The organism is Bartonella sp. WD16.2 (genome assembly GCF_002022505.1).
Classification (GTDB): domain Bacteria; phylum Pseudomonadota; class Alphaproteobacteria; order Rhizobiales; family Rhizobiaceae; genus Bartonella.
This window is the reverse complement of the sequence record NZ_CP019781.1, coordinates 115,343-173,013: the sequence shown is the minus strand read 5'-3', so window position 1 is coordinate 173,013 and position 57,671 is coordinate 115,343. Positions and strand designations below refer to the sequence as shown.

The following is a 57,671-nucleotide window of genomic DNA, read 5'->3' as shown; positions in this document are numbered from 1 at the left end:
CCTTCTATTTCTATTTCTCTGTTCAAAGAAAGTGGTTGCTGAATAAATAACCTTTGAAATTTATAATTCACACGCATAAAAAATTTGTGACAGAGTAAATTACAATCGTCAAGGTAATAAAACAAAAAGTATAATTAAAAGAAAAAATCCGCCCCATAAAACTACAATATATTGAAGAGTAGTAGAATTGTTTACCTTTGTTTATAATAATTGGAACAAATAGAATGTTAAGTGATTCTGTTCGTATAAAAATTGATCACAAAATACTCTCTTGCACTCAATGACTACCCTATGATTGGAGAAAGATATGTCTGCTAAAAGAGCCATTGTTATTACTATTGCCACAATTTTAGCCTTTATTTTGACCACTATAGGAATTAGCTCAGTTACAACAAAGGGGAAGCATATAATTGCCACAGATGGCTACGGTATTTCCTCTCAGATACGTTAGATAGCCTACTGCCATAGTCTTTGAAATTTCATTCTAAATTAATATTTTTCGAGTGATTTTCTAAAATCAAAATCAATAATGAAAAACAAAAATTTAATTTTCATCGATATTTTTCTTAACAAAAAATTTTCCTAGAGACTGCCCCACAGAGCTAAGTGAAAAACTAAAAGGTCGTACAAGGCTATTAGTAAGGCAGTGAACATCTTTGCATAAAGTATCTGAACGATTATTCTTCTGTAATCGTCCTTGCAACATAAAATCCTTCTGCTTTTCCTTGGTGATAGGCACTGCAATCGGACCATCAATAGACAAATTCCAATCTGCCATACGCATTAATGATTCTATTTCCGTTACCACGCCATCAGAAAACTTTGCTTTAATATCTAAACGCTCAAAAGGTGTTGAAAACGCGTGGTTATTTACTAAAAAAAACGGTTCATTCCCTAAAAGCTTGTGCTGCAACTCATTTAAATCATATCTCAATAATCGGCCAGAAGGTATATTCACTGTTAATTTTCCTTGAATTTTCTCAAGAATTTCTGACCAACTACTAACAAGCATTTGTATTGTTACGACGAAGCCAGTTTTAGCCTGTATAAATGGTGTCAGTCCTAAAGCCTCTGAAAAAGTTTGCGCATCAACAGAAGTACCCGAAACGCGTCCTTCAATGCACACTTTTTTACCATTTGGTACAATTTGAACATTACTCTGAATAGATCCACCAAAAATATTTGCATTTCCAAGATCAAAATTCCCACGCCTATTTTTAATTTGCATTGTTGCTGCCAAATTTGTGAGTGCAATCTTACCTATTTTTGCTTGTGGTGCTGAAATTCGCACATCTAATCCAATACGATCAAAAATTGCCATATCAAGGAATTCATTTTCCTTTCCAACTAGTGAAACCATCGACTCTAATACATTAAGATTCATACTATCAAAAGCTAAAGATCCAATTATGTTAGGAACATGGTTTTGAAAATCAAATTCCAAAGCTCCACGTGCATTTACAGCGCCCATATTAAATGTAATATTATTCATTTCGATACGTTTTGGCTGTGCTAAAAAATGAGACTCCCATACAATAGGTAGTTTTAATCTCCCTCCCCAAAACTGATTTCCACCAATCCAAGCCAATGTTTGATTCCAGCCAGGAGAACGCATCGATATTTTTCCGTCAAAAATGTAATATTCAGATAATCGCGCTTTCCCCGTAAACGTTATACCACCACGCAAAGAATTAAAGCTCACTCTAAGTGAGCTTTGCCCCCCTGCTAAAAGCAATAAAGCTTGATCAGCGTTAATTAATAATTCCGTTAACTCCCCATGCCAACGAGCCCTTGCGCGAAACCGCGCTGCTTGTGTTGATTCTGACCAATCGATAGTTGCATTCAGTCCTGTTATTTTTTCTGTCACATCAGAAACACTATCACGATAAATAAGAACACCATTTTCGATGACAATACGTCCAAAAGGCTGGTTTAAAAGGCTCTCTACATCTGGTTGATCAGGATTGAGCTTAACAATTTCACGAGCATTACGCACTGCTAACCCTAAAGTACCTTGTGACCGCGAAAGTGTATTAAAAAAATCAGACACTGTTTTAAAAGGCTTTTCCATAACAAATTGTGGACGCACAATTCGTGTTTCTGAAAAAGAAACACATCCCCTAAGAAGATCAATTAAAGAAAGATCTACTTCTATCGATTCAGCTTCCATTAAAGGTGTAACATTATTAATTTTGGATGTTAAAGTAACTCCTGAAAGAAATGCTTTTGGATAAGGAAAAAGTTTCAAACGTGGTGGTTCACGCAGTTGCACATTATAGCCTGTCCATGCGCTTAAATCCTGTGCCACTCGGATACGAATCGTGTCGGTTGATACAAGATAAGGTAAAACAATAACAGAAGTTCCAAGCAAAAAAACAACTGCTACAAAAACCCCACTCAAAAATTTTATTATTCTGATGAGCACAATTTCCTCTATATTTTTGATCCTATAATAGATTAGAATGAAACTAAATGATCATTAAAAAATGGTTTTGATAATCCTATAATTTGCTATATCTATTCAATAATTCGATTACCCTTATTTTATTCAAATTTTATTGAAACAACAATGTTACTCTCTCTTTATAAAGCAACTATTTTCCACTACTCTCCAAAAGAAAAAAGAGAGGTAAACCATGTAATAACTATGGTTATTCAAATAGTGTCATAAAACTCTTTTTACTATCAGCAAATATTTTACAAAAAACTGAATATCCCTATCGAAAGGATTCCTCTCATGAACAATATTATTGACGGAAAAAAGCTTGCTGAAAACATTATTAATAAAATCAAGAAAGAAACAAAAAAACTTCGTAACAATCATAAAATACAGCCTGGGATTGCTGTTATTATTGTTGGAGATGATCCCGCAAGTCAGGTTTATGTTACCTCAAAAAGTAAAAAAGCTGAAGAATGCGGTTTTCTTTCAATTAAGCATACAATTCCTCAAGACACGAAAGAAGAAGAACTCCTGCAACTTATTGAAACATTAAATTCCGATCCTAAAATTCATGGGATTTTGGTGCAACTCCCTCTACCTGCTCATATCAATACGAACAAAATAACGCAAGCTATCGCCGTCCAAAAAGATGTTGATGGTTTTCATTATATCAATATAGGAAAACTCGCAGCAAATATACTTGAAGATACGTTCATTCCTTGCACACCTGCTGGTGTTATGATGATAATCGAATACCAACGTGGGCGGGATTTATCAGGTCTTGATGCAGTCATCGTTGGGCGTTCTAATATTGTTGGCAAACCTATGGCAGCCTTATTGATAGCAGCCAATGCTACCGTGACAATCGCCCACAGTCGCACCCGTAATCTTGCCGAAGTGTGTAGCAGTGCTGATATTTTAGTTGTAGCTGTTGGTCGTCCACATATCATTAAAAAAGATTGGGTAAAACAAGGAGCTATTGTTATTGATGTTGGTATTAACCGAATTGAAGCTTCAGAAAAAGGTACCAATAAAACCCGTCTTGTCGGTGATGTAGATTTTGAAGAAGTCAAAGAAAAAGCCTCTGCTATTACTCCTGTACCTGGAGGTGTTGGTCCTATGACAATCGCTATGCTCATGGTCAATACGCTTAAAGCTGCTGCTCAAGCCCACAAGTTACCTCTACCAAAATTCTAAGATTTTTTGTACTTTTATCACATGCATATAAATTCTCTGTGTTGTGCGTTTTCATTCTACCATCACAATAGGCATTCCTTGATTTGTGTTATTTTTTTCTAAGATAATGATTAATGCAAAAAATCTTCTTTTCATCAAATACCTACGCAAATATATTATTTAATTCAATTGCCGTTTTTTAATCACAAACGATTGATTTTCACAAATAAAAACTCACGTGTAGCTGCGTTACTAAACCGTTCTTATCCCAATCTAATTTACGAGATACCAAAAAGCGATAAACTAACTACCAAATAAAAAGTTCAAATATCAACCGTATCTTTCGATAACAACAGAGCAAAATCTTTCTGTCCTCTCAATTCAACATAATTTTAGTAGAAATATAAAGGACAAATACATAAAAAATGATCAAATTTAGTTTGATTAAAAACTGTGTAACAAATATGCTTTTCAAGAAAAAGAATGAAAAATTGCAACACCTTTCATTGCTCAACAGAAAACTTAAAACTTTTATAATACAACCGTTGGCTCACTAAACTACCTAACAAAAAATAAGAATAGTTTCCGTTCCGTCAAATCACCATTACCACTAAACACAATCAGAAAAATATATTAGAATAATTTTACTAACCATGGACTTATCCATTTTCCGCTCAGTTATACAAGCTTACAAAATTTACAAAAGACCTCTACCATTACAATAGACAGATATTAAACAAGCCATTAATTTTCTTCATTCTAAATAATAACTGGTTAAAAACGATCCATCAAAGAAAACCAGTTCATTGCTAAAAATATAAGAGGATAACGAAAAATCTTACCACCCGGAAAGGATGAAATCTTTAAATCCTGAAAATACTTAAAACGTTCATGTTTTCCAGATACCCATTCAGCATATAATTTTCCTATAAAGGGAGCAAGCATAACCCCGTGCCCTGAATATCCTCCACAATAAGTAACACCCGGCATAAGTTGGCGAACATAAGGCATGCGTTCAAATGTAATTGCTACTGTTGCTCCCCAACGATGGGTCAAATTTATAGAGTGAAGGTGTGGATAAATTTCAACAATTTGCCGACGTATACGCTCATCTAAATCAACCGGATACTGGTTACTATAACTTTCTACCCCACCAAATAATAAACGATTGTCGATACTTTTTCGAAAATAACGAACCATAAAACGGGAATCATCTACCGCTTCTCTTCCAGAAAGAATCTGACTACACTTTGATAATGGTTCAGTTGCTCCAATATAGGAGCGAATAGAAAAAATATGTTTCTGCACAAAATCCTGAAGCCCAAGATTATATGCATTGGTCGCCAATAATACACTCTCAGCCTTTATATTGCCTCGTTCTGTCACCACTACGCACTGGTTATTACTACGCTCTATCGCTTTCACTTGAGTCTTCTCATAAAGTTTAGCGCCAACTTTCTTTGCTTTTTTTGCCAACCAAACAATTAACTTTAATGGATTAATATGGCCAGTATCTACATCACGGATACCGCCATGATAAAAAGACGAGCCAAGCCGTTCATCTGTTTCAGCCTTATCCATAAAAGTAAGACCACGATAACCATAACGCTGCATAGCCTCAACATGCTGCTGATAAGCTCTTATCTCACGTTTTTTATGGGTAACGGAAAGTTGGCCTGCTATAAAGTCGATATTACAATCAGGCATGGCACACCAAGATAAAATATCCCTCTTGGCTTCTTCAGCTAAATCAAATAATATTTTACTTTGTTCAAAACCATACTTGCTTTCTAGCGTTTCTACCCATTGTCGTTGACCTGTTCCCAATTGCCCACCATTGCGCCCCGAAGCACCATCGCCAAAACATGAAGCTTCAAACAAAACAACACTCATTCCAGCCTTAGCTAAATGATAAGCAGCTGAAAGCCCTGTAAATCCACCTCCAACAATAACTACATCGCATTGTGTCTCTTCACCCACAAACAACGGATAAGAAGGGCGATCTTCCAAAGTATCTTCATACCAAGAAACTCCTGGAAAAATTTGATGAGAATTAATCATAATGAGAATATTTAAACATTAAGCAGGAGATATTCACGCTCCCACGGGCTAATCACTTGCATAAAAGTTTCAAACTCTTGTCGTTTGATAGCGGCATAAGTACTTACAAATGCATCTCCTAAAATAGTACGTAATGCTTCATCTTGTTCAAATAAATTGACCGCCTCAATTAATCCACGCGGTAATTCAATGTTATCAGCATTTACAGTTTTTTCTGCCGGCTCATCTGGTTCAAGTTTGTTCTGCAAACCAATGAGACCACACGCTAAAGAAGCAGCAAGCGCTAAATAAGGATTAGCATCCGATGAAGGAAGTCTATTCTCAACGCGTCGTCCCTGTGGAACTGAACGTGGCACACGAAACGCTGTAGTACGATTATCATATCCCCACCGCAAATTAACCGGCGCTGAGAAACACGGCATAAGGCGCCGATAAGAATTAACATAAGGAGCAAGCATAACAAATACTCCAGCCATATGCTTTTGCAAACCACCAATAAAGTGGCGAAAACGTACACTTTCCCCACCATCTTTCTCTGTAAAAATATTGTCTCCAGTTTTTTGATCTATAACAGATTGGTGAATATGCATGGCAGACCCCGGTTGCCCCTGAATAGGTTTGGCCATAAAAGTTGCATACATATTATGTTTAAGTGCTGCTTCACGAATCGTTCGTTTAAACATAAAAACCTGATCAGCTAGTTCAACAGGATCACCATGACGTAAATTAATTTCAAACTGACCTGCTCCTTCCTCATGAATGAGAGTATCAATTTCCAATCCTTGTGCCTCTGAAAATTGATAAATATCGTCAATCAGCTCATCAAACTCATTAACACCCGCAATCGAGTAGCCTTGCCCACCACCAATCGAACGCCCAGAACGACCAACTGGAGGTACCAAAGGGTAATCAGGATCAGGATTCTTTTCCACTAAATAAAACTCAATTTCTGGTGAAACAATCGGTTTCAATCCCATTTGAGTATAAAAATCAATTACTGTCCGCAGAACATTACGTGGTGTATAATCAACAGCCTGCCCATTTTGATATACAAGATCACAAATCACCTGCGCTGTAGGTGCATCTTCCCATGGCACAATACTCAGTGTAGAAAGATCAGGCTCAAGACGTAAATCACCATCTGTTTTCGGATATTCAAAACCATTTCCATCTTCAGGATAAGACCCTGAAATTGTTGTCATAAAAACTGCTGAAGGCAATGCTAAAGATGTTTCTGATGTGAATTTTTTAGAAAGCATCATCTTGCCACGCGCTACCCCCGCCTGATCAGGTGTAATACACTCAATATCTTCCACATCCCGGAATGAAAGCCATTGCGAAACTTGTTCCCAATTATTTACACCACGCAAATTTTTTAGAAAATCAGAAACAGGCTTATAACCTTTGCGTTTCATTGGCTCGCTATTTTTCACAGCTATAACACACAAACTCAAAAAACAATTAAAGCTTCCCCTTTTTGTTATGGCATCACTTTATGCATAAACACCGTGTAAAAACTGCATAAATTTAACCTGTTTTACAAAACATCACAATCTTTATCAAGATAAAATGCGCTTCGCGATTTTTTCAAGCTCTTCATTGTTTTAAAATATGTTGGAAAAATGGTACGGTTGGTGGGATTTGAACCTACGACCTCTGGTGCCACAAACCAGCGCTCTAACCAACTGAGCTACAACCGCCTAAAAAATATTTATCTTCTGTCTGTGTGACATACGGAAGATCAAGAGAGTTTGCAAGCCCCTTAAAAAGAATCTTATATTTTTTTGTGAAAATACAACAACCTCACGACAAAAGAAGTGCACGTTTTGCCCAATTATCAACACTATAATCGCGATAAGCTTTTATAGTATCAATACCATCTTGCTGCATAATCTGCAAAACATCTCTCGTAATAGTTACGGCAAGTTCTGGCCCCTCATAAACCATTCCGCTATAGAGCTGAACTAAATCTGCTCCGGCTTTGATTTTTTCCAAAGCTGTTTGTGCATCACGTACACCACCAACACCAATGATTGCAATATCTTTACCCAATCTTTTACGCATTTTTGCAAGTATAATGGTGGAGTGCTCAAACAGTGGACGTCCTGATAACCCTCCCTCCTCGCCAATCAATGCACTATTCTTAAGGCCTTGACGTGAAAGAGTGGTATTGGAAACAATTAAACCATCAAAATCAGATAGTTTCATTTCCTCAGCTATATCGTCTAATTCTTGCTCCGTTAAATCGGGCGCAATTTTTAAAAAAATCGGAACAGAGACACCATGTTTTTCCTTTTTTTCATTGCGCGCTTGGGAAACAGCCTTCATTAAAAGACTCAAATGACTACGTGTCTGCAAATCACGCAAACCTGGTGTATTAGGTGAAGAAACATTAATCGTGAAATAATCAGCTACACCATAAAAACAAGTAACACCGGCAATATAATCGTCAATCTTATCGACGGTATCTTTATTAGCACCAATATTGATCCCTACAATACTACCCTGCTTACGTGTGCAAATCCTTTTGTAAACAGCCTGATGTCCGTCATTATTAAAACCCATTCTATTAATAATAGCTTCATCTTCTACCAAACGGAAGAGTCGTGGCTTGGGATTTCCCATTTGCGGTTTTGGTGTAACTGTACCAATCTCAGTAAAACCAAATCCTAAGCCTAAAACAGCATCTATAACCTCTGCGTTTTTATCAAAACCTGCGGCAAGACCAACAAAATTCTTAAACTTAAGGCCTGCAACAGTTACACACAAACGCTCATCAAGAATTTCTTGATACCCACTCAATCCCATTTTTAACCCAGCAATAGCTAAACGATGCGCACGTTCCGGATCCAACATAAATAAAAAAGAACGCCCAATACAATGAAAAAAACTCACAAAATCTCTCTCCATAAAATGAAAACCATCCTTTTCATCTCATTTAAACTTTTCAAAATAAAAAACCACTAATAAAAACATATTATACAAATAAAGAAATTAACGCACATAACGAGAAGAAATAACTAATCAAGCTTATTTAAAAATATCGACTGGTAAAATGATTATTCTTATTTCGAAAATGCTTCCCTACTTCCTTTCAGCAACCTACTCACATAATTAAAAAGTTGACCAATCGCTTAAAAAAGAAAAATGTGGTTTCGTAAACACGTCTTCTTCTCCAAAATTTTTTCATAAAACTCCTGCAATGATTTCATCAATCAAATATATTTTCTCACTTTATCATTGAAAAGAAGAGGATATACAGCCTTTTACCAAGAAGCTTTTCATTCATCTGAACCTTAAAAACGCACTATCATATAATGAGGCATTAATTAGCACTTTTTATACATCGCAATACTATGAGAAAAAAATGCTGATATTTGAAATGTAATTTTTCAAGAAAATAAGCTTCTCCCTCTTTCTTTTTTTACCAAAAGCGATAGTAAATTGCTGTACATCATATACACGAGGAGGGAAATGCAATGCTTAAAGAATTCAAAGAATTTGCCTTAAAAGGAAATATGATTGATCTCGTTATTGGTGTGATTATAGGTAGTGCTTTTAGTGGCTTGATTAATTCAATTGTTAACGACATTTTTATGCCAATCATCGGGCTTTATTACAAGCGGCATTGACTTTTTTAATATGTTTATTCAGCTCGCCGGCGAGAAAAAAGCCACATTAAGCGCTGCAAAAGAGGTGAGTGCGACCATTTCCTATGGAAACTTTATAACACTTTTTATCAATTTTTTGATTATTGCATGGATCCTTTTTTGTTTGTCAAAGGCTTAAATAAAATGCACCGGCAAAAAGAAAAAGTGGGAAAGTTAAAAGAAATGTCTCTTGAAGAACAACTTTTGACAGAAATCAGAGATTTATTGGCCAATACAAAATAAATCCATTCCATAATTTCTCATTCACACAAAACAGGAAAAAACATCTCCACAGTTGTTCCACGATTGGGTTTTGAAAACAACAGAAACTGACCACCAACCTTTTCCACCATTGTTTTACATATTGGAAGTCCTAAACCAGTTCCGACAAATATGTTGTCTCCACATCGGCCATCCTTGCGCTCTACCTGACCATAAGGTTGCATAGCTTGCACAACCTCTTCATCACTCATCCCCAAACCATTATCACTAATTGAAATCTTTACTCGCTCTTTTTTTCCATAGGAAACATGAATAACAATTTGTCCACCTGAAGGCGTAAAACGGATAGCATTGGAAAGAAGATTCCATATAATCTGTTGAAATATCTGTTGTGATACACCAATAAATGGCACACGTGCCGGTGCAACAATACGTATAATAATACCATTATGATTCGCATGCGTTTCAAGAAAAGCTATACTGGAACGCAAACAAGCTGTTACATCAAATTTTTGAGTTATAATAGGCGCATCAATTGTGCCATTTGAACTAGAATAATTTGCTTTAGAGTACTCTAATAATTGATTAACCAAAGATAATATATGTTTTCCAGATGAGACAATATCACGTAGATATCTACGATAACGCTCATTTTCTATTAAACCAAAACGGCCATCCTTCATAATTTCTGCAAAACCAATAAGAGCATTCAAAGGTGTTCGCATTTCATGAACAACTTCAATCATTTTATTTTCTTCTGATATTTTATCTAAAGGTGATAAAGTCATCCCTGTCATATCACGCAACATAACGGCATAATTGTTTTGTAGAGTCAAAGGTACAATCGTCATAGAAACCTTTATATTCTCGTGATTTTTTGTTATCAAATCAGCTATCTCACCACGATTAAAGACTTGATTTTTTCCCTCCATACGGATCAATTTAAAATATTCTTCAATCAAATCTCGGCTTTGAAAAGTAAATAGTGATGATAACTGCTGTGCCAGTAACTCATCCATTTCATAGCCAATCAATGCCAAAGCAGCGTCACTAGCAAACTGAACACAGCCCTGTCCATCAAGCCACAAAACGCCATCAGTTACTGTATCCAACAATGATAACATTACTTCAGGTTCCTTTATTAAAGCTTGTTTTATGACATCTACCGGTAATATTTGTGTACATGGCAACTGGACTGGCGTTTCCTTAGCTGTATTCTCATGTCCTAAAGACAAATGTAATTCACCACGCAACCGTTCTGCAATTTCATGAAAAGCTGAGCGCTCTATCTCTGAAAGACCAGATGTTTTTATATTCGGCTTTTTATCACTTTTATCTTGTATTTTTTCTTGTGCTTTTAAAATCCCAAAACCATGGAATCCCTTAAGCTGACGGTTGGTATCAAAAACTGGAACAGCGGACAACTCAACATCAACCCGTTCTAGACAATCGTCAATAGGCCACTGAACTTTCTGTTCTTTCCAAGGTATAGCAGCTTCAATAAAACTACTTAATGACCGATATCCTTCATCATTAAATTGATCAGCAAGTTTATGACAATTAGATCCTATAATATGGGAAGATATAGGACCGACAGTTTCAGCTAACTCTTTTGAAACCTCAAAAAAATAGCCATTTGCATCCATTTTCCAGGTAAAACGCCGTGGTAAAAGATGTGGCTTAAAACTAAAAGATCCTTGATCTCTATCCAATTCATCTCCATCCAATTGTGCATATAATACTAAAAAACTCGTCGGCTTTACTCCTAAGCGGATCACACCAACTTGTGTATTAACACCTGCTATAGGTAAAACAGTTTTCACTGGCATATCATCATCAATCGTTTGGAGTAGAATTTTAACTGTTTCATCAATAAAATTAAAATGAGAAGAAGCTTCCAACACAGTTGCATGTTGATCAATGATTGCAGCAGACATCGTTGCTTCATCCAAACCAGTAATAAGAGAAACATTTTCTTCTAGCAAAGCTTCAAGTAAAAATGCTTTACCTAGACCAGTAATATCAATAGAAGCTACAGAAAAATCAGTACAGCGTTTAAAACCACACAACGTAATAGAACGTGTATATTGAACATTATTTAATATTTGGCGACGCAGTTCTTCATCAAAGAAAAATTGCTGTTTAATTGCATCTGCAACAGAAGAAAAACCAAAAAAACACGCTGCAGCACCATTTAACCAAAGAATATTTCTACCATCGAAGGATAAGACAAAAGCTATCTTTCCTTTTAGAAAGGCTTGTTTAATTTCTTTACATTTTAGATAATCTAAAAATGCTAAAGACATTTTTAACCTCTTTTCTATTTACCTGCACTACTTGCCAATAATTTTAAATATAAGATAGCATTTTTACTTTTGTCTTTCTCTATAAATTCTTTTTAATATTTCGCAGCAAAAAAATAAGAGCGGAAATAATGTCCGCCCTTATGAAATAAAGTTTTTAGTTTTTTTAATTACCGCCGTTATGTATTCTTAAAAACAATCTTGATCATTGCGCCCATTGAGTAAAATCTCACGTTTTCCCACATGATTGGCAGCTCCAACAATACCTTCTTTTTCCATTCTTTCAACAAGAGAAGCAGCTTTATTATAACCAATTGCAAGTCGGCGTTGGATATAGGATGTTGAACATTTTTTATCACGCATTACAATCTTAACAGCTTGCATATAAAGCTCTTCACTGTCTTCATTAGAACTTCCCGCTGCAATAATTTCAGCAACAGAATGAGCATCTTCCATTTTATCATCATCGTGTTCACTATCTGTTACTGTTGCTAAATAATCAGGTTTTCCTTGTACTTTAAGATATGCAACCACAGATTCAACTTCTTCATCAGAGACAAAAGGCCCGTGAACACGCTCAATGCGTCCACCACCAACCATATGAAGCATATCTCCCTGACCTAAAAGTGTTTCAGCGCCTTGTTCCCCCAAAATTGTACGACTATCAATTTTTGAAGTTATCTGAAAAGAAATACGTGTAGGAAAATTCGCCTTAATCGTGCCAGTAATCACGTCAACAGAAGGACGTTGTGTTGCCATAATAAGATGAATGCCTGCAGCGCGCGCCATTTGTGCTAAACGTTGAATAACGCCCTCAATCTCTTTACCAGCAACCATCATGAGATCAGCCATTTCATCGACAATAATAACAATATAAGGCAATTGTGTTAAATCCATCTCTTCTTCACGATAAAGTATTTCACCACTTTCCCTATCAAAGCCGGACTGAACGGTGCACATAATTGTCTCACCTTTTTCGACCGCAAGCGTAACCCGTGCATTAAAACCATCAATATTACGTACACCTAATTTCGCCATTTTGCGGTAACGTTCTTCCATTTCACGAACAGCCCATTTTAAAGCTGTTACAGCTTTCTTTGGATCAGTTACTACAGGTGTTAAAAGATGAGGAATACCATCATAAATAGAAAGCTCCAACATTTTAGGGTCAACCATAATTAAACGGCATTGCTCTGGCGTCATTCGATAAAGGATCGATAAAATCATTGTATTAATAGCAACAGATTTACCTGACCCTGTCGTGCCTGCAATCAATAAGTGAGGCATTTTTGCTAATTCTGCAATTACAGGATCACCGTTAATTCCCTTCCCCAAAGCAAGAGCTAATTTAAATTCACTATCACGAAAAGTGCTTGACTGAACTAATTCACGCAAATAAACAGTTTCACGTACTGCATTTGGTAATTCAATTCCAATAACATTACGCCCAGGAATCACAGCAACACGTGCAGACATGGCAGACATAGAACGAGCAATATCATCAGAAAGACCTATAACTCGCGATGATTTCACCCCAGCAGCGGGCTCAAACTCATACATTGTTACCACCGGTCCTGAGCGAACATGAATAATTTCACCCTTAATACCAAAATCTTCCAAAACGCTTTCTAAAAGTCCAGAACTACGCTCCAATGTTTCTTGAGAAATCGATGTATCATCTTGAAAAATAGGCTCTTGTAATAATTCAATCGGAGGTAATTCATAAGTACCACTGTCAACAGATTGGGAGCTTGGTATAAAAGCAGAGGTATGGTTGCGAAATGACATATCAGTGGTTTCCATTGTGCTTCCTACTGCTTTCGTTACAGAAAGATCTTCCACACTTTTTGTCACATTGGTTGTCATACAGTTAGCAATATTATGGGGATCATCGCCTACTGTAGTGTCTATATCTATCACACCGCGTGTCTCACAATCAGGTGTTTCAACAATAGACAGTTCTTGAACCTTTTCAATTTGTTCATTTTCTCCGAAAACAGGCTCAGTGCTCTGGATTTGAACCTCTTTAACAATTTCGTCATTAGTATGATCTAAATCAGAAATCCTCTCATTACCCTGAACATCATTTTCTGAAACTTCTGGCACAATCATATTACAAGATTGCGGGAAATGGCATTCAAGCACACGATAAAAAGTAGAAACTGATTCATCAAAAAAAGAAGTTTTTCCCAGCAAAGCTTTATTATTTTCTAAACTAACAGATGCATCTTCTTCTTGTGAAATTTTAACACTGACTTTCTCTAGTAAAAAGGGCTCACACTCAAAAAATGCATTATCAGAAAGATAAGAAACAGGCTTTGTTTCTTGTGCTACGCTCTCTACCTGCAAGGTACGTTCAACTGTATTTTTTTCGATTGGTGTACTAACAGCCTGTTGTACCGATTGTCCAAGAGTTGTTGAACAATAAAGTGATACTTTATTTTCAAGTGATTGAGAATGAAACACCTCTTCTGTCAATTGAGGTTGTACTTTCAAGTCTGTAACATCCGTTAATTTTTGCATTTCTTGCTTTGTAAAAGCTTTAAATCGTTTTGCAAAAACCGGATTTTCTTCTATACGACGACGCAAAATTTCAACTTCTGGAGTTCGAGTGAAACGCACATTCTGTTCAAGAGTAAACGCTTTTTCCCACACTGTCGGATAAGAAAACATCTTATCAAAACTGCCAGATGAGTTTTGTTCTAATGCATCTGCTGCATTCTTATCAACCAAACAAGACGTAGACATAGATATAGTTTTTAAATTACGCATAATATCCAACAAAATTATAGTAACGAGAATGATTTTTTTAAAGAATGCACAAACGATACACTATGAAGGTTAATAACCTTTTGTCATCAACCAATTTTAAATGAAAATAAGCATCATTAATTGTATTTTTATCAAGAAAAATTCAAATGTATCTAAAACTTTTAGAAATCCATCTAATAAGCAAGGTCTTGATTTTATTTCTTTATAAGCTTTCAATACTGAAACAGTTTTCATAGATATGCTTGATGAACAACACGTCAAATAACTGCTCTATTAATGTAAACACTATTATAAAATTATATAAAAATAATTATTACCTTTTTTCAATTTGGAAAAACCCCACCACCTCAATATGTTTAGTGCATGCTTGTGATATAACAATCAACGTTTACATGCACTCAAGCAAAATACGCTTGTTATAAAAAGTTCTAGTAGTATACAATTTAAAAATGAAAAAATAGGAAACAAGCCAATGTTAAATAAACGAAAATTTTATATTAACGGCCTCTGGAATGATCCAAGTATTCCCAATGATCTGTATGTTATTGATCCCTCAACAGAAGAAGCTTGCGCTATTATCAGCATTGGTAGTATCCAAGATACAGATAAAGCGATTGTAGCCGCTAAAAAGGCCTTTCAAAATTGGAAAATAACCACACCGAATCAACGTCTTTGTTTTGTTAAAAAAATTTTAAAAATCTATGAAAAACGCTCTGAAGATATGGCTAAAGCCATTTCAATGGAAATGGGTGCGCCTATCGACATGGCACGCAATGCGCAAACTGCAGCTGGTAGTGATAATATTCGCGATTTCATCAAAGCTTTTGAAGAATTTTTATTCCAAAAAGCTTTAATAAAAGGAAATAACAATGCAATCCTCCAATATGATTCTATCGGTGTCGTAGGGTTGATCACTCCATGGAATTGGCCCATACACCAAATAACCCTTAAAGTCATCCCAGCATTATTGGCTGGCTGCACTATGGTTTTAAAACCCTCTGAAATTGCTCCTCTTTCTGCCATGCTTTTCGCTGAAATTTTAGATGAAGCTGCTCTACCTGCAGGCGTTTTTAATCTCATCAACGGTGATGGAGATAACGTAGGTTCTTATCTATCTTCTCATCCAGATGTAGCAATGATCAGTTTTACCGGCTCAACCAAAGTAGGAAAAATGATTTCTAAAAACGCTAGTGATACTTTAAAGCGAGTCTGTCTAGAACTTGGAGGTAAAGGAGCCAATATCATCTTTGCTGATGCTGATACAGATGCTATTCAACGTGGTGTACGGCATTGTTTTTACAACAGTGGGCAAAGCTGCAACGCACCAACGCGCATGCTTGTGGAACATTCAATCTATGATGAAGCTGTAAAAACAGCACAGCACATTGCTGAAACAACCATGATAGCCTCAAACCACAAAACAGGAGATCATATTGGCCCTGTAGTCTCAAAACAGCAATATGATAAAATCCAAGCCCTTATTCAATCTGGAATTGATGAAGGTGCAACTCTTATCGCAGGTGGAATTGGTTTGCCCATAGGAATGACACGCGGTTATTATGTACGTCCAACAGTTTTTGCCGATGTTAAATCTGACATGCGCATTTTCCGAGAAGAAATATTTGGTCCAGTCCTTTCGATCCTTCCCTTTAATACAGAAGATGAAGCTGTAGCCTTGGCCAATGATACAGAATATGGACTCACAAACTATATACAATCGCAAGACCAAGCTAAATGTCGGCGTATCGCTGTACAATTGCGCTCTGGCATGGTGGAAATTAATGGACATAACTTACCAAATGGTAGTTATTTTGGAGGAGTAAAATTTTCCGGACGTGCCCGTGAAGGCGGAAGATGGGGAATTGAAGAATTTCTGGATACCAAAGCAATTTCGTACTGGTAAAAGAATCTCATAAAAAAACTTCAAAAACAGGACCGCATAGTGATACAACAAATAACAGATGAGAGTGCTTTTGGACAACGTATTGATCAATGGCTTGCTAAAAAATATCATAATGAGCTATCGCGTTCACGTTTGCAAAATCTGATCCGTGAAGGCTATCTGAAAGTTGATGGACAATTAATAAAAGAACCAAAAACAAAATTGCAACCTAACCAGACGATTGAATTGATAATACCTCCTCTCAAGAACATACATCTTGAAGGTGAAGCTATTATTCTCGACATCCTCTTTGAAGATGACCACGTCATTGTTATCAATAAACCAGCTGGTCTTGTTGTCCATCCTGGTAATGGAAATTGGACTGGAACATTGGTTAATGCCCTTATTCACCATTGTGGTGATAGTTTATCTGGCATTGGTGGTGTTAAACGTCCTGGTATTGTCCATCGTCTTGACAAAAATACAAGCGGAGTGATGGTTGTCGCTAAAAATGACTTTGCTCATAAAAGTCTCAGTGCCCAATTTTCTGACCATGGGCGTACTTGCGCATTAGATCGGCGCTACCATGCTTTAATTTGGAATGCTCCACGTCGCAATATTGGAACAATTGATGTGCCCCTTGGCCGTTCCCCCCATAACCGAATAAAGCAAACTGTTGTCCGTAACCAAAATGTTCATGCCCGCCGTGCTATTACGCATTTTTCTTTACTTGAAAAATATAAAACCTGTACAGATGCAAAACCCTTCGCCAGCCTTCTAGAATGTCGTCTGGAAACTGGACGCACACATCAAATCCGTGTTCATATGGCCTATATTGGACATCCACTTATAGGTGACACAGTTTACGGAAATGCCTTTAAAACAAAAGCAAACACACTTAATTCAGTAATTAAAAACGTTATCGACCAATTCAACCGGCAAGCACTTCATGCAGCTAGCCTTACTTTTGAACATCCCACTAAAGGTGAAATTATGTCTTTTTTCTCACCTCTCCCTCAAGATATGGCTGAACTTATCAATCATTTTAAAAAACTTAATTGGAACTTTTAACCATCTCAATGATTTTAACAACAAAATACCCATTTTCGAACAAAATTAAAAATTATAGTGATGGAAAAAAGAAAGAAATACTTATATAGTACTTGAAAATAGAATTCGCCTCATTAGGGAATTCATATGAAAGGAGGGTGCTATATGGCCCATGTAAATTTACCATCAATCATAGCAGGTGATGGAGGCTTAAATCGTTACTTAGAAGAAATACGCCGTTTTCCAATGCTTAAGCCAAAAGAAGAGTATATGCTAGCTAAGAGATATCGTGAACATAATGATCCAAAAGCTGCGCATAAACTAGTCACTAGTCATTTACGTCTCGTAGCTAAAATTGCAATAGGATATCGAGGTTATGGCTTACCTATTGGAGAAGTTATTTCAGAAGGTAATATTGGACTTATGCAAGCTGTTAAGCGTTTTGAACCAGAACGTGGATTTCGCCTTGCAACTTATGCGATGTGGTGGATTAAAGCATCAATCCAAGAATATGTTTTACGTTCTTGGAGTTTAGTAAAGATGGGAACAACTGCTAACCAAAAGCGTTTGTTCTTCAATCTTCGTAAATTAAAAAATAAACTTCAAGCTCTTGATAATGGTGATCTCAATGCAGAACAAATTAAAGAGATCGCAATCCGATTAAATGTCACGGAAGATGAAGTCGTATCCATGAATCATCGACTTAGCGGCGATACTTCACTCAACGCACCTCTTCACACAAAAGAAGGTGAGAAAACCGAATGGCAAGATTGGTTAGTTGATGATTCAAATAGCCAAGAACAAATTTTGATTGAACAAGACGAATTAGAAAATCGCCGCTCTATGTTAATACACGCTATAGATAACCTTAATGAGCGCGAAAAGCATATATTTAAAGCACGCCGGTTAAGTGATGAATCGCTGACACTTGAAGAACTCTCAAATACATTTAACATCAGTCGAGAGCGTGTAAGACAAATCGAAATGCGTGCATTTGAAAAAGTACGAAATTCTATTAAAGCAGCTATTCTATCCCAGAAAAAAGTACAACAACAGCGCTTTTTGCGTATTTCTGAAGTGAATCGGAATTAAGGTAGAGAGATAACCCAATCACACCCTATAAACTAACCTATTAAAAGGTTGGTTTATAGGGTTTTAGTTCTTTTAAAGAGCCTATTTTTACCTTTTTCATTTTAATACATTATTTTCTAATCAAAAATTGTTTGTTTAGCTGTTTGTGTAAGCCATTTTTCAATAACTTCATTAAAAATAGCCTTACCTGTTGGCCCCTTTTCAAAAGCTAACTCACTCATATGGCCGTTTTTGTCACTTATCACCAAATGGATCCAATCTAATTTGCGAATTATTTGTAAGTTTTGGTCAAGAAATGGATGACTGTTACTTAATGCAAAAAGAAAAAAATCATCATCAATCTTAGCTACAGAAGTTCTTTTTAAAGGCTGACCAATTGATTGTTTACTTTCCTTAAAGGTTAACTCTTTAATATCGTGTATTGCTTGACCTGAAAATTTATCAGTAGTCATAAAAACAAGATCCATAATATAAGCAGTAGGGAAAGACGGGTCGATATTACGGCGCAAAGTTAACTGTAATAATAACCCCTCACTTGGAATGTTTATATCACCTCGTATAGCTAATTCTTCTGGTGCATTTTTAACAGAAACTTCTTTTATAAGTGACCACCAAGCATTACCTGTTACCACTTTTTCTGAAGCATGATCTGTACGTGTTTTATAGAATATAGCTTCACCTGGATGTTCAATTGCTTCCGAATCGGCAGCAACAATTGTTGATGTCTCTTCCTCACTCAGAAACTCTGTTTTTTCAATTGAACTAGTATCAACTTCACTCCCATCTTCCAATAGACGTTGTGTCAATTTTTGACTAATTTGGCCGTCTTTTTGTGATCCATTAGAAGCTTGAATATTTGCCTCTTGTATTTGATTATTGTATGATGCAAACATATATTCACCAACAAAAAAAACACCGATCAATAAAATAAAAAAACCGATAAAGATAGCAATACCTATTAAGATACGCTTTTTTATAATTGACCTATTAGCACGCCGAAGAGCCTGAGCAAAAATATGTGAAACAACATGAGAAGTATCTGTTTGTAAAGCCGCACTTTTAAGAGCACTTTTTTTAATGTTCGAATGTACTTTACGCGAGCAAGGAGCCAAAGAAGTATCAATATAGGCATGCTCTCCATTTGAGATATTTGATTCTACAGAAAGCTTATCAAGTGTCTTTTTACTATTTCTACCACTAACAGATAATTGTTGTCCTTTTTCTCTTTTTGTAACTATAGCTGATGCATCATTATTTTGCGACAGTATAGACTCTTGTATATTTTCGTTATTGTTATCTTTACCTATAAGATCCCACCCCATAACCGAAGAAAGCAACTCTTTTTCAGCAGTTAAATATTCCTCTTCAATGGTCATAATAGCACTTTGCAAAGCTTGTCTTTGTGCATCTGCCATTTTTTTTGGCATTTTTATTTCTAAAAATTTATTCTCTAATATTTCAAAGGCTTGTTTATAAATCCGCTCGCGTAATTGTGGTGTAATATTATTTTGTGCATCAATTTTCTTTTTTAAAATCCCAACGAAATCTACCATATTTTATATAGTCTTTCTCAAATTTAAGAAAAAATTTTAGTTCACAAAAGCTTAAACTGTTTGCAGTTTCTTTTCCTGAATCTTTCAAATTGATTATAATTTACATTGGCACAAGATAGTGTAGCAGTTTTAAAACGCATAAAAAATATTAATTTACATCCTTTTTCGCATATATGAATCTTTACTCTCGCTACAAAATAGAAAACATATAGGATTAAAGCCAATATTGAAACTTATAAACAACAATTAATCTGCGAAAGGATCAGTCATAAGGATTGTATTTTTACGCTCAGGGCCAGTTGACAATAAAGCTACGGGTACACCTATCAATTCCTCAATATAGCGTATATATTTTATAGCCTGCACCGGTAATTCCGCCCAGCTTTTTGCACATGCTGTCGTTTCCTTCCAGCCCTTTAATGTTTCATAAATTGGCTTCACATAAACTTGTGCTTCCACAGAAGATGGTAAATAATCAATTTTTTTTCCATCAAGTTCATACCCCACACAAATTTTAATTTCGTCTAAACCATCCAGAACGTCGAGCTTTGTCAGTGCAATACCATGAATGCCGCAAATACCTACCGTCTGGCGTACTAAAACAGCATCAAACCAACCGCATCGACGTTTTCGACCAGTCACGACACCAAATTCATTCCCATGCATCCCAAGAAATTCACCAACGTCATTTATCTGCTCTGTTGGGAATGGTCCCTCTCCCACACGCGTTGTATAAGCCTTTGTAATACCTAAAACATAATGGATTGAACCAGGCCCCATACCTGAACCCACAGCGGCTTGCCCAGAAATTGTGTTAGACGATGTCACATAAGGATAAGTTCCAAAGTCATTATCTAACGACGCACCTTGTGCACCTTCAAAAAGAATGCGCTTTCCCATTTGACAGTTCTCATTTAAAAGACGCCACGTACAATCCATAAAGGGTATAATTTTATCTGCCACCTGCATTAATTCATCATATAGCGTTTGTGAATTAATCTCTGCAATTCCCATACCACGGCGTAAAGCATTATGATGTTCCAAAAGCCGTTCGATCTTAGCCATAAGTGTATCAGCTTCAGCCAAATCCATCACACGGATAGATCGACGGCCTACTTTATCTTCATAAGCAGGACCAATACCACGCTTTGTCGTGCCAATTGACAAACTTGAAATATTATTTTCTCTCACCGTATCAAGATCACGGTGTATAGAAAGAATTAAAGGAGCATTTTCAGCAATGCGCAAAATTTCTGGTGTAATCTTCACACCCTGAGAGCACAACTTTTTTAATTCCATAACAAAATGGTGGGGATCAACCACAACACCATTACCGATAATTGACAACTTTCCACGAATCAAACCTGATGGTAAAAGTGATAATTTATAATTCACCCCATCAATAACCAATGTATGACCTGCATTATGCCCTCCTTGATATCGGACAATAATATCAGCACGTTCTGACAACCAATCTACAATTTTACCTTTGCCTTCATCACCCCATTGTGTGCCGACCACTACTACATTGGCCATAATTTTCTCCGTCGTGTTTGGTGAAACAACGTCAGCATTCCAAAATAAGGAGCTTCTTATAGCGAAACCCTATAAAAAGCGCGACTTTTCATTTCAACCTTTTGCCGATCGTATATTATTAAGCCACAAATTCCTCGACAATCAAGATAAATCACACCATAAGTACCAACTTTTAGCTCATTTTTTCTGATCTTTCCAATATATAGCGAATAACTAATGTGTACATTCGGACCCTTAAAACCTCAACAATAAATGGTTTGTATAATTTATCTGATGTAAATACACAAAGTATCACATAAGCCTTTTTATTTTATTTTCTGAAAAAATAGAATTATGAAAACAATAAAGGTTACTTAAAGATGAGCTTTTTCAACTTGAAATGCCCATTCAAGCCAAGCTGTTAATAACTTAAGATCAGAAGTTTCAATTGTTGCACCAGTCCAAATCCGAAACCCTGGAGGAGCGTCCCGATAAGCACCAATATCATAAGCAACACTAGCTCTTTCAAGACGGGTCACAATTGCTTCTATAAAAGACCTCTTCTTTTCAATATTCAGATCAGCAATAATTGGATCCACAATTGTTAAACAAACAGATGTATTAGAACGTGTCTGAGGAACCTTTGCTAAATGTTCTAACCAAAGTGTTCTACGGACAAAACTATCAAGAACAGCAAAGTTTTCATCAGCGCGCATTATTAACGCTTGCAAACCACCTAAAGACTTTGCCCACTTTAATGCATCAAGATAATCCTCAACGCACAACAAAGAAGGTGTATTAATCGTCTCACCATTAAAAATACCTTCGTTTAACTTTCCGTCTTTTATCATGCGAAAAATTTTAGGCAAAGGCCAAGCTGGAACGTAATGCTCAAGCCGTCTAACAGCACGAGGACTTAAAATCAACATACCATGAGCCGCTTCACCACCTAAAACTTTTTGCCATGAAAAAGTAACAACATCTAATTTTGAAAAATCAAGATCTTGTGCAAAAACTGCTGATGTTGCGTCACAAATTGTTAATCCTTTACGCTTCTTTGGAATGAAATGTGCATTAGGAACACGCACACCTGAAGTGGTCCCATTCCACGTGAATACAACATCACGATCAAAATCAATTTGTGTTAAGTCTGGCAATTCACCATAAGGTGCTTCCAACCGACGCACATCAGAAAGTTTTAATTGCTCAACAACATCGGTAATCCAACCTGAACCAAAGCTTTCCCAAGCCACCATGTCAACACCTCGTTCCCCCAATAAAGACCATAGAGCCATTTCAACAGCACCTGTATCCGAGGCAGGAACAATACCAACACGATAATCAGAAGGAACTTTAAGGATATCACGAGTTAAACTAATAACTTCAGCAAGTTTTAATTTGCTCATTTGGGCGCGATGCGAACGCCCAAGCAATGCATTTTCAAGAACCTCAACACTCCACCCAGGCCGCTTACTACAAGGACCCGAAGAAAAATGAGGATTATTTGGACGAGAACAGGGTTCCTTCAACAATATCATTATTCTATTCCGATAAAAAGTTCACTTTTCGTTGAAGAAAATCACTTACTGAAACGTTACTCTTAACAACTTAGTTATGTAAACATAAAAATATTTTTCATTTTATTGTATAAAATTAAGTATAAAAAGCTATTATGGATAACACTTCAATCAAGAAAACCTCTAATTAAATCCTTAAGGGGAATTGTTCTTCATTTACACCAAAAGAAGATAGTATTCTGAACACAACACACCCAATCTACCATAAAATACTTATCAAATTAATTTTACAAAAGAATAATCATAATATCTGAAATATAAAGATAAACTTATAAAAATTGATTATTTTTATTTTGACGGCTAGACAGCGAGGATTTTAATGTTATAACCGCACACGTTTCATATATTTATTGAAACGTGCCCAGATAGCTCAGTTGGTAGAGCAGCGGACTGAAAATCCGCGTGTCCGTGGTTCGAATCCGCGTCTGGGCACCACATAATCGTCGACGTACCATTTATCACCAGCATCCCCTTTGTCGCCTCCACCCCTGTTTTGAAATTTGAAATATCCACATTGGTCAACGTGACTGTCCCTGAACTATCCATCTCCACCCTCGTACCCTGATTTCCACCCCCTCCCGTAATCCCCCCTCTAAGCATCTCCAACTTTCCATCCCCTGTTACCTTTGCCCCTGTTGTGACATTCTTCAACGTCACTTTAGTCAATTCCAACGTCCCACTTGATACCTCAGCCCCTGTTACTGTCGTTCCCCCATTTCCATTAACAGTCAGATTCATCACATCAGCCTTCCCTAAGCCTTCCATCTTAATCCCCGTACTCTTTCCCGTAATATTTATAATTCCCTCTCCTCTTATATTAGCCGTCCCACTACTCTTAATCTTTATCGCTTCTGTCACCCTCTCAAAATTAACTGTCGTTCCCTTCCTCATCTCCACCTCTCCCCCTGTTTCACTCACCTCTATCCCCGTTACCTTAGTCGTAGCTCCCACACCCCCACTAATAATCAGACTCCCCCCATTACTCCCCACCCTCTTATCAAAAACGACCTTTCCCCCCTTCTTCACCTCAATCATAACCCTCCCCCCATTCTCCTTTCTCTCAATCGCATCCTTCAACCTAAACGTCCCCCCATTTACCGTAATCACAGACCCTGAACCATCAACCTCCATCACCTTTTTCACATTTGTAATACTAACCTTCTCCTTCAACGTCAGCGTCCCCCCCTGTTCCACTCTAATCGCCGATTTATCACTATTATTACTCTTATCTGTAACCGTCAGCAGATTATCTCCTATCGTAATATCTGTATCCGGCCCTATTATCTTCACAGCCTCCTCACCAGGTTCGCTATTCATATCTATTGTTCTCACACCAGTCAGCATCCTTGTCTTAATCTCACTGCCACACTCGATCCTCCCACTAGGATTATCCCACCCCTGCAACGCACTACCATCACCAGCCTTACCATTACAATTACCCATATTCGTCTTTAATTGTTGAGCATATACTTTTTGAGATGTAATAAGAGCCAACCCAGCCACAATAGCCGTTGAGAGGACACATAAACAAACATGATGTTTTAAGACACGACGCATAACCATAACCCTACATCCTCTTTAAACCAATCCGATTAAAAGAGACAAACTGTTCATAAAAAAAGATAAAAACAAAATCATTCCTGAACGGCTTACCACAAACCTAAACGCCCCCCCTTAAACCCCCTTACAAAAAAACATAAAACATTAACAAAAGGCTCTCTAATAAATGCGCCAAAACACAAAGCCTAAAACAAAAAGACTACACCATCAAACCATCCGCCTGTCCGTTATCATTACCAATGATCATCACCTTGACTGCGGTAAGATTTGCACCTTTTCCTTCGACTTTGATGAATTTTGTAGAGTTAGCACCCCTCTTTACCCTTCTATCACCCCCATAGTTCATAATAACGCCATTGAGCACGACCTTCCCCGTTGAAAGACTGACAGCATGCTCTCCTTTAAACTCAATTTCCCCCTTCTTCATCCAGAATTCACCATTCAACACAGTAACCCCATTTTTGATATTAGAAAAGACCGCACTTTCTAACATCACCCGCCCCCCATTTTCCACATGAACCCCTTGTACATGACCATTTCCCTCGATTTTAATGCCCGTCCCCCTAATATCTGCTGTATTTAGAGCATTTCCTTTTGCCTCGACCTTTAAGAAAGTACTCTTGTCATTATCTCCTGTATACTTCATAGCGACATTAGTTAACAAAGCATGGCCCCGATTAAGATAGACAGCATGCTCTCCTTTAAAAGTCATCTCCCCACCCAGTACCTGTACAGCACCCTCTTTAATGGTCATCCCATTGTAAACATCAGTATAAGTTGGCTTCATCAATACAACCCGTCCACCCCTTATTACATGCAAGCCCTGCCCATGACCATTTCCGTTGATTGTTAGATTTGCTGCAACGACTGCGGCCTTCTTTTTAGAAAGGATCGTTTCCACAGCATTTGTAGTAGTATCCTCTCCGGTAATTTTGATGAAGTCAGCCGTAGGACTATTTCCTTGATAAGTCATTTTGACCACCATTAAAGCAACCTGACCCTGGATAAGATCGATGCCGTGCTTTCCATCAAAGCTTATCTCCCCACCTTCCATACGCACAACCCCCTCTGTAACAGTCATACCATTTTTGACATTGGTAAAGGTTGTATTTTTCAAGACAACCTTTCCGTCCTTTATGACCTTTAAGCCCAGCCCTTTACTTACATTTCCTGAAGTGGAAATTGTTACATTTTCTGCCAAAACTGTTCCCCCTTCGACCCTCATGAAGTTAGCAGTCTTATCACTGCCCGCATAAGTCATATTGACGCTCTTTAAAACAACATTACCCTTTGCAAGATTGATCCCGTAATCTCCTTTAAAAGCAATACCTCCTTTGTCCATAATCACATTCCCCTCTGTAACAATTATACCATTTTTGACATCGGTAAAGTATGTCTCTTTCAACCACGCCGCTCCACTACTTGTTGTCACTTGTACCCCCATTGCTACCCCTGAAACATTCACCCCCTTCATTATTACTTTTCCTCCATACCCCACTTCTACCCCCGTTCCAGTGTTACTAATACCAGATCCTGTAATGGTGAGCTCATTTAACAGGGCATGCCCTAGAACAAGATTGATACCGTAGTCTCCATTAAAAGCAATAGATCCCCGGTTCATCACCAGATTCCCACTTGTCATCCGTATTCCCATTCCAACCTTTGAAATCTCCACCCCCCTCATCATTACTTCTCCTGAGTTACTCACCCCCATCCCTATACTCTTACGACCTTGTCCTGTAATATTGAAACTACTTAACAAAGCCTGTCCCCCACTGAGATAAATGCCGTGCCCTTCTTTAAAAGTAATGCCTCCTTTTTCCATACGTATGGTACTCCTTCCCTCAACAGTCATACCATTTTTGACATTGGTAAAGGTTGTATTTTTCAACCACACTGCTCCCCCCTTTATGACCTTTAAGCCCTGCCCCTTGTCATTTCCATTGATAGTCACACCCAATGCCAAAACTGTTCCCCCTTCAACATTGATGAAGTTAGCAGTCTTATCACTGCCCGTATAAGTCATGCTGACACCCCTTAAATCAACATTCCCCTGCTTGAGATGAATGCCGTGCTCTCCATCAAACTCTATTGATCCTTTTTCCATGTACACATCCCCGTTTTCGATATTCATCCCTTTTGCAACATTTCCCAAATGCGTCTCTTTCAACCACGCCTCTCCCCTCATCACCTCTACCCCCGTTCCAACCTCTGAAATATGTACATTCTCCAACCACACCTTCCCCCCTCTGCATATACTCCCGTACCTTTCTTTTCTTCTCCCGTAATCGTTACATCCATCAAACTAGCATTCACCGATCCCTCCATATACACCCCATACCCATCTCCCTTTTCAAACTGAATCTCTGTCTTACCCTTCACCATCAACATCCCATCCCCTATCATAACGATCCCCTTCTCTACCTCTTTTATCGATCCCCCTGTGATCGTCACCGCTCCACCCATTGCAGTTACCCCCATTTGTACATTTGAAATATCCACATCGGTCATCGTCCCCGAGCTCTCCATTATTACCCCAGTACTCCCATCTCCCCCAGTTCCCCTAATCGTCACCTTTGTCAAAGTAGCACTCTTTACCTTCTCTTCCACATATACTCCAGCTCCATCCCCTATAAAATGAATTGTCGTCCCATCCCTCACCGTCAGATCTCCTGCCAACACCCTTATCCCCATTCCAACCTCTTTTATTGACCCCCCACTAACCATCACCCTTCCACCCTTCGCATATACCCCGTACCCTGCTTTCCCTCCCGTAATCACCGTCCCCATCAAAGTAGCACTCTGCACCTTCTCTCCCACATACACCCCATACCCATTCCTAAACTGAATCTCTGTTTTCTCCTCCACCTTGAGCATCCCATTCCCTAACATAGCTATCCCCGTTTGCACCTCTTTTATCGACCCTCCTGTGATTGTCAGATTCCCTGCCTTCACCTCCACCCCCATTTGTACATTTGAAATATTCACCTTATCCATCGTCATCATTTTCCCCATCGCCCACACCCCGTACCCACTTCCATCTCCCGTAATCTGCGTCCCCATCAAACGAGCACTCTTCACTTTATCTCCCACATACACCCCATACCCTGCCTTAAAACTAATCGTCCCCTCCTTTATCTCTAACATCTCACCCTCTAACATATTCACCCCCATTACGACCCCTGAAATACCCACCTTATCCAACATCAATGTCATCTTTTCCGAACTATTTGCCCATACCCCTGTACCACTTCCCTGATCACCTCCCGTAATCCTCACATCCGTCAAACGAACACTCTTCACCGATGCTCCCACCTTCACCCCATAGTCCCCCGTAAAATTAATTGTCGAATTTCCACTCTCCCCAAGCACCTCTAACGTCCCACTTTCCACCTCTATCCCCGTTTGCACCCCTGAAATATCCACCTTATCCATCGTCACCTCTCCCCTCATCACATATACCCCCTTCTCAACCCCTGAAATACGTACATCCTTCATTGTCCCCGAGCTCCCCGCCATTATCACCCCAATCCCCGTATTTGACCCATTACTTCCCTCTCCCTTAATCGTTACCTCTGTCAACTCAGCCGTCGCTGTTCCTCCCCACACACCCACCCCGGTTCCATTCTCCGTAACCGTAATCACCGTCCCATCCTTTATCTCCAACTCCCCTGCCATCACCCTTACCCCCATTTGTACATTTGTTATCGACCCCCCTGTGATCATCATCGTTTTGCCCCCCGCATACACCCCCGTACCCTTTCCTTCTCCCACAATCGTCACCCTTGTTAACTCAGTACTTGTCACCGATGCTCCCACTTTCACCCCATAAGTTTTCGCAAAATTAATTGTCGTCCCCTCCCTTATCACCAACTTCCCACTTCCCGCATATACCCCCATTGCTACCCCCGAAATATCCACCTTATCCATCGTCATCGTTTTCCCCGCCATTATCACCCCAATCCCCGTACTTGACCCATCACTTCCATTTCCCTCTCCCATAATCTTCGTCCCTGTCAAACTAACCGTCACATCCCCCCACACACCCACCCCATGCGTCCCCTTAAACTCAATCCTCGTCCCATCCTCCACCGTCAACGTCCCCTTCCCCGCCATATCTATCCCCGTTAGCACATTTGTTATCGACCCTCCCTTCACTGTCAGATCCCCTGCCTTCACTTCTACCCCCGTACCCGTGCCATTTCCATCATTTCCCCTAATCGTCACATTTGTCAAAGTAGCACTCGTCACCGATCCTCCCACCTTCACCCCATGCGTCCCCTTAAACTCAATCCTCGTCCCATCCTCCACCTTTAACGTCCCACTTCCAGACATATCTATCCCCGTTAGCACATTTGTTATCGACCCTCCCTTCACTGTCAGATTCCCTCCCTCTGCATGTACCCCCGTACCCGTGCCATCTCCCCCAGTTCCCCTAATCGTCACCCCTGTCAAAGTAGCACTCTGCACCGTTGCTCCCACCTTCACCCCATGTGTCCCTTTAAAACTAATCCTCGTCCCATCCTCCACCTTTAACGTCCCCTTCCCCGCCATATCTATCCCCGTTTGCACCTCTCTTATCCACCCCCCTGTCACCGTCACCTTCCCCCCCTCTGCATGTACCCCCGTACCCGTACCCTTTCCATCTCCCCTAATCATCACCCCTGTCAAAGTAGCACTTGTCACCGATCCTCCCACCTTCACCCCATGCGTCCCCTTAAACTCAATCCTCGTCCCATCCTCCACCGTCAACGTCCCACTTCCCGCCATATCTATCCCCATTTGCACATTTGTTATCGACCCTCCCTTCACTGTCAGATTCCCTCCCTCTGCATGTACCCCCGTACCCGTGCCATCTCCCCCAGTTCCCCTAATCGTCACCTTTGTCAAAGTAGCACTCGTCACCTTCTCTCCCACTCTCACCCCATACCCATTCTCCTTAAACTGAATCTCTGTCCCACTCACCGTCAACGTTCCAGTTCCTGTCATATCTATCCCCTTCTCCACCTCTCTTATCCACCCTCCTGTGATTGTCACCGTTCCACCAGTCGCATTCACCCCCACTTGTACCTTTGAAATCTCCACCATATTCATCGTCACACTTCCCGTCCCCATCGCAGTTACCCCCGTACCCTGACTACTTCCACTTCCCATAATCTTCACATTTGTCAACTCAGCCGTCACATTATTTTGTATCTTCACCCCATATCCATCCGTAAAACTAATTGTCGTCCCCCCATCCATCACCAATTTCTTACCCCCCTCCATATTTATCCCCCACTTCACCCCTTTTATCGACCCCCCTGTGATCGTCAGATCCCCTGCCTTCACCTCTACCCCCAATCGTACATTTGAAATATCCACACTGCTCATCGTCACCTTTTTCCCCTCCGCATATACCCCCTTACCCGTATCCTGACTCCCTCCCGTAATCTTCACCTTTGTCAACTCAGCACTTGTCGCCGTCCCCGACACCTTCACCCCATACCCATTCCCCGTAAACTCAACCGTCCCCATATTCATCACCAACTGCCCTGCCACCGCATCCACCCCCGTTTGTACCTGTGAAATATTGACACTGGTCAACGTCATCGTCCCCGAGCTCCTCATCTCCACCCCCGTTCCACTTCCCGTAATCTTCACCTCTGTCAATTTAGCCGTCGCATTATCCCTCACATACACCCCATGCGCCCCCGTAAACTCAATCGACCCTTCTGTCATCTCCAACCTCCCATTCCCCTGCACCCACACCCCCCGACTCCCTCCCGTAATCTTCACCTTTGTCAATTTAGCCGTCCCACTCCCCTCCATCCACACCCCCGTCCCATTCTCTCCCGTAATCGTCGTCCCCGTCATAGTAGCATTCCCTCCTGTTACCTTCACCCCATAGGTCTTCCCTTCAATCGACCCTTCTGTTACCTTCAGTATCCCCTTTATCGCCTCCACCCCTGTTTGCACCCCTGAAACATTCACCGTATTCAACGTGACTGTCCCCGAGCTATCCATCTTCACCCCCGTACTCCTACTCACAGCTCTCCCACTTCCCGTAATTGATCCCCCCGTCATAGTAGCACTCCCTCCTGTTATATTAAGCCCCGTCCCATACATCCCCGTAACCGTAATCTTCACCCTTGTCAAATCAGCCGTCGCACTTCCCGACACCTTCACCCCCGTCCCACCATCTGTAACCGTAATCGTCGACGTACCATTTATCACTAACTGCCCATTTATCGCCTCCACCCCCGTCATGACCTGTGAAATACCCACACTGGTCAACGTGACTGTCCCCGAGCTCTCCATCTTCACCCCCGTCCCCGTACTCACAGCTCCCCCACTTCCCGTAATCTCTCCCCCCATCATAGTAGCACTCCCTCCTGTTATATTAAGCCCCGTCCCACCATCTGTAACTGTAATCGTCGACGTACCATTTATCACCAACTGCCCATTCTTCGCCTCCACCCCTTTTGCAAATTCCGAAATCTTCACACTGGTCAACGTGACTGTCCCTGAGCTATCCATCTCCACCCCCATCCCACTTCCCCCTCCCGTAATCGTCCCCTCAAGCACCTTCAGCGTCCCACTCCCTGTTACCTTTGCCCCTGTTGTGACCTGCATCAACGTCACTTTAGTCAATTCCAACGTCCCACTTGATACCTCAGCCCCTGTTACTGTCGCTCCCCTACTCCCATTAATAGTCAGACTCATCACATCAGCCTTCCCTGAGCCCTCCATCTTAATCCCCGTACTCTTTCCCGTAATATTTATAATTCCCTCTCCTCTTATATTAGCCGTCCCACTACTCTTAATCTTTATCGCTTCTGTCACCCTCTCAAAATTAACTGTCGTTCCCTTCCTCACCTCCACCTCTCCCCCTGTTCCACTCACCTCTATCCCCGTTACCGTAGTCATAGCTCCCATACCCCCGCTAATAGTCAGATCACCCCCATTACGCCCCACCGCCCTCTTATCAAAAACAATCCTCCCCTCATCCTTCACCTCAATCATAACCCTCCCCCCATCCTTCCTTGCCCCAATCTTATCCTTCAACCTAAACGTCCCCCCATTTACCGTAATCACAGATCCTTTCCCCTCAACCTCCATCACCTTCTGCACATCTGTAATACTAACCTTATCCTTCAACGTCAGCCTCGCCCCCTGTTCCACTCTAATCGCCGATTTATCACTACTCTTACTATCCGTAACCGTCAGCAGATTATCTCCTATCGTAATATTCGCCTCCGACCCCGTTATCTTCACAGCCTCCTCACCCTCATCAGGGTCACTCATATCTATTGTTCTCTCACCCTCCAGCGTCCTTGTCCCACTGCTACTGTTACACACAATCTTCCCCTCCTTCTCATCATGATGCCTCGCTAAAACCTCACTACTCTGAACCCAACCCCCACAATTCTGTGCTTGAGCATATACTTTTTGAGATGTAATAAGAGCCAACCCAGCCACAATAGCCGTTGAGAGGACACATAAACAAACATGATGTTTTAAGACACGACGCATAACCATAACCCTACATCCTCTTTAAACCAATCCGATTAAAAGAGACAAACTGTTCATAAAAAAAGATAAAAACAAAATCATTCCTGAACGGCTTACCACAAACCTAAACGCCCCCCCTTAAACCCCCTTACAAAAAAACATAAAACATTAACAAAAGGCTCTCTAATAAATGCGCCAAAACACAAAGCCTAAAACAAAAAGACTACACCATCAAACCATCCGCCTGTCCGTTATCATTACCAATGATCATCACCTTGACTGCGGTAAGATTTGCACCTTTTCCTTCGACTTTGATGAATTTTGTAGAGTTAGCACCCCTCTTTACCCTTCTATCACCCCCATAGTTCATAATAACGCCATTGAGCACGACCTTCCCCGTTGAAAGACTGACAGCATGCTCTCCTTTAAACTCAATTTCCCCCTTCTTCATCCAGAATTCACCATTCAACACAGTAACCCCATTTTTGATATTAGAAAAGACCGCACTTTCTAACATCACCCGCCCCCCATTTTCCACATGAACCCCTTGTACATGACCATTTCCCTCGATTTTAATGCCCGTCCCCCTAATATCTGCTGTATTTAGAGCATTTCCTTTTGCCTCGACCTTTAAGAAAGTACTCTTGTCATTATCTCCTGTATACTTCATAGCGACATTAGTTAACAAAGCATGGCCCCGATTAAGATAGACAGCATGCTCTCCTTTAAAAGTCATCTCCCCACCCAGTACCTGTACAGCACCCTCTTTAATGGTCATCCCATTGTAAACATCAGTATAAGTTGGCTTCATCAATACAACCCGTCCACCCCTTATTACATGCAAGCCCTGCCCATGACCATTTCCGTTGATTGTTAGATTTGCTGCAACGACTGCGGCCTTCTTTTTAGAAAGGATCGTTTCCACAGCATTTGTAGTAGTATCCTCTCCGGTAATTTTGATGAAGTCAGCCGTAGGACTATTTCCTTGATAAGTCATTTTGACCACCATTAAAGCAACCTGACCCTGGATAAGATCGATGCCGTGCTTTCCATCAAAGCTTATCTCCCCACCTTCCATACGCACAACCCCCTCTGTAACAGTCATACCATTTTTGACATTGGTAAAGGTTGTATTTTTCAAGACAACCTTTCCGTCCTTTATGACCTTTAAGCCCAGCCCTTTACTTACATTTCCTGAAGTGGAAATTGTTACATTTTCTGCCAAAACTGTTCCCCCTTCGACCCTCATGAAGTTAGCAGTCTTATCACTGCCCGCATAAGTCATATTGACGCTCTTTAAAACAACATTACCCTTTGCAAGATTGATCCCGTAATCTCCTTTAAAAGCAATACCTCCTTTGTCCATAATCACATTCCCCTCTGTAACAATTATACCATTTTTGACATCGGTAAAGTATGTCTCTTTCAACCACGCCGCTCCACTACTTGTTGTCACTTGTACCCCCATTGCTACCCCTGAAACATTCACCCCCTTCATTATTACTTTTCCTCCATACCCCACTTCTACCCCCGTTCCAGTGTTACTAATACCAGATCCTGTAATGGTGAGCTCATTTAACAGGGCATGCCCTAGAACAAGATTGATACCGTAGTCTCCATTAAAAGCAATAGATCCCCGGTTCATCACCAGATTCCCACTTGTCATCCGTATTCCCATTCCAACCTTTGAAATCTCCACCCCCCTCATCATTACTTCTCCTGAGTTACTCACCCCCATCCCTATACTCTTACGACCTTGTCCTGTAATATTGAAACTACTTAACAAAGCCTGTCCCCCACTGAGATAAATGCCGTGCCCTTCTTTAAAAGTAATGCCTCCTTTTTCCATACGTATGGTACTCCTTCCCTCAACAGTCATACCATTTTTGACATTGGTAAAGGTTGTATTTTTCAACCACACTGCTCCCCCCTTTATGACCTTTAAGCCCTGCCCCTTGTCATTTCCTGTGATTGTTACATTTTCTGCCAAAACTGTTCCCCCTTCAACATTGATGAAGTTAGCAGTCTTATCACTGCCCGTATAAGTCATATTAACACCCCTTAAAGCAGCATTCCCCCTTGCAAGATTGATCCCGTAATCTCCATCAAAGCTCATCTCCCCACCTTCCATAAACACATCCCCGTTTTCGATATTCATCCCTTTTGCAACATTTCCCAAATGCGTCTCTTTCAACCATGCCTCTCCCCTCATCACCTCTACCCCCGTTCCAACCTCTGAAATATGTACATTCTCCAACATCACCTTCCCCTCCTCCATCATCACCCCCTTACCCTGCTTTTTCTCTCCTATAATCTGCGTCCCTGTCAAACGAGCATTCACCGATCCCTCCATATATACTCCAGCCCCAGTCCCATCCCCCTTAAACTCAATCTTCGTCCTATCTTTCACCATCAACATCCCATCCCCTATCATAACGATCCCCTTCTCCACCTCTTTTATCGTTCCCCCACTAACCATCACCTTTTTCCCCTCCGCATATACCCCCATACCAACCTGTGAAATATCCACATTGGTCATCGTCATCTTTTCCCCCTCCATCCATACCCCCATACCACTTCTCCCTCCTGTAATCGTTACCTCTGTCAACTCAGTACTCTTCACCAATTTCCCCACCTTCACCCCATACCCATCCCCCATAAAGTGAATTGTCGTCCCACCCTTCACCGTCAGATCCCCTGCCAACACCTCCACCCCCTTCCAAACCCCTTTTATCGACCCTCCCTTCACCGTCACCCTTCCTTCCCCCCCCGCATATACCCCGTACCCTGCTTTCCCTCCCGTAATCACCGTCCCCGTCAACTCAGCACTCTTTACCGATCCCCTCACATACACCCCATACCCCCGCGTAAAATTAATTGTCGTATTATCCTTCACTTCCAACGTCCCCTTTCCCATCATAACGATCCCCGTTTGCACCTCTTTTATCGATCCTCCACTAACCATCACCGTTCCCCCACTCACATATACCCCGTACCCTGCTTTCCCTCCCGTAATCACCGTCCCCATCAAAGTAGCACTCTTCACTTCTTTCCCTACATACACCCCATACCCCCGCGTAAAACTAATTGTCGTATTATCCTCCACCTTGAGCATCCCATTCCCTAACATAGCTATCCCCGTTTGCACCTCTTTTATCGACCCTCCTGTGATTGTCAGATTCCCTGCCTTCACCTCCACCCCCATTTGTACATTTGAAATATTCACCTTATCCATCGTCATCATTTTCCCCATCGCCCACACCCCGTACCCACTTCCATCTCCCGTAATCTGCGTCCCCATCAAACGAGCACTCTTCACTTTATCTCCCACTCTCACCCCATACCCTGCCTTAAAACTAATCGTCCCCTCCTTTATCTCTAACATCTCACCCTCTAACATATTCACCCCCATTACGACCCCTGAAATACCCACCTTATCCAACATCAATGTCATCTTTTCCGAACTATTTGCCCATACCCCTGTACCACTTCCCTGATCACCTCCCGTAATCCTCACATCCGTCAAACGAACACTCTTCACCGATGCTCCCACCTTCACCCCATACCCATCCCCCGTAAAATTAATCGTCGAATTTCCACTCACCCCAAGCACCTCTAACGTCCCACTTTCCACTTCTATCCCCGTTTGCACCCCTGAAATATCCACCTTATCCATCATCACCTCTCCCCTCATCACATATACCCCCTTTCCAACCCCTGAAATATCCACCTTCTCCATCGTCATCATTTTCCCCGCCATTATCACCCCAATCCCCGTATTTGACCCATTACTTCCCCCTCCCATAATCTTCGTCCCTGTCAAACTAACCGTCACATCCCCCCACACGCCTATCCCATGTGTCCCTTTAAAACTAATCCTCGTCCCATCCTCCACCTTCAACTCCCCACTTCCAGACATATCTATCCCCATTTGTACATTTGTTATCTCCCCTCCCTTCACTGTCAGATTCCCCCCCTCCATCCACACCCCCGTACCCTTTCCTTCTCCCCTAATCGTCACCCCTGTCAAAGTAGTACTTGTCACCGCTGTTCCCACCTTCACCCCGTGCGTCCCCTTAAACTCAATCCTCGTCCCATCCTCCACCTTTAACGTCCCACTTCCTGACATAGCTATCCCCATTTGTACATTTGTTATCTCCCCTCCTGTCACCGTCAGATCCCCTGCCTTCACTTCTACCCCCGTACCTTTTCCATCATTTCCCCTAATCGTCACCCCTGTCAACTGAGTACTCTGCACCGATCCTCCCACCTTCACCCCATGCGTCCCCTTAAACTCAATCCTCGTCCCATCCTCCACCGTCAACGTCCCACTTCCCGCCATATCTATCCCCGTTAGCACATTTGTTATCGACCCTCCCTTCACTGTCAGATTCCCCCCCTCCATCCACACCCCCGTACCCTTTCCTTCTCCCCTAATCGTCACCCCTGTCAAAGTAGTACTTGTCACCGCTGTTCCCACCTTCACCCCGTGCGTCCCCTTAAACTCAATCCTCGTCCCATCCTCCACCTTTAACGTCCCACTTCCTGACATATCTATCCCCATTTGTACATTTGTTATCTCCCCTCCTGTCACCGTCAGATCCCCTGCCTTCACTTCTACCCCCGTACCTTTTCCATCATCTCCCCTAATCGTCACCCCTGTCAAAGTAGCACTCTGCACCGTTGCTCCCACCTTCACCCCGGTTCCATCCCCCGTAAAACTAATTGTCGTATTATCCTCCACCGTCAACGTCCCACTTCCCGCCATATCTATCCCCGTTAGCACATTTGTTATCGACCCCCCTGTCATCGTCACCTTCCCCCCCTCCATCCACACCCCCGTACCCTTTCCCCCTCCCTTAATCTGCGTCCCTGTCAACTCAGCACTCTTCACAGATCCGCCCACCTTCACCCCCGTCCCCCCATTTGTAACCGTAATCGACCCCATATTCACCACCAACTCGCCTGCCACCGCATCCACCCCCATTTTAACCTTTGAAATCTCCACCATATTCAACGTGACTTTCCTCGCAGTCCCCGCATATACCCCCGTACCACCCCCTCCTTTAATCTTCACCTTTGTCAACTCAGCACTTGTCGCCATCCCCGACACATACACCCCCTGACTCCCTCCCGTAATCTCTCCCATATTCATCTCAAACTTTCCCCCCGTCGCATACACCCCATAGGTCTTCCCCGTAATCGTCACCTCTGTCAATTTAGCCGTCGCATTATCCCTCACATACACCCCATGCGCCCCCGTAAACTCAATCGACCCTTCTGTCATCTCCAACCTCCCATTCCCCTGCACCCACACCCCCCGACTCCCTCCCGTAACCGTCACCCCTGTCAATTTAGCCGTCCCACTCCCCTCCATCCACACCCCCGTCCCATTCTCTCCCGTAATCGTCGTCCCCGTCATAGTAGCATTCCCTCCTGTTACCTTCACCCCATAGGTCTTCCCTTCAATCGACCCTTCTGTTACCTTCAGTATCCCCTTTGTCACCTCCACCCCCGTCATGACCTGTGAAATACCCACACTGGTCAACGTGACTGTTTGCGAAGTCCCCACCATTACCCCCGTACCCTGATTTCCATCCTTTCCCGTAATTGATCCCCCCGTCATAGTAGCACTCCCTCCTGTTATATTAAGCCCCGTCCCATAACTCCCCTCAACCTTAATCGTCACATCTGTCAAAGTAGCACTCTTCGCTGTCCCCCCCACCTTCACCCCCGTCCCATTCTCCGTAACCGTAATCGTCGACGTACCATTTATCACCAACTGCCCCTTTATCGCCTCCACCCCTGTTTTGAAATTTGAAATATTCACATTGGTCAACGTGACCGTCTCCGAAGTCCCCGCATATACCCCCGTACTCCTACTCCTAGCTCCCCCAGTTCCCGTAATTGATCCCCCCATCATAGTAGCACTCCCTCCCGTTATATTAAGCCCCGTCCCACCATCTGTAACTGTAATCGTCGACGTACCATTTATCACCAACTGCCCATTCTTCGCCTCCACCCCTTTTGCAAATTCCGAAATCTTCACACTGGTCAACGTGACTGTCCCTGAACTATCCATCTCCACCCCCGTACCCGTACCCTTTCCCGTAATCGTCCCCTCAAGCACCTTCAGCGTCCCACCCCCTGTTACCTTTGCCCCTGTTGTGACCTGCATCAACTTCACCATATTCATCATCAACGTCCCATTACTGACCTCAGCCCCTGTTACTGTTGCTCCCCCACTCCCATTAACAGTCAGATTCATCACATCAGCCTTCCCTAAGCCTTCCATCTTAATCCCCGTACTCTTTCCCGTAACATTTATAGTACCCCCTCCACTTACAGTAGCTTCTGCACTACCCTTAATCTTTATCGCTTCTGTCACCCCTGTAAAATCAAGTGTCGTTCCCTTCCTCATCTCCACCTCTCCCCCTGTTTCACTCACCTCTATCCCCGTTACCTTAGTCTTAGCTCCCTCCCCCCCACTAATAGTCAGACTCCCCACCGCCCTCTTATCAAAAACAATCCTCCCCTCATTCTTCACCTCAATCATAACCCTTCCCCCCCCATCCTTCCTTGCCCCAATCTTATCCTTCAACCCAAATGTCCCCCCATTTACCGTAATCACAGACCCTGAACCCTCAACCTCCATTACCTTCTGCACATCTGTAATACTAACATTCTCCTTCAACGTCAGCCTCGCCCCCTGTTCCACCCTAATCGCCGATTTATCACTACTATTACTATCCGTAACCGTCAGCGTATCATCTCCTATCGTAATATCCGCCTTCGACCCCGTTATCTTCACAGCCTCCTCACCATCATCAGGATTACTCATATCTATTTCTCTCACACCCTGCAGCACCCTTGTCCCACTGCTACTGTTACACACAATCTTCCCCTCCCTCTTATCATGATGCATCGCTAACAACCCACCCATATCCTGAACCAAACCCATACAATTCTTCGTCTCCTGTACTTGAGCATATACTTTTTGAGATGTAATAAGAGCCAGCCCAGCCACAATAGCCGTTGAGAGGACACATAAACAAACATGATGTTTTAAGACACGACGCATAACCATAACCCTACATCCTCTTTAAACCAATCCGATTAAAAGAGACAAACTGTTCATAAAAAAAGATAAAAACAAAATCATTCCTGAACGGCTTACCACAAACCTAAACGCCCCCCCTTAAACCCCCTTACAAAAAAACATAAAACATTAACAAAAGGCTCTCTAAAAATGCCCTAAAATACAAAGCCTAAAACAAAAAGACTACACCTATAAAACACAAACCGTAAAACAAACTCGCCTAAAAATTACGCGATAAATCATACACAAAATCAGGTATTTTAAAGATAAACTCATTGTCTGACTCCCCCCCAATGTTCACCTACCGTCCTGAATAACCGAAGATATTTTTTTGCTCATAATTCACAGCATTACGCAAAACCAACCATTTGGCAGTTTTGCATAACAAATGTAGCAATAAATCTAGGTGAAAAATTTCTATCTTGGGAGATATCTTTAGAGTTGGGCTTTATAAATACCAACTATCAAGATTTCTTTTTAATTTGCTGTTATTATAGAACAGCTCATAAATACTACCCTTTTGCAGCTTACCGCTTTCTAAAGATTATAATAGCTGTATCGATCACTTTATAGACAAGCTTCTCACTCAAGTTAGCGATTAACTACTATGGTGCCAACGTTTACATACTCCCCCTAAAACATACAATAATATTACCATATATTGTTTTTTACTATTCACAATAACCCCGGATTAAATATGGCTGCTATTATAAACACAAAAACTTGTCAAAATTCAATTAAGAAAATAACTTAACCTCTTCTCCATCCCAAAAACAGTTCCTTATAATGCGAATTGATCAAAAAAGCTCTATTAATAGAGCTTTTTTCATAACTTAACTTTATAAACATTAGAATTTATAGGCCATACCTATACGGAAATCATTAGCTTTATAACTACGCTCAATTCCATTCTTTGTGAATTTCTGTTTACCAAAACCCGAATAACGATACTCTGTACGCAAAATAGTGTTACCTATCATCGCAAAATCAACACCAACACCAAAAATATAACCAATCATTGTCCTTTTTTCTCCTATTGTATTAATCATTATTTGACCTTGTTCTTCGTTCGATCTCAATAAGATATCTTGAAACTGCGTATAAGAAACACCACCAGCGATATAAGGCATAACACGATCAGCAACAAAACCGATACGTGCCCGCGTAGCACCAACCCATTTCTGTTTTAAAGTATGATTATAAGTTGCAAATTTAATTTTTGGAACAACGTCTTCATTATAAGTATCATAACCAGAAGCAGAAACTATTCCTTCAGAATCTCTCGTTACGTTTTTATTTTTTAACTCTTTATTTTCACCACCATCGTTTATATCAATAGTTTTTATGTCCTTTTTATTAAACAAAACTATATCCGTATCAACACCTAGAATAAAATTATTCCCGAAACTAACATTGGCACCTGCATAAAAACCTCCAACAAACCCTGAAAGTTTAGGCATAAAATCTTTCTTAATTAAAGCCCATTTTTCAACATCACCATTCTTTAAATAACTTGAACTTAGATCAGTTTTACTCGAAAAAACACCAATCTGACCTCCAAGATAAAAACCTGCCCAAGAAAAAACAGGAGTAACAATAACTGATGGCGCAACGGCCATCGATTCTCGAGGAATTGTACCACTTTCTGCTCGTCCCGCAGAAAGTGCAAGAAAAACGTGAAAGTCGACCAGCGCAAATAACCGTTAAAGAAAATCAATTGGTTCAAGCAATAAGAGATATTTTGAAAAAATATGATCTTCTTTAAAGCATAATGAACACAGAAAACGGTTCTGTGGATGAAAACCTATTAACAAGAAAAACTGAAAAACACATAGAGCTTACAGAAAAAAGCTATGTTTTATATACCTGAGAGAATTAGGTTTTTAAAGACACATCATAATGGAGATGCAACCTTAGAACAGGATGCTCTCTTAACATCAAAAACAAACATTCAATGGCAGAAAATTTTTGATGATCTTCTCATCTGTGTCTACAACAATTACCAAAGAAAAAATCCTGATGTTAATTTTCAGAAAGACGTTATTGATATTTTTCATGATCATGATGCGGTTAACCAGCGTATTGCAAGCATCAATTACTATTTGTCTGATTATTTGTTTAAGAACGATTTTGATTATTGTCACATCAAGAGGTGTTGGGAGTTTAGTAGTTTTGAGGATTTTTACTTAATAGTACAAATAAATGGCTCTGTATTCTCTCTCTATAAAGGAGATGAAAATACCATAGGATTTTTTATTCTAAAGTTGTGAATAAAAATTCTCTTTAATGCTTACATCATTTGGAAAATCTTATTCCCTAATCTTAAATAACGTTAGAGTAAACAACATTTAAGTTAAACAATTTTACAAGATTATTTCTGAAAACGTTAAGCTGCATCACATAAATGACGCGGCTTTGTTTTGCTGTTTAAAAGCAGGCGCCCCCGTGCCTGTTATTTACGCTGCTGTAGCAACCTCGACGATATTATCGCCTTCATAAACCTCACAATTTGTTGGAATAGACTACTCGTTTTGTCCTGTGATTTTTGCATTTCCATATGCTTTTCCTCAAACACATCCATTACCAGAAATTTTTGCATTACCATAAACAGAACCATAAATTTTTGCAGAACCAGCAACTTTTGCCCCTGGTTTAATACGAGCTGAACCGGAGACCTCAGAATCCCCATAAATATGTGCATCATTATGAACCCATGCTTTCTTTAAAATACGAGCATTCCCATAAACGTGTCCACAAACAACAGCATCATCACACACGATAGCATTGTCGTAAACTAAAGCTTCACAACACACCAATGTACTACCCCCAACCCAACAATTGTCATCATGAGAAAGATTGTCTTCTTTCTCTATAAAACCACAAAGGTCACCAGCTTTAACATCACCAAAGTCTCTTAATGCATGAATACAATGAAAAGTATACCCTTCAATTTCTTTGATTTCACTTGTAAATTCATATTTTTTCATTTGGATTTTTCCTTATCGTAAAGATGTTTTTGATTGACACCCAAAAGGGCGCCGGGCGCTCAAAAACACGGCGATAAGCCCGTCGTTACACTTTCCCCATAAAGGGTATTGTATGGTGTAACTACACCCGACAAAACCACTATACGCTAGAATATGTATAAAGAAAATTCAGCTTTTAAAAGACATTGGAGAGATTGTTTCGTAACCTATCCGCTTATCGCTAAGTGTTTTTGAAGCACTTGGATATTTGTATAACAAAACTATCTTTTACTATCAAACAAAAAACTCATCACCTGTTACAATTTTCATAGCGATTGCCCTAATTTTTGCATCTGTTCTATTTTCCTTAAATTAGCCCCGTACAGAGTGTTTTATGTTCCCAATGTGTTTGGGGAAATTCATCAAAAAACTTTTAAATCTTTCTCTAAGATGCGTTTCTGTTGATTTAAATGCACATCTAATCCAAAACTGATCAGCACTTTTCTCTATTTTGCTGTCTCAAATGTTTTGCGAAGTTCTTTTTGAAAAGCTTCCAGACGTTCTAACATTACCAACTTCTCCTGTTTCTTGCTTTCTAACTCAGGCTTTTGAAGATCTTTAAGAATACAACTAGCCCTTGTGCGAATACTGTGTTCAGGTTTTTCACAGTAATGATAAAAATCTGCTGTTGATGGCATAAAGGTCGTGTTAATCCTTCTGCTTTTCCTTTCAAGGCACCCTTTGTAGCCGTTTGCAATACCCAGCTGCTTACGCCATCAAGAGCGTAGAAATACGCAAGCGATGTTGATTTTTCGTCTGATCCCAATTGGTTTTTTAAACCGCTTGAAAGGACAAGATACGCTGTTTGGATTTCTTCCTCAGTGGCTTTTTTCTCAAGCTTCTTCAAGGCATCATGGACCAATGAGGTAGCTTTCTTCGCTTCTGCAATCGATGGTTTTTGCCCCGTTTTCCAAAGGAATGGCGGTTCTTTCGTCATCCTCGAATAAAAATTTGTAAACATTATCTGAATTTTTGATATTGGACATGTGCTGTGCAATTCGATAATTGCGTCCACGCTGTTGTTTTGTGTACTCAATGCTTGGTTTTCCATAGTTTTTTCCTTTCTTAAGATCCTCGATCTTCTTTCGTACCCAAATACGCCATGCTGCTGGCCAATCCTTTTTGACGGCGTTGGGGTTAGCGCTTGAACGCCAGTAATCTTTAAAATTTTCAATTTCGGTTCTAACCAGCTCTGGAGGCAAACCCTCTTGAATTGCAAAATCGTAATCAGGTTCGAAATCGTGAGGCAATCGGCATCCTCGTCTATCTCCAGACCGCTTGGTTTTCTTTTCAGTGCTTTTTTGCTGTGAAACGGGTGATTGGTTTTCTGATGAGGGTGTATCGTGATCCAAATGCTGCTCAACAGCATTATCGGTTGTTTCACCTTGAACCGAAACTTCAGTTGCTAAATCTTCCAAAGCATTTTCTTTTTTTGATAACACGATAGTGTTAGTTTTTTTATATATGTTATTGTTATTGTTAATAGCATCAACAAGCATATTGTTAGCATTACTTAAGCATTGCTTAAGCATATCACTAGCATTGTCATCATCACTAATTGCTAATGAATCAGCTAATTTTTTTTGTTTATCCCATCTCGCCTGCGCTGCTTTGGAAGCTCTTTCTGAAAACTTATCTAAATTTTTATTGCTATCATTCAGTTCTTCTTCAACTTGCTGACTCCACAAACGACCGTCTTCTAAACGAATAATATGACCAGTGCTCAGTAAAACATTTAATGCTTTCATAAATGTTTTTACTGAACAAGCAGTATAACGAGCTAAAACCTTCATGTTATTTAAAAGTGGCTCACCAGTGCGCAACATTTCTAGCTGTAATCTTATATAGACGTTGCTTTCAATAGGAGACAAATAAGTCAGATCAAGTATCCACTTGTCTGCAAAAAGCCTTGTCCATGACATTTTAGTTGACATAGCCTTCCCCCTTTTTTTTCTCATTCCGTCTTACAGTGTTTGAAGTTTCGTTGATATCAAGATCAAATGTTGATGAGGCATGCCATAAGCTGCCATCTTCTAAACGAGTGATAAGACCACAGCTAATCAAAGCTTTTAATATCTTTCGAAACGTCTGCACTGAACAGCCACACAAATTTGTTAATTGAGAAACATTGTTTAAAATAGGTGCGCCCTTATTAATCATGAGCGCTACCAATGTTGTATAAACAGCAGTTTCTGCTGCTTTCAAACCTTCAAGCTCTTTTAAAAATTGATTAGGATAAAATTTTACCCAGGGTGATTGAGTGGCCATCACATATCTCCTTCTTTCTTTAAGTATAAAATTGCCCAGCCTGTCTTCGCACTTAAACAAAGACAAGGAATGGTTTGTAAATTAAAGCTCATTTTTAATGAGGACGATCTCACGATACTCGTGTCAATTTATGTGGTATTGTTAACCGAACAATCACAACCCCATTTACCACTAGAAATCTTTGCATTACCGGAAATTTTTGCAATGTCGAAAACAAGTGCATTGCCACAAACTTCTGCATTACCGTAAATCAGCGTATTGCCGTAAACTTGTGCTTTACCGGAAATTATTGCATTATCGAAAATACGTGCATTGCCAGAAACATCTGCACTGCCGTAAACCAGAGCATTATCACAAACCATTGTAGCACCGCCAACCCAAGCCTTGCCGTAAATACAAGCTTTGCCGTAAACATAAGTACGGCCGTAAACGCGTGCACAACCAAAAACCATAGCAGCGTCATAAATTTCTGCGTCACCGTAAACCAAAGCATCATCATAAATCTGAGCATTGTCATAAACCTTAGCATCATCCCCAACCCAACAATCACCCTCATGAGAAAGATTGTCTTCTGTTTCTATAAAACCACCCAAATCACCCGCTTCAACATAACCAAAGTCTTTTAATGCACGAATACGATAAAGAAATGAACCATCACCTTGATTAATTTCTTCTACAAACTCGTATTTCTTTTCTATACTCATGTTCTTATCCACCTAATGATTGTTGTGCATCTTTTTGCTCATACCCTGCCCTGCTTGCTACACAACCATCTACAAATTCACACGATGGGGAGGTGTCTTTTTGCTGCATTAAATCTTGCAAACGCTCGGGATAAAAGAAATCATCAGGACGTAAGTCTATGTCGTTGCGTTTAGCGTAATTAAGCAATTTCGCTTGATAAGTTGCAGGAAATAACCCATTTGCACCGCCCCTTTTTTTAGAGTAAGTTACGCGATAAACAGCCCCTTTACATTTATGTAAAATGCGGGCGACATTAGCGGCTCCCCCTAAATATTTTATAATGGTATATGCAGGCTCTTGTTTCATAAAAACATAATTTCATAAATTCTGAATTTTATCAAGAGGAAATTTCAGAATTTATGACATTGATTTTTCATTCAATCTGAAAGAGTTTTATTTTATGGAACGTGAACAATTAAGACTATGGCTCAATGAGCAACTAGCTAAAAAAGGACACGGCAGCAAAAAAATGCTGGCTGAACATCTAGGCATATTGCCATCCACTCTAACCAGCATATTAAATAACTCGGGTACAAACCGTTCAATAAAAGCAGACGAATTAATAAAAATCATTAATTTTGTTGGTGAGATACCACCCTTTTTAATTAAAGGATCTGGGCAATTCGTCAGTCTTTTTTATCAAGCAAATCCTGAAGTTCAGCAAGCTGTTTTAACGATTCTTCAGAATTCCTGCTCTTTAGACAAAAAATAATAGCAGCTATCACTTTTTTATCTGTGCAATCCCAAAGTTTTTTTAGCATCTTTTTTTTCATTATCATTTTTCCCGCGTAAATATTTCTTATTTTATGAAAATTATTATTAATATTTTTCATTAAAAGTGAAATATCTACCCCCATAAAGTAAAAAGAAACATTTACCAACATGGAATAGAGGGGATGGAAAATGAATAAACAGGTTTTTGTAGGTGCTCATGAAATCTTGCTGATTATATGCAGTAATGATGATTATCCCTATGCTGAATTTGGACCATTCGAAGAAACTGAAATCCGGGATATTGTTGACGGTTTAGACAATGTTGAAAGCATTCTTCGTATCGATCTTTACTCAAACCGCTACGATGATATTTCAGAAGAAGTTGCTGAACTTTATGTCCAAAAATACTTAGACGATTACGTCAATTATTATTTTGTAGAGGAAGCACCGTATCCATTTATAGCTGAAAGCGATGCATATCATGATCTTTTAGAAAGTATAGCAGAACGTGAATATGCTGATGCAACCTATGGTACTTATGAAGAGCAACATCGTTTGCGTCCTTGCGATGTTTTAAACATGAATTATCGGAGGGTTCAATAATGGAAACTCCTATCACTCATCAGAATAATACAACTGATCAAGAAACCGTGCGAATGGTGAGAATGGTGAAAGCTCATATATTACATGAGCGTTTGAAGGTAAAAACCAACTTTAATGATTGGATTACTCAACGCATCCAAGAATATGAATTTGAGGAAGGAGAGGACTTTCGCATATTGCCTTCTGAAGATCAAGATGATGATCAAAAAAAGAAATACTACCTTACCGTAGACATGGCAAAAAAGCTTGCCCGGGCTGAAAAAAGTGGTGCAGGCAGAATAGTCTATCAACACCTTGCGTTTTGCGCCTGACAGATAAAAAAATATATTAAAATGGGGTCTTGGATTATGGATAAAAAATTTAAGCTAACAAATGATACAATCAATGTTAATCGACGTACTCTTTACCGAATTAGAGCATTAAGGGACTTTGGTGATATCAAAACGGGTGATTTAGGTGGCTTTATAGAACGAGAAGTCAACCTCTCTCATAAAGGCAATTGTTGGGTTTATTACAATGCCAAGATTTTTGATGTCGCGCGAATTTATGATGATGCACGGGTATATGGTGAGGCATGGATTTGTCACTATGCTCATGTGTCGGGTAACGCAAAAGTTTTCGGTTCAGCACACATTTATGATCAGGCGCAAATTGGTAATCAAGCGCGCATCTCCGGTCAAGCGTGTGTTTACGGCCGTGCATTAGTGAGTGGCAATGCACTTGTTTATGGTGATGCACGAATTTGCGACCAGGCGAAAATTCTTGATAAAGCGCGAGTTTATAATAATGCATGGGTTTATGATGATGCGCGTGTTTATAATAATGCGCAAGTGTACGGCAACGCACGCGTTTATGATCAAGCACGCATTTGTGACAACGCTAAAATCTATGACCATGCAAAAGTGTATGATCAAGCTAAAGTTCATGACAACGTACATATTAATGGATACCAGGAAATTTGTGGGTATACAGAAATTGGAGATGATGGACGAACTCAGAACTTTGAGTCTTTTTGTGAGCGCTGACAAGAATGGTAATTTTAAAAGAATGACAGCAACAACGCTTTCTTCTCAATACATCTAAAAATTAATCAAAACACACCCTTTTCAACACATGCGTGCTTCACGCCACAGGTGGGGTGTACCCAAAGTTAAGGATAACGATAATGACAACTCCTCTCGTTGCAAAAATGGCGCAACAATATGATTTATCAGAACAAGAATTTCGTGAAGCAATTTTCAAAACATGTATTAGCGGTAATATTTCTAATGCTGAGTTTTTGGTCTTTGTTTATCTTGCCAATGATTATGGATTAAATCCCCTGAGAAAAGAAATATATGCCATCCCTAAAAGAGGCGGCGGTATTATATCGGTTGTCTCTGTTGATGGGTGGCTCAAAGTCATACATTCACATGATAATCTTGATGGAGTGGAACTCCAAGAAAACTTTGATAATGAAGGCAATCTGTTTTCTGTTACATGCGCTATATATTTGAAAGACAAGAAATACCCCTTTAAAATCACAGAATATCTCAAAGAATGTAAGCGAAATACAGAACCTTGGAATCAATGTCCTGCTCGTATGCTGCGTCATAAAGCACTTATACAGTGTGCTCGTTATGCATTCGGTTTATCTGGTATCTACGATAAAGACGAAGCTGAACGTATCAATGAAGCTATTTACCTCAGTGAAGTTAATGATAATCCCCAAAACGAGAGAATATCTGATGAATCACTTGCGCAAATCAAAGAGTTAATGGAACAAACAAAAACAGACGAAGAAAAAGTACTCTTTTATGCAAAGGTCACAAACTTTGCAGAAATGTCTCATGAGACAGGGCAAATTATTTTAAGGCGTTTGGAAGCAAAACAACACTTACAAATGAATGAAGCACAACAAGCTTTACCTTTACCAAACACACCAATTCAACAAGCTTCAATGGGAGTGTGATATGCAACAAAGAACAGCAGAATGGTTTCAAGCCCGTTTAGGTAAAGTCACAGCTTCAAACATTAACAGCATCGTCGATAAAACAGCTAAAGGCTTACCAACAAGTAAATATGAAGAGTACAAAATCAAGCTCATTACAGAACGTTTAACTGGTAAAACAGTATCATCTTATGAAACGCCTGCCATGCGATGGGGTAATGAACATGAAGACAGTGCAATTGAAGAATATAGCTTTCTTTACGATACTACCGTCACACGATGTGGGTTTATTCCTCACCCGACAATTGAAATGGCAGGCGCTAGTCCTGATGGTCTCATTGGAGATGATGGCCTCATAGAAGTTAAATGCCCTCAAGAAATAACCCATGTTCGTTTTTTGCGAGACGGTAAAATCAAGCCTGAATATATCTTACAAATGCAGTTTCAAATGGCTTGTACAGGGCGAAAATGGTGTGATTTTGTTAGCTATCATCCTTGGTTTATAGATAAATCACCTCATTTGTGTATCAGGGCTCTACGCATTCCACGCGATGATGAACAGATTGAGCTCATCAATAAAGCTGTTGAAGCATTTTTAGCAGAAGTAGAACAAGATATGCAATTCTTGACAAACGCTGCTTAAACCCATAGGGGGCGCTGTTCTCCCTCCCCTAAGCGCCCCCACCCATTTTTCAATCACTTTCAACACACGCGTGCTTCACACCACAGGTGAAGTGCAATCAAACTTAAGGAAATTTAACATGGCTCGTCGCCACGCTGCCGTAACACAGTCCGCTATTGCAAGAGCTTTAAGAGAAGCTAAAAAGCAAGGTTGTGAGTTAATGGAAATCAAACCAACCGGTGAACTCTTAATTTATCTCAAACCTGACATCACCATACCAAATACTGCTACTCATCCAGACAGATTATTAGATCTCTCAAAGGGTGATTATGACTTTGATATTGGTATGTAAGGTCACGCTATGCCTAAACCACGGCCTCCCCACCTTGTCAAAGAAATTACGCGCTATGGTAAAATTGTATGGTACGTGCGTATTGGCCATGGTCAAAGGCGTAGAGTGCGTGGAACCTATGGTACACAAGAATTTGTTGACGACTATAAAGATGCTCTTTCTGAGTTACAAGGATACAAGCTTCCTAAATCTAAACCTGGTAAACTCGTTGAAGGTAGTTTCATATGGCTCCTGAAACAATATTTTGACAGCGTCACTTGGCATAACCTAGCTCATGCTACGAAAAGACAAAAAGAACTCATTCTGATGAAAGTGTCAGATGCCATAGGAGATATTCCATACAAAGCAATTAAAAAGTCGCATATTACAGCTGGTGTTGAACGACGTAAGGAAACACCCGCAACTGCTCGGAATTTTCTCAAAGCAGTTAATGGCCTTTTTAAATGGGCAGTTGAACAAGGACTTTTAGAAAATAATCCTGCTTTAGGGGTTAAAACACCATTTCTCAAAAACAAGGATGGATTCCCTGCTTGGATAGAAGAGGACATCGACAAATATTATCAACAATGGTCTCTTGGAACGCACGAACGGGTATGGATTGATGTTCTTCTCTACACAGGTTTACGAAGGGGGGATGTTGTACGTATCGGTTGGAAGGACGTTAAAGATAACATCATTCATTTAAAGACGGAAAAAAGCAAATTTCAAACAGATGTTTTTCTTCCTATTCTACCCGAATTAGCAAAAACACTTGAAATGGGACCTATTGGTGATGAAACTTTTATTTGTGGGAAAGGAGGCAAGAAACTAACCAAAGAAACCTTTGGGAACCTGTTTAGAGATGCTTGCAATGCAGCGGGAATAAAAAAATCAGCACATGGTTTAAGAAAATTAGCTGCAACAAGAGCTGCCAATGCAGGGGCTACGGTCGCACACAACTTAAAGCAATTTTTGGATGGACAGAAGACCGTATGGCATCACTCTATACAAAGACTGCTGACCGCAAAAGATTAGCTCTGGAATCTATCAAAAAACTTCAAAAAGGTTAGGATTATAAACCATAGTTTTAAAAACAGACTAAAAGCTATCAAAATCAGTGACGAAATCAAAGCGACATTTGAGTAGTATCAGAAACCAGAGGACGAATAGATGGTTGTGCTCGTTGCCTTGCTTGCCATAAATTATAGTTTGTTTGCATATCTAACCAAAACTTCGCTTTACTAAAACCAGCTAATTCTAATTTAACTGCAAGTTCGGTGCTCATAGAAGCATGTCCATTAATAACTCTTGATAGAGAAGCTCTTGTTACATGGAGATGATCGGCTAATTTTTGTATTGTTATATCCATTTCTTCTAAAAAAGCCACTTTTAGAACTTCGCCTGGATGTGCAGGGTTATGCATCATTGTTTTACTTCCTTTCATCAATGGTAATCTTGATAATCAACAAGCTCAACGTCTGTTCCGATAAAACGAAATGTAATGCGCCAATTGCCGTTAACCCATATAGAATAGTAGCCTGTAAGTTCGCCTTTAAGAGAGTGTATTTTAAAAGCAGGTGCTTTCAACATTTCAGGGCACGTAGCACTTGTTAAAGCCGTTAAAATAACACGTAACTTTTTTGCGTGAGCTGCTTGAATAGCTTTAGTGGAACCCGTCGTGTAAAATAATTTTAGGCCTTTATGCTTGAAGCTTACAATTGCCATTACCATTCCTTATCGTATACTATAACTATACGATCAATAGCAATAAAAGTCAAGTATTATGCTGGCATAATCTGACTCCATATTTAGAAAAAATGAATGGGAATAAATAACAAAAAAGCTACAAAAAGGTGCGGGATAGTGCACAAAAAAACTTAATAGAATCAATAAGTACAAATTCCCTTACCTTTGCAATAACCTATTGATTTTATTAATTATAATCGGGCCGCGTCTGGGCACCACATAATCGTCGACGTACCATTTATCACCAGCATCCCCTTTGTCGCCTCCACCCCTGTTTTGAAATTTGAAATATCCACATTGGTCAACGTGACTGTCCCCGAGCTATCCACCCTCGTACCCTGATTTCCACCCCCTCCCGTAATCCCCACCTTTATCAACTCAGCCGTCCCACTCCCTGTTACCTTTGCCCCTGTTGTGACCTGCATCAACGTCACTCTAGTCAATTCCAACGTCCCACTTGATACCTCAGCCCCTGTTACTGTCGCTCCCCCACTCCCATTAACAGTCAGATTCATCACATCAGCCTTCCCTAAGCCCTCCATCTTCACCACCGTACTCCCAGCACCCCCACTTCCCGTAATATTTATAATTCCCTCTCCTCTTATATTAGCCGTCCCACTACTCTTAATCTTTATCGCTTCTTTCACCCCTGTAAAATCAAGTGTCGTTCCCTTCCTCACCTCCACCTCTCCCCCTGTTCCACTCACCTCTATCCCCGTTACCGTAGTCATAGCTCCCATACCCCCGCTAATAGTCAGATCACCCCCATTACGCCCCACCGCCCTCTTATCAAAAACAATCCTCCCCTCATCCTTCACCTCAATCATAACCCTCCCCTCCCCATTCTTCCCTGCCCCAATCGCATTCTTCAACCTAAACGTCCCCCCATTTACCGTAATCACAGATCCTTTCCCCTCAACCTCCATCATCTTCTGCACATCTGTAACACTAACATTCTCCTTCAACGTCAGCGTCCCCCCTGTTCCACTCTAATCGCCGATTTATCACTATTATTACTCTTATCTGTAACCGTCAGCGGATCATCTCCTATCGTAATATTCGCCCCCGACCCCGTTATCTTTATAGCCTCACCATCATCAGGATTACTCATATCTATTGTTCTCACACCAATCAGCCTCCTTGTCACACCTTGACACACAATCTTCCCATCCTTCTCATCATGCCCCCTCGCTAAAAGTAGACCCGTCTCACTACCCTCAACCCAACCCATACAATTTTGTTGTTGTTGAGCATATACTTTTTGAGATGTAATAAGAGCCAACCCAGCCACAATAGCCGTTGAGAGGACACATAAACAAACATGATGTTTTAAGACACGACGCATAACCATAACCCTACATCCTCTTTAAACCAATCCGATTAAAAGAGACAAACTGTTCATAAAAAAAGATAAAAACAAAATCATTCCTGAACGGCTTACCACAAACCTAAACGCCCCCCCTTAAACCCCCTTACAAAAAAACATAAAACATTAACAAAAGGCTCTCTAAAAATGCCCTAAAATACAAAGCCTAAAACAAAAAGACTACACCATCAAACCATCCGCCTGTCCGTTATCATTACCAATGATCATCACCTTGACTGCGGTAAGATTTGCACCTTTTCCTTCGACTTTGATGAATTTTGTAGAGTTAGCACCCCTCTTTACCCTTCTATCACCCCCATAGTTCATAATAACGCCATTGAGCACGACCTTCCCCGTTGAAAGACTGACAGCATGCTCTCCTTTAAACTCAATTTCCCCCTTCTTCATCCAGAATTCACCATTCAACACAGTAACCCCATTTTTGATATTAGAAAAGACCGCACTTTCTAACATCACCCGCCCCCCATTTTCCACATGAACCCCTTGTACATGACCATTTCCCTCGATTTTAATGCCCGTCCCCCTAATATCTGCTGTATTTAGAGCATTTCCTTTTGCCTCGACCTTTAAGAAAGTACTCTTGTCATTATCTCCTGTATACTTCATAGCGACATTAGTTAACAAAGCATGGCCCCGATTAAGATAGACAGCATGCTCTCCTTTAAAAGTCATCTCCCCACCCAGTACCTGTACAGCACCCTCTTTAATGGTCATCCCATTGTAAACATCAGTATAAGTTGGCTTCATCAATACAACCCGTCCACCCCTTATTACATGCAAGCCCTGCCCATGACCATTTCCGTTGATTGTTAGATTTGCTGCAACGACTGCGGCCTTCTTTTTAGAAAGGATCGTTTCCACAGCATTTGTAGTAGTATCCTCTCCGGTAATTTTGATGAAGTCAGCCGTAGGACTATTTCCTTGATAAGTCATTTTGACCACCATTAAAGCAACCTGACCCTGGATAAGATCGATGCCGTGCTTTCCATCAAAGCTTATCTCCCCACCTTCCATACGCACAACCCCCTCTGTAACAGTCATACCATTTTTGACATTGGTAAAGGTTGTATTTTTCAAGACAACCTTTCCGTCCTTTATGACCTTTAAGCCCAGCCCTTTACTTACATTTCCTGAAGTGGAAATTGTTACATTTTCTGCCAAAACTGTTCCCCCTTCGACCCTCATGAAGTTAGCAGTCTTATCACTGCCCGCATAAGTCATATTGACGCTCTTTAAAACAACATTACCCTTTGCAAGATTGATCCCGTAATCTCCTTTAAAAGCAATACCTCCTTTGTCCATAATCACATTCCCCTCTGTAACAATTATACCATTTTTGACATCGGTAAAGTATGTCTCTTTCAACCACGCCGCTCCACTACTTGTTGTCACTTGTACCCCCATTGCTACCCCTGAAACATTCACCCCCTTCATTATTACTTTTCCTCCATACCCCACTTCTACCCCCGTTCCAGTGTTACTAATACCAGATCCTGTAATGGTGAGCTCATTTAACAGGGCATGCCCTAGAACAAGATTGATACCGTAGTCTCCATTAAAAGCAATAGATCCCCGGTTCATCACCAGATTCCCACTTGTCATCCGTATTCCCATTCCAACCTTTGAAATCTCTACCCCCCTCATCATTACTTCTCCTGAGTTACTCACCCCCATCCCTATACTCTTACGACCTTGTCCTGTAATATTGAAACTACTTAACAAAGCCTGTCCCCCACTGAGATAAATGCCGTGCCCTTCTTTAAAAGTAATGCCTCCTTTTTCCATACGTATGGTACTCCTTCCCTCAACAGTCATACCATTTTTGACATTGGTAAAGGTTGTATTTTTCAACCACACTGCTCCCCCCTTTATGACCTTTAAGCCCTGCCCCTTGTCATTTCCTGTGATTGTTACATTTTCTGCCAAAACTGTTCCCCCTTCAACATTGATGAAGTTAGCAGTCTTATCACTGCCCGTATAAGTCATGCTGACACCCCTTAAATCAACATTCCCCTGCTTGAGATGAATGCCGTGCTCTCCATCAAACTCTATTGATCCTTTTTCCATGTACACATCCCCGTTTTCGATATTCATCCCTTTTGCAACATTTCCCAAATGCGTCTCTTTCAACCACGCCTCTCCCCTCATCACCTCTACCCCCGTTCCAACCTCTGAAATATGTACATTCTCCAACCACACCTTCCCCCCCTCTGCATATACTCCCGTACCTTTCTTTTCTTCTCCCGTAATCGTTACATCCATCAAACTAGCATTCACCGATCCCTCCATATACACCCCATACCCATCTCCCTTTTCAAACTGAATCTCTGTCTTACCCTTCACCATCAACATCCCATCCCCTATCATAACGATCCCCTTCTCTACCTCTTTTATCGATCCCCCTGTGATCGTCACCGCTCCACCCATTGCAGTTACCCCCATTTGTACATTTGAAATATCCACATCGGTCATCGTCCCCGAGCTCTCCATTATTACCCCAGTACTCCCATCTCCCCCAGTTCCCCTAATCGTCACCTTTGTCAAAGTAGCACTCTTTACCTTCTCTTCCACATATACTCCAGCTCCATCCCCTATAAAATGAATTGTCGTCCCATCCCTCACCGTCAGATCTCCTGCCAACACCCTTATCCCCATTCCAACCTCTTTTATTGACCCCCCACTAACCATCACCCTTCCACCCTTCGCATATACCCCGTACCCTGCTTTCCCTCCCGTAATCACCGTCCCCATCAAAGTAGCACTCTGCACCTTCTCTCCCACATACACCCCATACCCATTCCTAAACTGAATCTCTGTTTTCTCCTCCACCTTGAGCATCCCATTCCCTAACATAGCTATCCCCGTTTGCACCTCTTTTATCGACCCTCCTGTGATTGTCAGATTCCCTGCCTTCACCTCCACCCCCATTTGTACATTTGAAATATTCACCTTATCCATCGTCATCATTTTCCCCATCGCCCACACCCCGTATCCCTCTCCCCCTCCCTTAATTTGTACATTTGTCAAAGTAGCACTCGTCACTGACCCTCCCACCTTTACCCCATAGTCCCCCGTAAAACTAATCATCGAGTTCCCACTCTCTCCACTCACCTTGAGCACCCCACTTCCTGACATATCTATTCCCGTTTCAACCCCCGAAATACGTACATCCTCCAACGTCATCATCATCTTTTCCGAACTACTTGCCCACACCCCGTACCCACTTCCATCTCCCGTAATCTGCGTCCCCATCAAACGAGCACTCTTCACCGATCCGCCCACTCTCACCCCATACCCCGCCTTAAAACTAATTGTCGAGCTCCCCTTTATCTCTAACATCTCACCCTCTAACATATTCACCCCCATTACGACCCCTGAAATACCCACCTTATCCAACGTCATCGTCACCTTTTTCCCCTCCGCATATATCCCCGTACCCTTTCCCTGATCACCTCCCGTAATCCTCACATCCGTCAAACGAACACTCTTCACCGATGCTCCCACCTTTACCCCATAGTCCCCCGTAAAATTAATCGTCGAATTTCCACTCTCCCCAAGCACCTCTAACTTCCCACTTTCCACTTCTATCCCCGTTTGCACCCCTGAAATATCCACCTTATCCATCATCACCTCTCCCCTCATCACATATACCCCCATACCAACCCCTGAAATACGTACATCCTTCATTGTCCCCGAGCTCCCCGCCATTATCACCCCAATCCCCGTATTTGACCCATTACTTCCCTCTCCCTTAATCGTTACCTCTGTCAACTCAGCCGTCGCTGTTCCTCCCCACACACCCACCCCATGCGTCCCCTTAAACTCAATCCTCGTCCCATCCTCCACCGTCAACGTCCCCTTCCCCGCCATATCTATCCCCGTTAGCACATTTGTTATCGACCCTCCCTTCACTGTCAGATCCCCTGCCTTCACTTCTACCCCCGTACCCGTGCCATTTCCATCATTTCCCCTAATCGTCACATTTGTCAAAGTAGCACTTGTCACCGATTTCCCCACCTTCACCCCGTGCGTCCCCTTAAACTCAATCCTCGTCCCATCCTCCACCGTCAACGTCCCCTTCCCCGCCATATCTATCCCCATTTGTACATTTGTTATCTCCCCCCCTGTGATTGTCAGATCCCCTGCCTTCACTTCTACCCCCGTACCTTTTCCATCATCTCCCCTAATCGTCACCCCTGTCAACTGAGTACTCGTCACCGATCCTCCCACCTTCACCCCATGCGTCCCCTTAAACTCAATCCTCGTCCCATCCTCCACCGTCAACGTCCCCTTCCCCGCCATATCTATCCCCGTTAGCACATTTGTTATCGACCCTCCCTTCACTGTCAGATTCCCTCCCTCTGCATGTACCCCCGTACCCGTGCCATTTCCATCATTTCCCCTAATCGTCACATTTGTCAAAGTAGCACTCGTCACCTTCTCTCCCACTCTCACCCCGTGCCCATTCTTAAACTCAATCCTCGTCCCATCCTCCACCTTTAACGTCCCACTTCCTGACATATCTATCCCCATTTGCACATTTGTTATCTCCCCTCCCTTCACTGTCAGATCCCCATTCCCTGTCACCTTTACCCCCACTTGTACCTTTGAAATACCCACACTGGTCAACGTCACATTTCCCGTCCCCTCCGCATACACCCCCATACCTTTTCCATTAGTTCCCTCAATCATCACATTTGTCAAAGTAGCACTTGTCACCGCTGTTCCCACCTTCACCCCATACCCATTCTCCTTAAACTGAATCTCTGTCCCACTCACCGTCAACGTTCCAGTTCCTGTCATATCTATCCCCTTCTCCACCTCTCTTATCCACCCTCCTGTGATTGTCACCGT

General features: G+C 40.9%; 38 protein-coding genes, 2 tRNA genes and 3 pseudogenes (2 of these 43 running past the window's edge). 17 read left to right on the top strand and 26 right to left on the bottom strand.

Annotated features, from left to right (window positions below):
• Positions 1-77, bottom strand: a pseudogene (locus tag BWD162_RS00645) (16S rRNA (uracil(1498)-N(3))-methyltransferase); it reaches 666 nt to the left of the window's first position.
• A gap of 230 nt (positions 78-307) precedes the next feature.
• Between BWD162_RS00645 and BWD162_RS07770 the strand changes: the two are divergent.
• On the top strand, positions 308-451 hold the full coding sequence (locus BWD162_RS07770) for a hypothetical protein (RefSeq protein WP_194284859.1): 144 nt from the start codon (positions 308-310) through the stop codon (positions 449-451).
• Positions 452-544: 93 nt separating this feature from the next.
• On the opposite strand, the gene BWD162_RS00640 is transcribed toward BWD162_RS07770, so the two are convergent.
• Positions 545-2,425 carry an AsmA family protein gene (locus BWD162_RS00640; RefSeq protein ID WP_078704998.1) on the bottom strand — a complete coding sequence of 627 codons (1,881 nt, stop codon included), beginning with the start codon at positions 2,423-2,425 and terminating at the stop codon, positions 545-547.
• Between the two features lie 312 nt (positions 2,426-2,737).
• On the opposite strand from BWD162_RS00640, the gene folD reads away from it, so the two are divergent.
• Complete coding sequence (gene folD / locus BWD162_RS00635; RefSeq protein ID WP_078704997.1) at positions 2,738-3,637, top strand: bifunctional methylenetetrahydrofolate dehydrogenase/methenyltetrahydrofolate cyclohydrolase FolD; 900 nt, start codon at positions 2,738-2,740, stop codon at positions 3,635-3,637.
• Between the two features lie 753 nt (positions 3,638-4,390).
• On the opposite strand, the gene BWD162_RS00630 is transcribed toward folD, so the two are convergent.
• The 4 genes from BWD162_RS00630 to BWD162_RS00615 all read right to left on the bottom strand — a co-directional run bounded on the left by BWD162_RS00630 (position 4,391) and on the right by BWD162_RS00615 (position 8,572).
• Positions 4,391-5,677 carry an NAD(P)/FAD-dependent oxidoreductase gene (locus BWD162_RS00630; RefSeq protein WP_078704996.1) on the bottom strand — a complete coding sequence of 429 codons (1,287 nt, stop codon included), beginning with the start codon at positions 5,675-5,677 and terminating at the stop codon, positions 4,391-4,393.
• Between the two features lie 11 nt (positions 5,678-5,688).
• Positions 5,689-7,116 (bottom strand): glutamine synthetase family protein, encoded by a 1,428-nt coding sequence (locus BWD162_RS00625; RefSeq protein WP_078706100.1) that lies wholly within the window; start codon positions 7,114-7,116, stop codon positions 5,689-5,691.
• Between the two features lie 184 nt (positions 7,117-7,300).
• Positions 7,301-7,377 (bottom strand) — tRNA-His (locus BWD162_RS00620).
• A gap of 103 nt (positions 7,378-7,480) precedes the next feature.
• Positions 7,481-8,572 (bottom strand): quinone-dependent dihydroorotate dehydrogenase, encoded by a 1,092-nt coding sequence (locus BWD162_RS00615; RefSeq protein ID WP_078706099.1) that lies wholly within the window; start codon positions 8,570-8,572, stop codon positions 7,481-7,483.
• A 584-nt stretch (positions 8,573-9,156) separates the two neighbouring features.
• Between BWD162_RS00615 and mscL the strand changes: the two are divergent.
• Positions 9,157-9,570, top strand: a pseudogene (gene mscL / locus BWD162_RS00610) (large conductance mechanosensitive channel protein MscL).
• Between the two features lie 17 nt (positions 9,571-9,587).
• Here mscL and BWD162_RS00605 read toward each other — a convergent pair.
• Positions 9,588-11,855 carry a PAS domain-containing sensor histidine kinase gene (locus BWD162_RS00605; protein WP_078704995.1) on the bottom strand — a complete coding sequence of 756 codons (2,268 nt, stop codon included), beginning with the start codon at positions 11,853-11,855 and terminating at the stop codon, positions 9,588-9,590.
• 186 nt (positions 11,856-12,041) lie between these two features.
• Positions 12,042-14,624 (bottom strand): DNA translocase FtsK, encoded by a 2,583-nt coding sequence (locus BWD162_RS00600; RefSeq protein ID WP_078704994.1) that lies wholly within the window; start codon positions 14,622-14,624, stop codon positions 12,042-12,044.
• 472 nt (positions 14,625-15,096) lie between these two features.
• Between BWD162_RS00600 and BWD162_RS00595 the strand changes: the two genes are divergently transcribed.
• The 3 genes from BWD162_RS00595 (at position 15,097) to rpoH (ending at position 18,648) form a co-directional block, all read left to right on the top strand.
• Positions 15,097-16,527, top strand: a complete 1,431-nt coding sequence (locus tag BWD162_RS00595) for an aldehyde dehydrogenase family protein (protein WP_078704993.1) — start codon at positions 15,097-15,099, stop codon at positions 16,525-16,527.
• A 36-nt stretch (positions 16,528-16,563) separates the two neighbouring features.
• The gene (locus tag BWD162_RS00590) at positions 16,564-17,577 is read left to right on the top strand and encodes an RluA family pseudouridine synthase (protein WP_078704992.1); all 1,014 of its coding nucleotides are present in this window, start codon (positions 16,564-16,566) and stop codon (positions 17,575-17,577) included.
• Positions 17,578-17,721: 144 nt separating this feature from the next.
• Positions 17,722-18,648 (top strand): RNA polymerase sigma factor RpoH, encoded by a 927-nt coding sequence (rpoH, locus tag BWD162_RS00585; RefSeq protein WP_078704991.1) that lies wholly within the window; start codon positions 17,722-17,724, stop codon positions 18,646-18,648.
• A gap of 116 nt (positions 18,649-18,764) precedes the next feature.
• Here the strand turns inward: rpoH and BWD162_RS00580 are convergent, their stop codons facing one another.
• The 3 genes from BWD162_RS00580 to BWD162_RS00570 form a co-directional block, all read right to left on the bottom strand.
• Complete coding sequence (locus BWD162_RS00580) at positions 18,765-20,201, bottom strand: hypothetical protein (RefSeq protein ID WP_078704990.1); 1,437 nt, start codon at positions 20,199-20,201, stop codon at positions 18,765-18,767.
• Positions 20,202-20,447: 246 nt separating this feature from the next.
• Complete coding sequence (locus BWD162_RS00575) at positions 20,448-21,737, bottom strand: adenylosuccinate synthase (protein WP_078704989.1); 1,290 nt, start codon at positions 21,735-21,737, stop codon at positions 20,448-20,450.
• Positions 21,738-22,090: 353 nt separating this feature from the next.
• Complete coding sequence (locus BWD162_RS00570; RefSeq protein ID WP_078704988.1) at positions 22,091-23,254, bottom strand: phosphoserine transaminase; 1,164 nt, start codon at positions 23,252-23,254, stop codon at positions 22,091-22,093.
• Positions 23,255-23,652: 398 nt separating this feature from the next.
• On the opposite strand from BWD162_RS00570, the gene BWD162_RS00565 reads away from it, so the two are divergent.
• Positions 23,653-23,728: transfer RNA gene (locus tag BWD162_RS00565), tRNA-Phe, on the top strand.
• A 1,324-nt stretch (positions 23,729-25,052) separates the two neighbouring features.
• Here BWD162_RS00565 and BWD162_RS00560 read toward each other — a convergent pair.
• From BWD162_RS00560 to BWD162_RS00545, 4 genes are all read right to left on the bottom strand, one after another.
• Positions 25,053-27,086 (bottom strand): hypothetical protein, encoded by a 2,034-nt coding sequence (locus BWD162_RS00560; RefSeq protein ID WP_078704987.1) that lies wholly within the window; start codon positions 27,084-27,086, stop codon positions 25,053-25,055.
• Complete coding sequence (locus BWD162_RS00555) at positions 27,047-32,374, bottom strand: beta strand repeat-containing protein (protein WP_078704986.1); 5,328 nt, start codon at positions 32,372-32,374, stop codon at positions 27,047-27,049. The genes BWD162_RS00560 and BWD162_RS00555 overlap by 40 nt, the downstream gene beginning before the upstream one ends.
• A 196-nt stretch (positions 32,375-32,570) precedes the next feature.
• Positions 32,571-39,434 (bottom strand): beta strand repeat-containing protein, encoded by a 6,864-nt coding sequence (locus BWD162_RS00550; RefSeq protein ID WP_078704985.1) that lies wholly within the window; start codon positions 39,432-39,434, stop codon positions 32,571-32,573.
• An 860-nt stretch (positions 39,435-40,294) separates the two neighbouring features.
• Complete coding sequence (locus BWD162_RS00545) at positions 40,295-41,065, bottom strand: outer membrane protein (protein ID WP_078704984.1); 771 nt, start codon at positions 41,063-41,065, stop codon at positions 40,295-40,297.
• Between BWD162_RS00545 and BWD162_RS07640 the strand changes: the two genes are divergently transcribed.
• Both BWD162_RS07640 and BWD162_RS00540 read left to right on the top strand, forming a co-directional pair.
• On the top strand, positions 41,050-41,211 hold the full coding sequence (locus tag BWD162_RS07640) for a hypothetical protein (protein WP_153300974.1): 162 nt from the start codon (positions 41,050-41,052) through the stop codon (positions 41,209-41,211). The genes BWD162_RS00545 and BWD162_RS07640 overlap by 16 nt on opposite strands.
• An 88-nt stretch (positions 41,212-41,299) precedes the next feature.
• Positions 41,300-41,716, top strand: coding sequence for a hypothetical protein (locus BWD162_RS00540; RefSeq protein WP_236824101.1), 417 nt, complete (start codon positions 41,300-41,302; stop codon positions 41,714-41,716).
• 297 nt (positions 41,717-42,013) lie between these two features.
• Here BWD162_RS00540 and BWD162_RS00535 read toward each other — a convergent pair whose 3' ends face one another.
• From BWD162_RS00535 to BWD162_RS00510, 6 genes are all read right to left on the bottom strand, one after another.
• Positions 42,014-42,433, bottom strand: coding sequence for a hypothetical protein (locus tag BWD162_RS00535; RefSeq protein WP_236824102.1), 420 nt, complete (start codon positions 42,431-42,433; stop codon positions 42,014-42,016).
• Between the two features lie 574 nt (positions 42,434-43,007).
• Complete coding sequence (locus tag BWD162_RS00530) at positions 43,008-43,334, bottom strand: hypothetical protein (protein ID WP_335617776.1); 327 nt, start codon at positions 43,332-43,334, stop codon at positions 43,008-43,010.
• A complete protein-coding gene (locus BWD162_RS00525) occupies positions 43,324-44,406 on the bottom strand; it encodes a DUF1376 domain-containing protein (protein WP_078704983.1) in 1,083 nt (360 codons plus the stop codon). Before BWD162_RS00525 ends, BWD162_RS00530 begins: the two co-directional genes overlap by 11 nt.
• On the bottom strand, positions 44,396-44,740 hold the full coding sequence (locus tag BWD162_RS00520; protein WP_078704982.1) for a DUF1376 domain-containing protein: 345 nt from the start codon (positions 44,738-44,740) through the stop codon (positions 44,396-44,398). Before BWD162_RS00520 ends, BWD162_RS00525 begins: the two co-directional genes overlap by 11 nt.
• A 128-nt stretch (positions 44,741-44,868) precedes the next feature.
• Positions 44,869-45,444, bottom strand: coding sequence for a hypothetical protein (locus tag BWD162_RS00515; RefSeq protein ID WP_236824120.1), 576 nt, complete (start codon positions 45,442-45,444; stop codon positions 44,869-44,871).
• A gap of 4 nt (positions 45,445-45,448) precedes the next feature.
• A complete protein-coding gene (locus BWD162_RS00510) occupies positions 45,449-45,790 on the bottom strand; it encodes a hypothetical protein (RefSeq protein WP_078704981.1) in 342 nt (113 codons plus the stop codon).
• Between the two features lie 94 nt (positions 45,791-45,884).
• On the opposite strand from BWD162_RS00510, the gene BWD162_RS00505 reads away from it, so the two are divergent.
• From BWD162_RS00505 to BWD162_RS00470, 8 genes and pseudogenes are all read left to right on the top strand, one after another.
• Complete coding sequence (locus tag BWD162_RS00505; RefSeq protein ID WP_010702522.1) at positions 45,885-46,196, top strand: transcriptional regulator; 312 nt, start codon at positions 45,885-45,887, stop codon at positions 46,194-46,196.
• Between the two features lie 227 nt (positions 46,197-46,423).
• Positions 46,424-46,801 (top strand): hypothetical protein, encoded by a 378-nt coding sequence (locus BWD162_RS00500; RefSeq protein WP_236824119.1) that lies wholly within the window; start codon positions 46,424-46,426, stop codon positions 46,799-46,801.
• Positions 46,801-47,112, top strand: a complete 312-nt coding sequence (locus BWD162_RS00495; protein ID WP_078704979.1) for an antA/AntB antirepressor family protein — start codon at positions 46,801-46,803, stop codon at positions 47,110-47,112. Before BWD162_RS00500 ends, BWD162_RS00495 begins: the two co-directional genes overlap by 1 nt.
• Before the next feature lie 36 nt (positions 47,113-47,148).
• A complete protein-coding gene (locus tag BWD162_RS00490; protein ID WP_078704978.1) occupies positions 47,149-47,826 on the top strand; it encodes a hypothetical protein in 678 nt (225 codons plus the stop codon).
• A 140-nt stretch (positions 47,827-47,966) separates the two neighbouring features.
• On the top strand, positions 47,967-48,752 hold the full coding sequence (bet, locus tag BWD162_RS00485) for a phage recombination protein Bet (protein WP_078704977.1): 786 nt from the start codon (positions 47,967-47,969) through the stop codon (positions 48,750-48,752).
• Between the two features lies 1 nt (position 48,753).
• Positions 48,754-49,374 (top strand): lambda exonuclease family protein, encoded by a 621-nt coding sequence (locus tag BWD162_RS00480; RefSeq protein ID WP_078704976.1) that lies wholly within the window; start codon positions 48,754-48,756, stop codon positions 49,372-49,374.
• A 118-nt stretch (positions 49,375-49,492) separates the two neighbouring features.
• Positions 49,493-49,705, top strand: a complete 213-nt coding sequence (locus tag BWD162_RS00475) for a hypothetical protein (RefSeq protein WP_078704975.1) — start codon at positions 49,493-49,495, stop codon at positions 49,703-49,705.
• Between the two features lie 9 nt (positions 49,706-49,714).
• Positions 49,715-50,754, top strand: a pseudogene (locus tag BWD162_RS00470) (tyrosine-type recombinase/integrase).
• Between the two features lie 56 nt (positions 50,755-50,810).
• Here BWD162_RS00470 and BWD162_RS00465 read toward each other — a convergent pair.
• The 5 genes from BWD162_RS00465 to BWD162_RS00445 form a co-directional block, all read right to left on the bottom strand.
• Positions 50,811-51,110 carry a HigA family addiction module antitoxin gene (locus tag BWD162_RS00465; protein WP_078704974.1) on the bottom strand — a complete coding sequence of 100 codons (300 nt, stop codon included), beginning with the start codon at positions 51,108-51,110 and terminating at the stop codon, positions 50,811-50,813.
• 17 nt (positions 51,111-51,127) lie between these two features.
• On the bottom strand, positions 51,128-51,409 hold the full coding sequence (locus BWD162_RS00460; RefSeq protein WP_010703127.1) for a type II toxin-antitoxin system RelE/ParE family toxin: 282 nt from the start codon (positions 51,407-51,409) through the stop codon (positions 51,128-51,130).
• Between the two features lie 212 nt (positions 51,410-51,621).
• Positions 51,622-52,395, bottom strand: coding sequence for a hypothetical protein (locus tag BWD162_RS00455; RefSeq protein WP_153300973.1), 774 nt, complete (start codon positions 52,393-52,395; stop codon positions 51,622-51,624).
• Positions 52,396-52,397: 2 nt separating this feature from the next.
• Positions 52,398-52,781 carry a hypothetical protein gene (locus tag BWD162_RS00450; RefSeq protein ID WP_078704972.1) on the bottom strand — a complete coding sequence of 128 codons (384 nt, stop codon included), beginning with the start codon at positions 52,779-52,781 and terminating at the stop codon, positions 52,398-52,400.
• 195 nt (positions 52,782-52,976) lie between these two features.
• Positions 52,977-57,671, bottom strand: the 3' portion of a protein-coding gene (locus BWD162_RS00445; RefSeq protein WP_078704971.1) for a beta strand repeat-containing protein. It continues 2,511 nt past the right edge of the window; the window shows 4,695 of its 7,206 coding nt (coding positions 2,512-7,206); its start codon lies beyond the right edge, outside the window; its stop codon occupies positions 52,977-52,979.

What these genes read in the sequence shown, in the direction of transcription:
- BWD162_RS07640 (WP_153300974.1), top strand. Translation starts at nt 41,050, where the DNA reads ATGGCGCAACGGCCATCGATTCTCGAGGAATTGTACCACTTTCTGCTC.
- BWD162_RS00510 (WP_078704981.1), bottom strand. Translation starts at nt 45,790, where the DNA reads ATGAAACAAGAGCCTGCATATACCATTATAAAATATTTAGGGGGAGCC.
- BWD162_RS00605 (WP_078704995.1), bottom strand. Translation starts at nt 11,855, where the DNA reads ATGTCTTTAGCATTTTTAGATTATCTAAAATGTAAAGAAATTAAACAA.
- BWD162_RS00600 (WP_078704994.1), bottom strand. Translation starts at nt 14,624, where the DNA reads ATGCGTAATTTAAAAACTATATCTATGTCTACGTCTTGTTTGGTTGAT.
- BWD162_RS00465 (WP_078704974.1), bottom strand. Translation starts at nt 51,110, where the DNA reads ATGATGCATAACCCTGCACATCCAGGCGAAGTTCTAAAAGTGGCTTTT.
- BWD162_RS00520 (WP_078704982.1), bottom strand. Translation starts at nt 44,740, where the DNA reads ATGGCCACTCAATCACCCTGGGTAAAATTTTATCCTAATCAATTTTTA.
- BWD162_RS00595 (WP_078704993.1), top strand. Translation starts at nt 15,097, where the DNA reads ATGTTAAATAAACGAAAATTTTATATTAACGGCCTCTGGAATGATCCA.
- BWD162_RS00580 (WP_078704990.1), bottom strand. Translation starts at nt 20,201, where the DNA reads ATGGTAGATTTCGTTGGGATTTTAAAAAAGAAAATTGATGCACAAAAT.
- BWD162_RS00450 (WP_078704972.1), bottom strand. Translation starts at nt 52,781, where the DNA reads ATGGTTATGCGTCGTGTCTTAAAACATCATGTTTGTTTATGTGTCCTC.
- BWD162_RS00535 (WP_236824102.1), bottom strand. Translation starts at nt 42,433, where the DNA reads ATGAAAAAATATGAATTTACAAGTGAAATCAAAGAAATTGAAGGGTAT.
- BWD162_RS00555 (WP_078704986.1), bottom strand. Translation starts at nt 32,374, where the DNA reads ATGGTTATGCGTCGTGTCTTAAAACATCATGTTTGTTTATGTGTCCTC.
- BWD162_RS00575 (WP_078704989.1), bottom strand. Translation starts at nt 21,737, where the DNA reads ATGGCCAATGTAGTAGTGGTCGGCACACAATGGGGTGATGAAGGCAAA.
- folD (WP_078704997.1), top strand. Translation starts at nt 2,738, where the DNA reads ATGAACAATATTATTGACGGAAAAAAGCTTGCTGAAAACATTATTAAT.
- BWD162_RS00570 (WP_078704988.1), bottom strand. Translation starts at nt 23,254, where the DNA reads ATGATATTGTTGAAGGAACCCTGTTCTCGTCCAAATAATCCTCATTTT.
- BWD162_RS00490 (WP_078704978.1), top strand. Translation starts at nt 47,149, where the DNA reads ATGGATAAAAAATTTAAGCTAACAAATGATACAATCAATGTTAATCGA.
- BWD162_RS00525 (WP_078704983.1), bottom strand. Translation starts at nt 44,406, where the DNA reads ATGTCAACTAAAATGTCATGGACAAGGCTTTTTGCAGACAAGTGGATA.
- BWD162_RS00495 (WP_078704979.1), top strand. Translation starts at nt 46,801, where the DNA reads ATGGAAACTCCTATCACTCATCAGAATAATACAACTGATCAAGAAACC.
- rpoH (WP_078704991.1), top strand. Translation starts at nt 17,722, where the DNA reads ATGGCCCATGTAAATTTACCATCAATCATAGCAGGTGATGGAGGCTTA.
- BWD162_RS00630 (WP_078704996.1), bottom strand. Translation starts at nt 5,677, where the DNA reads ATGATTAATTCTCATCAAATTTTTCCAGGAGTTTCTTGGTATGAAGAT.
- BWD162_RS00460 (WP_010703127.1), bottom strand. Translation starts at nt 51,409, where the DNA reads ATGGCAATTGTAAGCTTCAAGCATAAAGGCCTAAAATTATTTTACACG.
- BWD162_RS07770 (WP_194284859.1), top strand. Translation starts at nt 308, where the DNA reads ATGTCTGCTAAAAGAGCCATTGTTATTACTATTGCCACAATTTTAGCC.
- bet (WP_078704977.1), top strand. Translation starts at nt 47,967, where the DNA reads ATGACAACTCCTCTCGTTGCAAAAATGGCGCAACAATATGATTTATCA.
- BWD162_RS00475 (WP_078704975.1), top strand. Translation starts at nt 49,493, where the DNA reads ATGGCTCGTCGCCACGCTGCCGTAACACAGTCCGCTATTGCAAGAGCT.
- BWD162_RS00550 (WP_078704985.1), bottom strand. Translation starts at nt 39,434, where the DNA reads ATGGTTATGCGTCGTGTCTTAAAACATCATGTTTGTTTATGTGTCCTC.
- BWD162_RS00515 (WP_236824120.1), bottom strand. Translation starts at nt 45,444, where the DNA reads ATGAGTATAGAAAAGAAATACGAGTTTGTAGAAGAAATTAATCAAGGT.
- BWD162_RS00540 (WP_236824101.1), top strand. Translation starts at nt 41,300, where the DNA reads ATGTTTTATATACCTGAGAGAATTAGGTTTTTAAAGACACATCATAAT.
- BWD162_RS00480 (WP_078704976.1), top strand. Translation starts at nt 48,754, where the DNA reads ATGCAACAAAGAACAGCAGAATGGTTTCAAGCCCGTTTAGGTAAAGTC.
- BWD162_RS00545 (WP_078704984.1), bottom strand. Translation starts at nt 41,065, where the DNA reads ATGGCCGTTGCGCCATCAGTTATTGTTACTCCTGTTTTTTCTTGGGCA.
- BWD162_RS00505 (WP_010702522.1), top strand. Translation starts at nt 45,885, where the DNA reads ATGGAACGTGAACAATTAAGACTATGGCTCAATGAGCAACTAGCTAAA.